The organism is Terrilactibacillus laevilacticus, from assembly GCF_006517395.1.
Classification (GTDB): Bacteria; Bacillota; Bacilli; order Bacillales; family Sporolactobacillaceae; genus Terrilactibacillus; species Terrilactibacillus laevilacticus.
Genome location: NZ_VDCY01000009.1, coordinates 57672 through 115342 on the forward strand (window position 1 = coordinate 57672; position 57671 = coordinate 115342).

The 57671-nt window shown below is 38.9% G+C and carries 47 protein-coding genes and 2 riboswitches (2 of these 49 cut by a window edge); of the genes, 42 read left to right on the forward strand and 5 right to left on the reverse strand.

Annotated features, from left to right (window positions below; translation table 11 throughout):
* From FG390_RS11015 to FG390_RS11080, 14 genes are all read left to right on the forward strand, one after another.
* On the forward strand, positions 1 to 834 hold the 3' portion of the coding sequence (locus FG390_RS11015; RefSeq protein WP_141191089.1) for a YitT family protein. 60 nt of this gene lie to the left of the window's left edge; 834 of the gene's 894 nt are visible here — the last part of the coding sequence; the start codon falls outside the window, past its left edge; it ends in the stop codon at positions 832 to 834.
* 317 nt (positions 835 to 1151) lie between these two features.
* Positions 1152 to 1838: a cell division ATP-binding protein FtsE gene (gene ftsE, locus FG390_RS11020; RefSeq protein ID WP_141191090.1), complete on the forward strand. Its 687-nt coding sequence runs from the start codon at positions 1152 to 1154 to the stop codon at positions 1836 to 1838.
* Positions 1828 to 2733, forward strand: coding sequence for a permease-like cell division protein FtsX (gene ftsX, locus FG390_RS11025; RefSeq protein WP_141191091.1), 906 nt, complete (start codon positions 1828 to 1830; stop codon positions 2731 to 2733). Before ftsE ends, ftsX begins: the two co-directional genes overlap by 11 nt.
* Positions 2734 to 2814: 81 nt before the next feature.
* On the forward strand, positions 2815 to 4158 hold the full coding sequence (locus FG390_RS11030; protein ID WP_141191092.1) for a murein hydrolase activator EnvC family protein: 1344 nt from the start codon (positions 2815 to 2817) through the stop codon (positions 4156 to 4158).
* 115 nt (positions 4159 to 4273) lie between these two features.
* Positions 4274 to 5725, forward strand: coding sequence for a S41 family peptidase (locus FG390_RS11035; protein WP_141191093.1), 1452 nt, complete (start codon positions 4274 to 4276; stop codon positions 5723 to 5725).
* Between the two features lie 531 nt (positions 5726 to 6256).
* Positions 6257 to 7474, forward strand: a complete 1218-nt coding sequence (locus FG390_RS11040; protein WP_141191094.1) for a PDZ domain-containing protein — start codon at positions 6257 to 6259, stop codon at positions 7472 to 7474.
* Positions 7475 to 7683: 209 nt separating this feature from the next.
* Positions 7684 to 9666: an excinuclease ABC subunit UvrB gene (gene uvrB, locus FG390_RS11045; RefSeq protein WP_141191095.1), complete on the forward strand. Its 1983-nt coding sequence runs from the start codon at positions 7684 to 7686 to the stop codon at positions 9664 to 9666.
* Positions 9667 to 9672: 6 nt separating this feature from the next.
* Positions 9673 to 12546 carry an excinuclease ABC subunit UvrA gene (uvrA, locus tag FG390_RS11050; RefSeq protein WP_141191096.1) on the forward strand — a complete coding sequence of 958 codons (2874 nt, stop codon included), beginning with the start codon at positions 9673 to 9675 and terminating at the stop codon, positions 12544 to 12546.
* A 615-nt stretch (positions 12547 to 13161) separates the two neighbouring features.
* Positions 13162 to 13353, forward strand: coding sequence for a PspC domain-containing protein (locus tag FG390_RS11055; RefSeq protein ID WP_141191097.1), 192 nt, complete (start codon positions 13162 to 13164; stop codon positions 13351 to 13353).
* A 7-nt stretch (positions 13354 to 13360) separates the two neighbouring features.
* A complete protein-coding gene (locus FG390_RS11060; protein ID WP_258311650.1) occupies positions 13361 to 13723 on the forward strand; it encodes a phage holin family protein in 363 nt (120 codons plus the stop codon).
* A 168-nt stretch (positions 13724 to 13891) separates the two neighbouring features.
* Positions 13892 to 14827, forward strand: a complete 936-nt coding sequence (gene hprK / locus FG390_RS11065; protein ID WP_141191098.1) for an HPr(Ser) kinase/phosphatase — start codon at positions 13892 to 13894, stop codon at positions 14825 to 14827.
* A 53-nt stretch (positions 14828 to 14880) separates the two neighbouring features.
* On the forward strand, positions 14881 to 15690 hold the full coding sequence (gene lgt / locus FG390_RS11070; protein WP_141191099.1) for a prolipoprotein diacylglyceryl transferase: 810 nt from the start codon (positions 14881 to 14883) through the stop codon (positions 15688 to 15690).
* 231 nt (positions 15691 to 15921) lie between these two features.
* Positions 15922 to 16569: a pyrophosphatase PpaX gene (ppaX, locus tag FG390_RS11075; protein ID WP_141191145.1), complete on the forward strand. Its 648-nt coding sequence runs from the start codon at positions 15922 to 15924 to the stop codon at positions 16567 to 16569.
* Complete coding sequence (locus FG390_RS11080) at positions 16566 to 17042, forward strand: acyltransferase (RefSeq protein ID WP_141191100.1); 477 nt, start codon at positions 16566 to 16568, stop codon at positions 17040 to 17042. Before ppaX ends, FG390_RS11080 begins: the two co-directional genes overlap by 4 nt.
* Before the next feature lie 116 nt (positions 17043 to 17158).
* Here FG390_RS11080 and cax read toward each other — a convergent pair whose 3' ends face one another.
* The 3 genes from cax to FG390_RS11095 form a co-directional block, all read right to left on the reverse strand.
* Entirely contained in the window at positions 17159 to 18220 is a 1062-nt protein-coding gene (gene cax / locus FG390_RS11085; protein ID WP_141191101.1) for a calcium/proton exchanger, read from the reverse strand.
* A 241-nt stretch (positions 18221 to 18461) separates the two neighbouring features.
* Positions 18462 to 19250 carry a thermonuclease family protein gene (locus FG390_RS11090; protein WP_258311652.1) on the reverse strand — a complete coding sequence of 263 codons (789 nt, stop codon included), beginning with the start codon at positions 19248 to 19250 and terminating at the stop codon, positions 18462 to 18464.
* A 219-nt stretch (positions 19251 to 19469) separates the two neighbouring features.
* A complete protein-coding gene (locus FG390_RS11095; protein ID WP_141191102.1) occupies positions 19470 to 20144 on the reverse strand; it encodes a DUF421 domain-containing protein in 675 nt (224 codons plus the stop codon).
* A 432-nt stretch (positions 20145 to 20576) separates the two neighbouring features.
* Between FG390_RS11095 and FG390_RS11100 the strand changes: the two genes are divergently transcribed.
* The 6 genes from FG390_RS11100 to FG390_RS11125 all read left to right on the forward strand — a co-directional run bounded on the left by FG390_RS11100 (position 20577) and on the right by FG390_RS11125 (position 29727).
* Complete coding sequence (locus FG390_RS11100) at positions 20577 to 21548, forward strand: AAA family ATPase (protein ID WP_141191103.1); 972 nt, start codon at positions 20577 to 20579, stop codon at positions 21546 to 21548.
* The gene (locus FG390_RS11105; RefSeq protein WP_141191104.1) at positions 21545 to 22723 is read left to right on the forward strand and encodes a DUF58 domain-containing protein; all 1179 of its coding nucleotides are present in this window, start codon (positions 21545 to 21547) and stop codon (positions 22721 to 22723) included. The genes FG390_RS11100 and FG390_RS11105 overlap by 4 nt, the downstream gene beginning before the upstream one ends.
* Positions 22716 to 24935 (forward strand): transglutaminase TgpA family protein, encoded by a 2220-nt coding sequence (locus FG390_RS11110; RefSeq protein WP_141191105.1) that lies wholly within the window; start codon positions 22716 to 22718, stop codon positions 24933 to 24935. Before FG390_RS11105 ends, FG390_RS11110 begins: the two co-directional genes overlap by 8 nt.
* A gap of 627 nt (positions 24936 to 25562) precedes the next feature.
* Entirely contained in the window at positions 25563 to 27101 is a 1539-nt protein-coding gene (gene guaA, locus FG390_RS11115; RefSeq protein WP_141191106.1) for a glutamine-hydrolyzing GMP synthase, read from the forward strand.
* 370 nt (positions 27102 to 27471) lie between these two features.
* Positions 27472 to 27573: riboswitch (purine riboswitch) on the forward strand.
* A 133-nt stretch (positions 27574 to 27706) separates the two neighbouring features.
* Positions 27707 to 29017 (forward strand): NCS2 family permease, encoded by a 1311-nt coding sequence (locus tag FG390_RS11120; RefSeq protein ID WP_181406477.1) that lies wholly within the window; start codon positions 27707 to 27709, stop codon positions 29015 to 29017.
* A 431-nt stretch (positions 29018 to 29448) separates the two neighbouring features.
* A complete protein-coding gene (locus FG390_RS11125; RefSeq protein ID WP_141191108.1) occupies positions 29449 to 29727 on the forward strand; it encodes a hypothetical protein in 279 nt (92 codons plus the stop codon).
* Between the two features lie 3 nt (positions 29728 to 29730).
* Here the strand turns inward: FG390_RS11125 and FG390_RS11130 are convergent, their stop codons facing one another.
* On the reverse strand, positions 29731 to 30159 hold the full coding sequence (locus tag FG390_RS11130) for an Hsp20/alpha crystallin family protein (RefSeq protein ID WP_141191109.1): 429 nt from the start codon (positions 30157 to 30159) through the stop codon (positions 29731 to 29733).
* A 320-nt stretch (positions 30160 to 30479) separates the two neighbouring features.
* Between FG390_RS11130 and FG390_RS11135 the strand changes: the two genes are divergently transcribed.
* The 13 genes from FG390_RS11135 (at position 30480) to purD (ending at position 43954) form a co-directional block, all read left to right on the forward strand.
* Positions 30480 to 30707 (forward strand): NETI motif-containing protein, encoded by a 228-nt coding sequence (locus FG390_RS11135; protein ID WP_141191110.1) that lies wholly within the window; start codon positions 30480 to 30482, stop codon positions 30705 to 30707.
* Between the two features lie 76 nt (positions 30708 to 30783).
* Positions 30784 to 30885, forward strand: a riboswitch (purine riboswitch).
* 116 nt (positions 30886 to 31001) lie between these two features.
* Complete coding sequence (purE, locus tag FG390_RS11140) at positions 31002 to 31487, forward strand: 5-(carboxyamino)imidazole ribonucleotide mutase (RefSeq protein WP_141191111.1); 486 nt, start codon at positions 31002 to 31004, stop codon at positions 31485 to 31487.
* Positions 31484 to 32635 (forward strand): 5-(carboxyamino)imidazole ribonucleotide synthase, encoded by a 1152-nt coding sequence (gene purK, locus FG390_RS11145; protein WP_141191112.1) that lies wholly within the window; start codon positions 31484 to 31486, stop codon positions 32633 to 32635. The genes purE and purK overlap by 4 nt, the downstream gene beginning before the upstream one ends.
* Positions 32632 to 33930, forward strand: a complete 1299-nt coding sequence (gene purB, locus FG390_RS11150; protein ID WP_141191113.1) for an adenylosuccinate lyase — start codon at positions 32632 to 32634, stop codon at positions 33928 to 33930. The genes purK and purB overlap by 4 nt, the downstream gene beginning before the upstream one ends.
* Positions 33931 to 34091: 161 nt before the next feature.
* Positions 34092 to 34805, forward strand: a complete 714-nt coding sequence (gene purC, locus FG390_RS11155; protein WP_141191114.1) for a phosphoribosylaminoimidazolesuccinocarboxamide synthase — start codon at positions 34092 to 34094, stop codon at positions 34803 to 34805.
* The gene (gene purS, locus FG390_RS11160; protein WP_141191115.1) at positions 34802 to 35053 is read left to right on the forward strand and encodes a phosphoribosylformylglycinamidine synthase subunit PurS; all 252 of its coding nucleotides are present in this window, start codon (positions 34802 to 34804) and stop codon (positions 35051 to 35053) included. Before purC ends, purS begins: the two co-directional genes overlap by 4 nt.
* Positions 35050 to 35739: a phosphoribosylformylglycinamidine synthase subunit PurQ gene (gene purQ / locus FG390_RS11165; protein WP_141191116.1), complete on the forward strand. Its 690-nt coding sequence runs from the start codon at positions 35050 to 35052 to the stop codon at positions 35737 to 35739. Before purS ends, purQ begins: the two co-directional genes overlap by 4 nt.
* Positions 35720 to 37939 carry a phosphoribosylformylglycinamidine synthase subunit PurL gene (gene purL, locus FG390_RS11170; RefSeq protein WP_141191117.1) on the forward strand — a complete coding sequence of 740 codons (2220 nt, stop codon included), beginning with the start codon at positions 35720 to 35722 and terminating at the stop codon, positions 37937 to 37939. Before purQ ends, purL begins: the two co-directional genes overlap by 20 nt.
* Positions 37915 to 39348, forward strand: a complete 1434-nt coding sequence (purF, locus tag FG390_RS11175) for an amidophosphoribosyltransferase (protein ID WP_141191118.1) — start codon at positions 37915 to 37917, stop codon at positions 39346 to 39348. Before purL ends, purF begins: the two co-directional genes overlap by 25 nt.
* A 2-nt stretch (positions 39349 to 39350) precedes the next feature.
* A complete protein-coding gene (gene purM / locus FG390_RS11180; RefSeq protein WP_141191119.1) occupies positions 39351 to 40388 on the forward strand; it encodes a phosphoribosylformylglycinamidine cyclo-ligase in 1038 nt (345 codons plus the stop codon).
* Positions 40381 to 40971 (forward strand): phosphoribosylglycinamide formyltransferase, encoded by a 591-nt coding sequence (purN, locus tag FG390_RS11185; protein WP_141191120.1) that lies wholly within the window; start codon positions 40381 to 40383, stop codon positions 40969 to 40971. The genes purM and purN overlap by 8 nt, the downstream gene beginning before the upstream one ends.
* A gap of 74 nt (positions 40972 to 41045) precedes the next feature.
* On the forward strand, positions 41046 to 42584 hold the full coding sequence (purH, locus tag FG390_RS11190) for a bifunctional phosphoribosylaminoimidazolecarboxamide formyltransferase/IMP cyclohydrolase (RefSeq protein WP_141191121.1): 1539 nt from the start codon (positions 41046 to 41048) through the stop codon (positions 42582 to 42584).
* Between the two features lie 98 nt (positions 42585 to 42682).
* Entirely contained in the window at positions 42683 to 43954 is a 1272-nt protein-coding gene (gene purD, locus FG390_RS11195) for a phosphoribosylamine--glycine ligase (protein ID WP_141191122.1), read from the forward strand.
* Positions 43955 to 44004: 50 nt separating this feature from the next.
* Here the strand turns inward: purD and FG390_RS11200 are convergent, their stop codons facing one another.
* Positions 44005 to 44973, reverse strand: coding sequence for a DMT family transporter (locus tag FG390_RS11200; protein WP_141191123.1), 969 nt, complete (start codon positions 44971 to 44973; stop codon positions 44005 to 44007).
* Positions 44974 to 46241: 1268 nt separating this feature from the next.
* On the opposite strand from FG390_RS11200, the gene FG390_RS11205 reads away from it, so the two are divergent.
* From FG390_RS11205 to FG390_RS11245, 9 genes are all read left to right on the forward strand, one after another.
* The gene (locus FG390_RS11205) at positions 46242 to 46655 is read left to right on the forward strand and encodes an Rrf2 family transcriptional regulator (protein WP_141191124.1); all 414 of its coding nucleotides are present in this window, start codon (positions 46242 to 46244) and stop codon (positions 46653 to 46655) included.
* Between the two features lie 73 nt (positions 46656 to 46728).
* Positions 46729 to 47364, forward strand: coding sequence for an NAD(P)-dependent oxidoreductase (locus FG390_RS11210; RefSeq protein ID WP_141191125.1), 636 nt, complete (start codon positions 46729 to 46731; stop codon positions 47362 to 47364).
* A 424-nt stretch (positions 47365 to 47788) separates the two neighbouring features.
* Positions 47789 to 49525, forward strand: a complete 1737-nt coding sequence (locus FG390_RS11215) for an adenine deaminase C-terminal domain-containing protein (RefSeq protein WP_373681551.1) — start codon at positions 47789 to 47791, stop codon at positions 49523 to 49525.
* Between the two features lie 216 nt (positions 49526 to 49741).
* Positions 49742 to 50044, forward strand: coding sequence for a YerC/YecD family TrpR-related protein (locus FG390_RS11220; RefSeq protein WP_141191127.1), 303 nt, complete (start codon positions 49742 to 49744; stop codon positions 50042 to 50044).
* A 309-nt stretch (positions 50045 to 50353) separates the two neighbouring features.
* Positions 50354 to 51046: a heptaprenylglyceryl phosphate synthase gene (gene pcrB, locus FG390_RS11225; RefSeq protein WP_141191128.1), complete on the forward strand. Its 693-nt coding sequence runs from the start codon at positions 50354 to 50356 to the stop codon at positions 51044 to 51046.
* Between the two features lie 48 nt (positions 51047 to 51094).
* Positions 51095 to 53314 carry a DNA helicase PcrA gene (gene pcrA, locus FG390_RS11230; RefSeq protein WP_141191129.1) on the forward strand — a complete coding sequence of 740 codons (2220 nt, stop codon included), beginning with the start codon at positions 51095 to 51097 and terminating at the stop codon, positions 53312 to 53314.
* Between the two features lie 161 nt (positions 53315 to 53475).
* Complete coding sequence (ligA, locus tag FG390_RS11235; protein WP_141191130.1) at positions 53476 to 55482, forward strand: NAD-dependent DNA ligase LigA; 2007 nt, start codon at positions 53476 to 53478, stop codon at positions 55480 to 55482.
* 14 nt (positions 55483 to 55496) lie between these two features.
* Positions 55497 to 56675, forward strand: a complete 1179-nt coding sequence (locus FG390_RS11240) for a CamS family sex pheromone protein (protein ID WP_141191131.1) — start codon at positions 55497 to 55499, stop codon at positions 56673 to 56675.
* Between the two features lie 334 nt (positions 56676 to 57009).
* Positions 57010 to 57671 carry the 5' portion of an AraC family transcriptional regulator gene (locus FG390_RS11245; RefSeq protein ID WP_141191132.1) on the forward strand. It continues 208 nt past the right edge of the window, so 662 of the gene's 870 nt are visible here — the first part of the coding sequence; it begins with the start codon at positions 57010 to 57012; its stop codon lies beyond the right edge, outside the window.

The window sequence follows — 57671 nt, forward strand, 5'->3', positions numbered from 1 at the left end:
CTAGATTTTATCTATGTACTTATTGGTTCCTCTCTGATCGCCATAGCTTTTAATCTTTTTTTAATGCCGAATAAAATTGCGTCAGGCGGAGTCAGTGGGATTAGTACGATTCTCCATTGGAAGTTTGGACTTGAACCTTCATATGTCCAATGGGCTTTAAATATTCCCCTTTTTATAGTGGGTGTGTTGATTTTAGGGAAAAGCCTTGGATATGTAAATTTTGCATTAAAAACCATTGTTGGAACGATTTTTTTGCCGTTTGTGGTCTTTTTAACGTCAGGGTTGGACGCGGCAACGACAAATCCCATCCTTGGTGCGATTTTCGGTGGCGTTGGAGTCGGGCTTGGTCTTGGCTTTGTTTTTCGTGGTAAGGGATCGACCGGTGGAACTGATTTGTTAGCTCAGATCATTCATAAATTTACCGGATTGCAGCTCGGCATCTGTGTAGTCCTTATTGATGGTTTAATAGTGGTTAATTCTGCTTTTACTTTATCTTTAGAAAGTGCTCTTTATGCTCTTGTCAGTATGTATCTAACGGGTAAAGTCATCGATGTTGTACAGCTTGGTATCAGCAATTCGAAGTTAGCGCTTATTATTTCTGAACACCAAAATACATTAAAACAAGCGATATTCGAAGAGATTGATCGAGGTGTCACTCAAATGGAGGGACGCGGAGGTTATACAGACGATGCCCGACCAGTTTTAATGGTTGTTGTATCACAAAATGAATTAACTCGTTTGAAACAACTTGTGAAAAGAATTGATCCAAAGGCCTTTCTGATTGTGTCGAATGCTACAGAAGTCTTTGGAGAAGGGTTTCGTAGACACTATTAATACAATCAGCTTTTTTACATTAAAATTCCATTAAGTGACCGTCATTTTTACTTTTGACGGTCACTTTTTTGATCGAAAAACTCGATTTTATGAAATAAAAATGTAATAAATCTCTGTCTCAATTTGTCGCTTAACGGTGTTATAATAAGAATAACGTCGATTTAAAGTTTATTATAACACCTACTTAATCTTTGAACATTACTCCTAGTGATCTTCTATTTGGATAATATAAAATTCCTATAATTATTGAAGTTATGATATGCCATACATATCTCGATGAATAAAATAATGTCATAAATGTCGAAGGAAGTGAACCTATGTTAGATTTTAAAAATGTATGGAAATCGTATAAAAATGGTGTCATGGCCGTCAATGGTATAGATCTTCATATTAATAAAGGTGAATTTGTGTATATTGTTGGGCCAAGTGGGGCAGGAAAATCCACTTTTATTAAACTGATGTATCGTGAAATTGCACCGACAAAAGGGGACATCCTCATTGATGGAGTCAATCTCGCAAAATTAAAACAACGTCAGGTGCCAAAACTTAGACGGAAAATTGGTGTGATCTTTCAGGACTATAAACTATTACCAAAACTAACAGTCTACGAAAATGTCGCTTTTGCTCTCGAAGTAATAGAAGAACATCCTAAAGTCATTAAAAAACGAGTGATGGAAGTTCTAGATCTTGTAAAATTAAAACATAAAGCGAGATCATTGCCATCAGAACTTTCTGGTGGTGAACAACAACGAGTTTCGATTGCTCGTTCAATCTGTAATAACCCCTCCGTAGTTATAGCGGATGAACCAACAGGAAACCTAGACCCAGACACAGCATGGTCAATCATGGAAATATTTGATCGAATTAATGACAATGGGACAACGGTGGTCATGGCAACTCACAATAAAGATATCGTGAACAATATGAAAAGACGCGTTATTGCCATTGAAGGCGGCATGATTGTTCGTGATGAGCAGAAAGGTGATTACGGATATGAAGCTTAGAACACTTGGCAGACATGGTCGTGAAAGTTTGAAGAACCTCGGACGTAATGGCTGGATGACGTTTGCCTCAATAAGTGCAGTCGCTGTTGCGCTTGTATTGGTCGGTTTGTTTTTATCCGTCATGATGAACTTAAATAAAATTGCAGGCGAGATTGAGAGTAATGTAGAAGTTCGAGTATACATTGATCGGACAGCCACAGAGGCACAGCAAGCTCAATTAAAACAAAGTTTGAAGAGTATTGATCATGTTCAATCGATTACTTATCAATCTCGCGAGAAGGGTTTAAAGAACCTAATCAATAGTTTAGGTGATGGTGATGACCAGAGTGCTTTTAGCTCTGTTAAAAATGAAAATCCATTACCAGACGCCTTTATCTTAAAAACAGCGAAACCAGAGCAGACCATAACAGTCGCAAATCAAGTTAAAGCCTTACCTAATGTTTATAAAGTGAACTATGGTAAAGGAACCGTTGAGAAACTATTTAAAACGGTCAGAATATCACGTAATGTGGGGATCGTTTTGATTATCGGGTTGCTCTTTACTTCCATATTCCTTATTGCCAATACGATTAAACTCACGATTGTTGCTCGTAGAAGAGAAATTGAGATTATGAAATTAGTAGGAGCGACGAATGCCTTTGTTCGTTGGCCATATTTTCTTGAAGGTTTGTTGATTGGTGTTATTGGTTCTATTATTCCGATTGTTTTAGTCAATGTGGGCTACAAAGCCGTTTATGAAAAATTTGAAGGTGCTGGAACCTATTCAACTTTGTTTATTAAGCTTATTCCTTATCCGACAATGGCATTGTATTTAAGTCTATTGCTCATTATTATCGGTGCGGGAATTGGTGTTTGGGGAAGTGTGACGTCGATTCGTAAGTTCTTGAGAGTTTGATTGATTAATTAATAGAAAGAAAAAATTCAACGAAGAAGGCCTTATTGGCCTCTTCAATTAGTTAAGAGGGGAGAAAAATAAGTGAAGTATCGATTTCTTCGTGGAGTTGTCACTTTGGGGCTCGCACTTTCTCTGACGGTTGGTTACACACAGAGTATCGCGGCAGCGGAATCCAAAGACAATCTGCAAAACAAATTAAAAACGATTAAAGATCAACAAAGTGATAATCAAGAGAAAATTGATTCATCTAAAGAAAAACTATCAGAGAATAATAAAAAGCAAGATTCATTGATTCATAAATTGAACGCATCACAAAAGAAGATTGATTCAACAAATAAAAGCATTCAAGGAAAAGAACAGGACATTAACGAGGAAAAGGAAAAAATAACAACATTAGAAAATGAAATTAAGGTTATTACTAAGCGTATAAATGAAAGAAATGAATTTTTAAAGAAACGTATTCGCTCAATGTACATAAATGGTGGTTCTGTTAACTATCTTGAAGTGATTATGGGTTCAAGTAGTATTGGTAACTTTCTAGATCGTGTCATGGCATTAAATTTAATTGCGAAACAAGATCGGCAAATTCTTACAGATCAAGAAAATGATAAAAAGAAACAAGAGTCAAAAAAACAAGATTATCAAAAAGAGTTAACGTCTCTAGAAGATAATCTGGCAAAATTAAAAACATTAAAGGCTAATCTTGATGAAGAGAAAAACAATCAGAAAAAACTACTTGCACAATTGAAAACAGAGGAAAATGACATTCATGATGATATCATGAACAAACAAGAGCAGGAAAAAGTTCTTCAATCGCAGCAAAACGTCATTAAAAATCAATTGGCTGCTCTAGCTAAAGAAGAAGCAAGGAAAAAAGCAGAAGCTGAACGTCAAGCAAAAGAGAGAGCAGCGGCGGCAGCGGCAAGTGCAAAAGAATCAACAGTTAGCCACTCTTCTTCTCAATCGGTCACACAATCTCAATCGCCAGCCGTTTCACATTCAGAGCCTTCACCTTCAATCAATGCAGATTTTATTAAACCAGCAGCAGGTTACATTTCTTCGGGGTTTGGCTATCGTTCATTTGATGGAGGCTTTCACCCAGGGATTGATATTGCAAATAGCATCGGCACGCCAATTCATGCCGCCGCTTCGGGTGTTGTGTCTAACGCTTACCATTCATCTAGTTACGGTAATGTTGTCATGATTGCACATAGCATTAATGGTAAAACCTATACAACCGTATACGCTCATATGACGTCTTATAGTGTATCTACAGGACAAACGGTTTCTCAAGGTCAAGTGATTGGTTCAATGGGAAATACAGGTGAATCTTCCGGATCACATTTACACTTTGAACTTTACATTGGTCCTTGGACGCCACCACCACATAATGGTTCCGTCAATCCATTAAATTATATTCACTAATCCTCATATTAGGACAAATTGGGTCATATAGTGTATTATCTAACCATAGAGTTAAGGAATTATCAGCATCGCATCATTTGGTGTGATGCTGTTTCTTCAAGGAGTTGTCATCTGGATGAAAAAATTTAATGGAAAAATTGTTGCGTTACTGGTCGTTGTTGCTCTTGTTGTCGGAGCCACGGCATCCTATTTTGTGACGAGTATGACGATGAAACGCAGTCAAGCTGTCGTTAACGTGGACAGTACGTCACAGACGAGCAGTGAGGCTAAGAAAATCAATGTCATCCATGATTTAATTGAAAAAAGCTACTATAAGAAAGTGAGTAGCGACAAACTTTATGATGGCGCCATTAAAGGTATGATCGAAGCCTTGGGTGATCCATTCTCGAGTTACATGGATGCGAAAACAGCAAGTAGTTTTAACGAATCATTATCTTCCTCATTTGAAGGTATAGGTGCTGAGGTTCAAATGGTTGGAGACCGGGTCACGATCGTTTCACCGATTAAAGGTTCCCCAGCGGAAAAAGCCGGTTTAAGACCAAATGATCAAATTCTAACGATTAATGGGAAATCAACCAGTGGATTGTCTTTAGATCAAGCCGTTAACAAAATTAAAGGTCCAAGTGGAACAGTCGTCAATTTAGAAGTCAAACGTTCAGGAAGCTCTAATGTGGTGACATTCAAAATTAAACGGGGCGAAATTCCACTAACCACCGTTAATTCTAAAGTTATCAAAAATAATCAAAAGTCAATTGGTTACATTGATATTACTTCTTTCAATGAAAATACGGATAAAGAATTTATTAAATCGTTAAATGCATTAGAAGATAAGAATATTAAAGGCCTAATCATTGACGTCAGAGGAAATCCTGGTGGATATCTTCAAGCAGTAGAAAGTATTGCTAGCCAGTTCATTACAAAAGACAAACCGATTGTTCAAGTAGAAGATCGAAATGGTAAAAGAGATCAATTCCGATCTTCACTGACAAAGAAAAAACCTTACCCAATTGTGACACTGATTGATGAAGGAAGTGCTTCGGCTTCTGAAATTCTTGCAGGTGCGATGAGTGAAGGTGGAGGCTATCCTCTTGTCGGAATGAAATCATTTGGTAAAGGGACTGTCCAACAAGGCATCGAGATGTCTGATAAAAGTGAAGTCAAATTGACCATGTTTAAATGGTTAACGCCAGATGGAAATTGGATCCATAAGAAGGGGATTCAGCCTGATGTTAAAGTGAAACAACCGGATTATTACTTTGCAAGCCCTCTGAACATAAAAAAAGGCAGCGTCATTTCATATGACCAAACGGGTACGAATGTCACTAATTTACAAAAAATGTTGTTAGGTGCGGGTTTTGATCCAGGCCGAGAAGATGGTTATTATAGCAAATCAACAGATGATGCGGTTCGCCAATTCCAAAAGGCTAAAAATCTACCTGTCACAGGTTCAGTTAATCAAGCAACAGCAGATGCTTTACAAGCGAGTGTGTTAAAAACCATTTCAAGTGGTGATCATGATGAACAATTGAAAGCCGCTTTACGCACACTTGATAAAGAAATTAAATAATTTAGATCAAGATCAATAAGGTCATGATAGCCTTATTGATCTTTTTTCGTTACTATTCATAATGATTATTTTTAGCACAGGGGTTTTTCGACGCACAGGATGTGCTGTGCAGGCGTTGCGACAGGACGTCGCGTTTTGAGCCTGCCTCAATCCCCCACTGATGGAAAGCCTGAACCAATCGGACCTTCACGGGCAGTTGATCCCCCACCTTATCTTCTTTTGAATACTCAGAATCTTGAGGTGGGGGTCTTTACTAGCCGTTAAGGCGGGATAAATTCATTCATGTTAGTCTACTGAATCTTAAGATATCTTTTAATATATCCTCTTAGATTCTACTTTTTATGGTAAAATAGATCTTAATAGAAAGATGACGAATGAAATAGATGATAAACTTTACATATAAAAATGAAGGGCTGTCCATGAAATGAACAGCTATAAGCGAAGAAGTTGGATAGTTAGCTTATGTAAGAACAGTAGGTTAGATAACTTATTTTCATATAAATCATCATCGTTGGCGAGGAAGTGATGTTAGTGGATGTTATTATTTCAATTATAAAAGGAATTGTGTCACTTTTAATTAATCCCATTTTTTATCTTTTATTGATTGGTCTCGTGGCTTTTGGAGTGCAAAGAGTCCGGCGCGAAAGAAGGTCGTTTGGGTTAAAAGTTTATGGGATGTTTAATACGATTTTTTCAAGTATAGGAGCGAGTCTCGTCATCGCCCTTTTAAGTGCTATTTTCTTTTTAGGGCTGCATATTCGTTTGACTCCAGGTATGTTAGTCCTCATGTCATGTACGTATTTACTGATTATGCTAACACGGCAGCTTCGCTTTTTGTCCCCGTCTATCGGGATCGGTCTTGCCATTGTGATTGCCTATGTTCTGCCAGATGTAAATACGCCTTATCTCTTTTTAAATCAGTGGATACAAGATATTAGGACAACTTCTTTACCTGACTTTGGCCTCTTTTTTCTTTTTAGTTTAGCGATTGAGTGGTTGCTGGTGATGATCCGAGGAGATGAACACACTTCTCCACGATTAATAAATAGTCATCGAGGAAAAAAGGTTGGAGCCCATGAAGCCAGCCATATGTGGATCGTTCCGCTAATTTTTTTCATTCCAATGAGTCAGAGTCATGCGACTTTCCACTTTTGGCCATTTGTGCCTGGTGAAAGTTTCGGTCTTTTAATTTTTCCACTAGGGATTGGTTACCAACAGCTAATTTCGGACCGCTTACCAAGACAAGCTATTCAATCATCGAGTGCATGGCTTTTTCTAACCGGACTTCTTTGCGGAATCTCGGTTATTCTAGCAAATATTTTTCATTTGCCCATCCTTGTTGCCATAGCGGGCTTGTTAAGTTTCGTGAGTCGACTAGGCCTTATTTTAGTTCATCATCTCCTGCATCGGTATGGCTCTTATTATTTTACGGAACCAAGTGATGGATTACGGGTGGTTGATGTTATACCACATTCATTAGCGGATCGAATGGATGTTCAAATTGGTGAAATTATCTATCGGGTCAACGGAAAAGATGTGCATTCGGAATACGCCTTTTATCAAGCTTTACAAATTAATTCAGCCTATTGTAAACTTGAAGTCATTGATCAAACGGGTGAATCACGCTTTGTCAAAGGTGCCATTCACGAAAAAGATGATCATAAAATTGGCTTCTTGTTCTTGGAACCAAACAAACGTAAGCAATACATGGATCAAAAAGAAAAATCACAATCGCCCGCAAATGCATAAAGTAAGAAGGACCTTGCTAAATCAGATTAGCAGGGTTTTCTTTCATTTTTTTGTGTCAAATAGCTATAAAAATGGGTCAACGTATCTAAAGAAGAAATGAACATCCATATTTATGGAATAAAACATCGAATGTTCGTTCGTTAAATTTGATTATTATACGTACACCTGTGCTATAATTAGAAGAGATAAGTAAAACTGGAGGAAAAAGAATGGGATTTGAACTCGTTTCTTCATATCAACCGAGTGGCGATCAACCTGATGCCATTCGGAAAATTGTGGACGGAATAAAGCACAATAAGAAACATCAAACATTACTTGGAGCCACAGGTACAGGTAAAACCTTTACCATGTCCAACGTGATTCAACAAGTAAATAAACCAACACTTATTATGGCCCACAATAAAACTCTTGCTGCTCAGTTATATAATGAATTCAAAGAATTTTTTCCTAACAATGCTGTCGAGTATTTTGTTAGTTATTATGATTATTACCAACCAGAAGCTTATATCCCCCAATCTGATACGTACATTGAAAAAGATGCCAGCATCAATGATGAAATAGATAAACTAAGACACTCAGCAACCAGTTCACTCTTTGAAAGAGATGACGTTATCATCATTGCGAGTGTTTCATGTATTTACGGTCTAGGTTCTCCAGAAGAGTACCGTGCACTCGTTCTTTCCTTAAGAAAAGGAATGGAAAAAGACCGCGATCAGATGTTACGTGCTTTGGTGGATATTCAATATATGCGAAATGATATTAGTTTTGAAAGAGGAACGTTTCGTGTGCGTGGAGATGTCGTCGAGATTTTTCCTGCTTCACGAGATGAACATTGCATTCGAGTCGAATTTTTTGGTGATGAGATCGATCGCATTACAGAAATAGATGCTTTAACCGGTGAGATTGTTGGTGAACGCGATCACGTTGCCATTTATCCAGCTTCTCACTTCGTCACTCGAGAAGAAAAAATGAAAGTGGCGATTAAGCGAATTGAAGAAGAATTAAAAGAACAACTTAGTAAGTTAAAAGAAGAAGGAAAATTGTTAGAGGCTCAACGTCTTGAACAACGGACACGATATGACCTAGAGATGATGAGCGAAATGGGTTTCTGTTCGGGTATTGAGAATTATTCAAGACATCTGACATTAAGGGAAGCAGGATCTACGCCTTATACACTACTTGACTACTTTCCAAAAGATTTTTTAATGATTATTGATGAATCTCACGTTACGATACCGCAAGTTAGAGCGATGTATAATGGAGACCAAGCACGAAAGAATGTCCTCGTGGATCATGGTTTCCGTTTACCATCAGCCAAAGACAACCGTCCGTTAAAGTTTGAAGAATTTGAAGACCATATACATCAAATTGTCTATGTATCAGCAACACCTGGTCCATATGAATTGGAGCATTCACCTGAAGTTGTAGAACAAATTATTCGGCCAACAGGATTGCTTGACCCAACGATCACGATAAAACCAATTGAAGGACAAATAGATGATTTGTTAGAAGAAATCCATGTTAGAACAGCACGTCATGAACGAGTTCTTGTTACGACGCTGACTAAAAAAATGTCGGAAAATCTTACGGACTATTTGGAAGAAATGGGCGTAAAAGTGCGGTATCTTCATTCCGAAATTAAAACACTGGAACGTATTGATATCATTCGTGACTTGCGAATCGGTACGTTTGATGTTTTAGTGGGTATTAACTTGTTGAGAGAAGGTTTAGATATTCCAGAGGTTTCTCTCGTTGCGATCTTGGATGCCGATAAAGAAGGCTTTCTACGTTCAGAGCGATCTCTTATTCAAACGATGGGCCGAGCAGCGAGAAATGCCAGCGGGCAGGTTATTATGTATGCGGATCGCATCACGGATTCCATGCGAGTAGCGATTGATGAGACCAATCGACGTCGTCATATTCAAGAGACATACAATAAAGAACATGGTATAACACCGACAACGATTCAAAAAGCGATACCGGATGTGATACGTGCGACACATGCAGCTGAAGAATCCGTATCTTATCCTGAAAAAACGTCTGTGAAACCACAGAAGAAACTTACACCAACGGAACGTAAGAAAACGATTGAACAAATTGAGCATGACATGAAAGAAGCAGCTAAAGCCCTTGACTTTGAAAAAGCTGCAGAACTAAGGGATGTACTCCTGGAACTGAAAGGGGAAGGATGAGGCAACATGGCACAAGAAAATATTATTGTTAAAGGTGCACGGGAAAACAATTTAAAAAATGTCGATATCACCATACCGAGAGATAAACTTGTTGTTCTAACGGGTCTTTCAGGTTCAGGGAAATCCTCACTTGCATTTGACACCATTTATGCAGAAGGACAACGGCGTTACGTTGAATCGTTGTCTGCTTATGCTCGTCAATTTTTAGGACAAATGGATAAGCCTGATGTGGATGCGATAGAAGGGTTATCACCAGCGATCTCGATTGATCAAAAAACGACGAGTCGAAATCCACGTTCAACCGTTGGGACCGTGACAGAAGTTTATGATTATTTACGTTTGCTTTTTGCAAGGATCGGCCATCCCGTCTGTCCAGAGCATGGCATTGAGATTACTTCTCAGACGATCGAACAAATGGTTGACCGTGTATTGTCTTATCCAGAACGGACGAAGCTACAAATTTTAGCGCCGATTGTTTCTGGACGAAAAGGAGCTCACGTCAAAATTCTTGAAGACATTAAGAAAAAAGGGTACGTGCGCGTTCGTGTTGATGGAGAACTACGGGAAGTCGCTGAAGAAATTTCCCTTGAAAAAAATAAGAAACATAATATTGAAGTGGTCATTGACCGTATTGTCGTCAAAGATGGTGTTCGTTCAAGGCTTGCAGACTCACTTGAAGCGGCGACAAAACTCGCCGATGGACGCGCTATTGTCGATATCATTGGCGGTGAAGAACTGCTGTTTAGTGAGCATCACTCTTGTCCCTATTGTGGATTTTCTATCGGTGAACTCGAACCTCGATTGTTTTCCTTTAACAGTCCTTTCGGCGCCTGTCCGGATTGCGGGGGACTCGGTACACGTATGGAAGTGGATTTAGATCTTGTCATTCCAGATTGGACTAAATCGTTACATGATCATGCCATTGCTCCGTGGGAACCAACAAGTTCTCAATATTATCCCCAACTCTTGAAATGTGTCTGCGATCATTTTGGGATTGACCGATTTGTTCCAGTTGAACAATTATCAAAAGAACAAATGGATCTTATTTTATATGGGAGCCAAACGGAACGTATTCGCTTTGAATATGTGACTGAATTTGGCGAGCATAAGAAAAGAGATATTTTCTTTGAAGGCGTTATTCCGAATATTAGTCGTCGTTATCAGGAAACGGGGTCTGATTACATTCGTGAACAGATGGAAGGCTATATGGCCTCTAAGGCTTGTCCAACATGTAAAGGACAACGTTTGAAAAAGGAAGCCTTGGCGGTGAAAATTGGCGGTCAAAATATTAGTGAAGTGACAGCGCAGCCGATTCGTCAGTTCCAACACTTTTTTGATACGCTTCAATTATCGGAAAAAGAACAGGCGATTGCCCGTCTTATTTTACGAGAAATTAAGGAACGTGTTGGATTTTTAATTGATGTCGGTTTGGATTATTTAACGCTTGGCCGTGCCGCAGGGACCTTGTCAGGAGGCGAAGCCCAACGTATTCGATTAGCGACACAAGTAGGTTCGAGATTGATGGGCGTCCTATATATTCTCGATGAGCCATCAATTGGATTGCATCAGCGGGATAATGATCGTCTTATTCAAACTCTCGTTAATATGCGAAACCTCGGTAATACCCTTATCGTTGTCGAACATGATGAAGACACGATGCTCGCCGCAGATCATATTATTGATATTGGCCCTGGGGCAGGTGCCCATGGAGGGACCATCACAGCACAAGGGACACCTGAAGAATTAATGAATAATGAAAATTCCCTAACTGGGCAATATTTATCGGGGGAAAAATTCATCCCAGTACCTACATTACGAAGGCAGCCTGATAAGCGGAAGTTGAAATTGAAAGGTGCTAAGGAAAATAATTTAAAGAATGTTTCGGTCGATTTTCCGCTAGGATTACTCACATGTGTCACTGGAGTGTCTGGTTCAGGTAAAAGTACATTAGTTAATGAAATCCTTTTTAAATATTTAGCTCAAAAACTTCATGGAAGAAAGGAAAAACCAGGAGAATTTAAAAGCATCGAAGGATTGGAAGAACTAGACCGAGTGATTGATATTGATCAAGCTCCGATCGGGCGTACGCCACGTTCAAATCCAGCCACTTATACAGGTGTTTTTGATATGATCCGTGATGTCTATGCCCAAACTAACGAAGCCAAAATTCGTGGTTATAAAAAAGGACGCTTTAGCTTTAATGTCAAAGGCGGACGTTGTGAAGCCTGTCGTGGTGATGGCATTATTAAAATCGAAATGCACTTCTTGCCAGATGTCTATGTGCCATGTGAAGTATGTCACGGAAAACGATATAATCGTGAAACATTAGAAGTAACTTACAAAGGCAAGACGATAGCGGATGTTTTGGATATGACGGTTGAAGAAGGCTTAGAATTCTTTGAAAACATCCCGCGTATTAAAAGACGATTAGAACCGTTACACGCTGTAGGACTTGGTTATATAAAACTAGGACAACCAGCAACGACCTTATCAGGTGGAGAAGCCCAAAGGGTTAAACTCGCCTCTCAACTCTATAAACGGACAAAAGGACGAGCATTGTATATACTAGATGAACCAACGACTGGTTTGCATGTAGATGACATTTCCCGATTGCTAGAAGTGCTTCAACAATTAGTCGATAATGGCGATTCGGTGCTTATTATTGAGCATAATCTTGACGTTATTAAAGCGGCTGATTACTTAATCGATCTTGGTCCTGAAGGTGGGGACGGCGGTGGTACCATCGTTGTGACAGGGACTCCAGAAGTGGTAGCAGCACATCCAGAATCTTACACAGGAAAGTATCTAAAACCGATTTTAGAACGTGATAAGAAACGAATGGAAGATCGGTTAGAAAAGCAAGAACAAACCATTCAATAAGGCGTAAATAGATTGGGTTTAGTAGAAATTTAGACCATCTGGTAAATAAGGATAAAGTTCTTGTTGTAAAGGGCATGCTTCGGTATGTCCTTTATTATATGCAATAAATGAGATTCTAGCTTTGACTAAAGGGTTATGAATAAATTACGCTTTTCATTCGAACGATTGAAACATTAGTCACTTTTTGTTTTAATATAAGTATCGTTTTGCATAATTTGTCTAAAAGTGCGTGTTCAAAAAGGTTGACAAACGAAAAGGGTTACTGGCTAAGTACGCTGGCATCCTACCAGAACGCCAGTACTAGCCCGTCCTGGGCTTCGGAAGATCAAGGCGGCGCTGTTTTGAGGACCGGAATGTAGGTTTTTACTACATGAGGACCGGAAAAACGAGCGGGCGCCGAGATTCGTAGTTTATCATTTGGTGGGTTTTGAACAACCTCTAAAAATACATAAAAGTTTCGGATTTTATCGAAAATGGGGTTGTTTAACCCCTGTGTATAAGGGTATAGTGGAATTATTGTTATATAAATTAGAGAAATTGCATATATTCTTAAATAGTATCTTTAAATTATTTTGGTGTGGGTCACCATAGACTTTTCGAGATAGGGGTGATAATTTGAAAAAGTTGTATAAATCTAAGAAAAATAAAATGGTATCTGGTGTGTTAGGCGGAATCAGTGAATATCTGAATGTCGATGCCACGATCGTTCGAATTGTGTATGCCACATTAACCGTCTTAACGGCTTTTTTTGCTTTTATTTTTCTATATATTATCGCAGCAGTTATTATTCCATCAGAAGAAAGTTAGTGATTCCTTGTTTAAAAATTGGTTGATCAATATTATCGTTAATGCTATTGTCTTAATGATGATAGCGGGCTATATTCATACTTTTCATTTTTCTAGTATCTGGTCTGTCTTTGGAGCAAGTGTGATTTTATCCATATTGAATATTATCATTCGTCCAATATTAATTATATTAACGCTTCCGGTGACCATTGTTACTTTAGGATTATTTATTTTTGTCATTAATGGGATGACGTTATGGATTGTATCCGAATTGATGGGTCCAGATTTTCAAATCGATGGTTTTGGAACAGCCATTCTTGCGTCAATAATCATGACACTCTGTAATTTAATTATTTCAAATTTTATCGTTAAACCACTGCGGAAGCGTTAAGCCGCAGTTTTTCTTTATGTATGAATGAAATGATCTTTTAAAGATATGGGAGCCTACAGCTTTATCATGTACAAATACTCATACATAGATCTATGAGTCAGAGATAGAGATAGGGGTGTTAAAACTTTTGTGGTAAAATAAACCTAAGTTTTCATGGGAGGGCGAATTATGGGAAAAGTAAGCGTTAGTGAATTAATAAAACGTTTTGATTTAAAGCTTGTCAGTGGCGCTGAAGGGATTAACCGAGAAATTACAGTCAGCGATATTTCAAGACCTGGTCTCGAAATGGCAGGTTATTTTACGTATTATCCAGCCGAAAGACTTCAGTTACTAGGAAAAACAGAATTGACTTTTTTCCTAGAATTAGATTCTAACGAACGTTTCAAAAGAACAGATCAACTTTGCGCACCTGAAACACCATGTATTATTATTTCTAGAAATCTGGAAGTTCCTGAAGAATTTATTGTCTCATCGAATAATAAAGGTGTGCCAATCCTGAGTTCGAATAAACAAACGACCAAGTTAAGTAGTTTACTGACAAATTACTTGGAAGCAAAATTGGCGCCAATGACGGCTGTTCATGGCGTGCTCGTTGATATATATGGGGTTGGAGTTTTATTAACAGGGGATAGTGGTGTTGGTAAAAGTGAAACGGCCCTTGAACTTGTAAAAAGAGGTCATCGCTTAGTGGCGGATGATTCAGTAGAAATACGAAAAATGTCAGAAACAGAGCTCGTTGGAAGTGCCCCTGAACTGATTAAGCATTTACTCGAGATTCGTGGACTAGGTATCATCGATGTGATGACACTATTTGGTGCTGGAGCAGTTCGGAGCTATAAAAAAGTATCTCTTAGTATTCATCTTGAAATATGGGATCCTAAGAAAATGTATGACCGTGTAGGTCTTGAAGAACGTCATACGAGCCTCGTTGGTACGAAGATTCCACAGTTGGTTCTCCCTGTTCGCCCAGGTCGAAATTTAGCCGTCATCGTTGAAGTTGCGGCCATGAATTTTAGATTAAAAAATATGGGAATTCATACTGCGCAACAATTCTCAGATCGATTAAATCAAACATTGACCACCCAAAGAGACGTAGAAATTTAAAATACTTAGAGCAATGTCTAAAAGGAATGATATGAAGAAAAGGAGTCGTTAACTTGGATGAGACAATTCAACCTTTAAATAGGATAGCAATAGAGTTTGGAAATTTTCATATTTATTGGTACGGTATTATTATTGCCTTTGGCGCGTTATTAGGTTTAATTATTGCTTCACGTGAAGGAAAACGTCGCGGGCTGCCTAAAGATCTCTTTGTTGATCTTATTTTATTTGCTGCTCCAATTTCAATAATCTGTGCGCGCATTTACTATGTTATCTTTGAGTGGTCATACTATTCAGAGCACCCATCTGAAATTATTTCCATATGGAATGGTGGAATCGCCATACATGGTGCACTGATTGGTGCTGTCGCTACGACAATTGTTTTTAGCAGAGTCAAAGGAATCTCATTTTGGAAAATTGCAGATATCGCTGCTCCCAGTGTGATCTTAGGACAAGCCATTGGACGTTGGGGTAATTTCATGAATCAAGAAGCACATGGGGGACCAACGACCCGTCATTTTTTAGAGAATCTACACCTTCCCGATTTCATAATTAATCAAATGTATATTGAGGGAGTTTATTACATACCGACGTTTTTATATGAGTCCATTTGGGATTTCCTAGGTTTCATTCTTTTACTTGCTTTACGAAAAGTCAACTTAGGACGAGGGGAAATATTCTTAAGTTATGCGATTTGGTATTCCATTGGTCGTTACTATGTCGAGGGACTCCGTACGGATAGTTTAATGTTAACGAGTCAGCTTCGCATGGCACAAGTCATCTCAATCGTGCTTATTATCGTATCCTTGGTACTTATTATTTATCGAAGAAAAAAAGGCTATGCCCAAGTGAAATATAGAGATTAGCGGCTAAAGTGAAACTTCCATCAGTGGGGGTTTCGACGCACAGGATGTGCTAGTGCAGGCGTTGCGACAGGACGACTGGTTTTTAGCCTGCGTCATCCCCACTGATGGTTAGCTGAACCAATCGGACCTTTACGGGCTGTTGATCCCCCACCTATCTTATTTGAATACTCAGAATCTCGAGATGGGGGTCTTACAGCCCGTTAAGGTGGGATAAAATGAAAGGAATAGATGATCATCATGAAAACCGTATTATTTGATTTAGATGGAACTATTATCAATACAAACCCTTTAATTATCGCTTCTTTTAAACATACACTGGAGAACTACTACCCAGGTAAATATACAGAAGAAGACATCATTTCTTTTATTGGAGAACCACTTGAGACAAGTTTTCAGAGAGTGGATGAAAAGAGAGCTCAGGAAATGGTTGAGATGTACCGAAAACATAATGCAGAAATGCATGATGAACTCGTGGAACAATATGATAATATCGAGACAACATTGCAGGAACTAACAGACAAGGGTATTATATGCGGTATTGTCTCTACGAAAACTCGAGTGATGGTCCTTAGAGGGCTCAAACTCATGAAATTGGATCACTTCTTTGATGTGGTGGTCACAATTGATGATGTTCAATTTCCGAAACCGAATCCAGAGCCCCTTCAATTGGCCATGAAAGCTTTGCATGCTGAACCGAGTCAAACGATGATGGTCGGAGATAGTATTTCAGATATTCAAGCAGCACAAAATGCGGGTGTTGTAAGTGTCGGAGTGAGTTGGAGTATTAAAGGCAGAGCAGCATTAGAAAGTGCGGAACCTGATTATATAATCGATGACATGGGTGAACTTCTTGACATCATCCATAAACAAGAAAAATGAGACAGACTAAACGTTATCCTTTAAGCGGAGAAAATTCGTTGTGGCAATTGTATCGAACGGTCTCCTTTTTTAAGGTTTGTAAAAATTTCTTTTTCATCCAATTGGGCCGTTACGCGCCTTCCATGCGGCTAAAACGTTGGATTTATCGAGTTTTTCTAAGAATGAAGATTGGTCAACATACAGCCATTGCTTTAATGGTCATGCCGGATACGATGTTTCCTGAATTAATTATGATAGGGAATAACTCGATCATTGGTTATAATACAACTTTGCTTGCCCATGAATATTTGATCCATGAATATCGATTGGGTGAAATCAAGATTGGAAATAATGTGATGATTGGGGCAAACAGCACAATCCTTCCAGGAGTGACGATTGGCGACAACGCGGTTATTTCTGCCTGTACACTAGTAAATAAAGATGTTCCCGCCGGTGCCTTCGTTGGAGGAAATCCAATGCAATATATTAAATAGAAAAAAGACAGAAACCACCAATTGGTTTTTGTCTTTTTTAACATCATAAAAAGACCAACCATACGGCTGGTCTTAGTTCTTTCGACAAAATTCGGTTGGTGACAGTAGATTGCGCCTTATAACAAATAAAATCCAATCCCCATAATAATATAGGTGGCAAGCAAGACCGCTCCTTCAAACCAGTTGGTATCACCGTCTGTTGTTAAACTAATAATTAAGACGACACTAAGCACCATCGCTACTAATTCAGGAATCGTAAACGTTAATGGCATAAAGGTTGGAAAGAAGATTGAGACTAAAACAAGAACTGGGGCGACAAACATAGCCACTTGTAATGTCGAGCCAATCGCAATTTCTACTGCGATGCCCATTTTATTCTTGTAAGCCATGAGAATAGCTGAAGCATGTTCTGCAGCATTACCGACGATTGCAACGATAATAATCCCAATAAACAATTCTGACCAGCCAAATGATTTGGCTACAGGCTCAAATGTATGTACCAAGTTTTCACTAATGAGTGCGACAAATAGCGTAGCAACGGCAAGAACGATGATCGCCTTTACACCACTCCATTCAGCAACTTCATCTTCTTCGGCTTCATTATGAACATCATCTTGCCCTTTATAAACACCTCGGTGAGTAACAAGTTTGAAAAAGAGAGCAAAAAGATAAATTAAGATCATTAAGATGGCAATTGCAATACTAAGAATATGAGTTGCGTTATGTTCTAACCGGGTCGAAAAAACATCCGGAAAAACAAACGAGACAACAATCGAGAAGATAAGGAGACCTGCATTATGCCTTGCTTCAAATACACTAAATCTTTGTCGTTTATATTTTAACCCACCGACAAAGAAGGATAATCCACCTACCAGAAGCAAGTTTCCGAGGATGGAACCTGTAATAGAAGCCATAACGACATTGAGAAGCCCTGCTTTCAGAGAAAGGATGGCTATAATTAATTCTACGGCATTACCAAAGGTAGCATTTAATAAGCCACCTATTGAGGGACCTGTCACGATGGCGATACTTTCTGTTGCTCGGCCCATATAACTCGCTAATCCAATAATTGTAATACAATTAAGTACAAACATTAATATTGGTGACCAATGCATAAAACTCCCAATCAGAGAGAGAGGAACACCAATAATTGTAAGAAAGAAAAAAATACGATTCATCAATAAATTCCCCCTAAAGAATGAGTCCGACATGATTATTGTCTATCGATGCTTTTTTATTATACCCAAAGTTTCCTTTATGTAAATCATTCGTTCATGTATGTTGTACTACATTAACGATAAAACAAAACAGTCTCAGTATAGAGAGACTGCTGTTTTTAATTAGACTAAACGGTTGTCTTAGCAAGTATAAACAAGATGAAGTGAAAATAATTAAAACGGTCCGTTTTGTCAGTTTAGCTTATCTCTTTGGTGCTCTAAATCCTGCTTTTTTGGCTTCGCTGACTGAACAAAAAAGCTGTTCAGGTTTTGTTTGGCTATACGAAGGATCACCTGGTTGATGATAGATTTTATCCCCGCTGGAGCTGATATTTCCTTTGATTTTACAAGATCCACCGGATTGTTGAGAAGATGACTTATTGGTCGATGCTGAGATTGAAGATGATGTATTGTGGGTTTTAGCTTTATTCATATCATAGCCACTAGAAGTTGCGTATCCTGGGATTGACCAAATGCCTAAGTGAGCCTTCTCGGCGTCTGCTTGTTTTTCTTTTAACATGTCTAAATGTTTTGTATTAGGTGGATAAATGTAACCGACTCGTGCAAGCCCTTTTTCTACAACCTTCGCGTTATACATGTCTCCATTTTCTAAATAAATATAACCAAGTAAACGGTCATATTTATCACGTTCATGACCTTTAACCCCTTCTTCGATTTGAATGTGGCTACCAACAGGCAGTTCCTTTTCAGCGAATTGGCTAGCTTCAGGGCCATAGATTTGAACAGGTTTACCAGGAGCATGGGTTTCAGGTGTATCAATAAGTAACATTCGAACGATTTCATCTTTCCCTTTTATCTTGACATGAATGGTGTCGCCGTCAACTATTTTTACAACGGTGGCTGAGATGCGATCAGAACCTTGATTAGCCGTGTCGGTAAGCAGGCTACTACAGCCAGTTAGAAGTCCGATCGTAATCATGCTTAAGATTAAAATAAGATTTTTTAAGTAGAGTGTCATGCGTTTGTTCATAAAATAAATCCTCCAATGCAAATGAGAGCGTATGTACCCCTTTATACATTATATAACGAATTGATTTATTTGGATAGAAGAAGTTGATAATGAAGACTAAATACTAAAATAAAAAACTCCTATTAGAAGGATAACTTTACTGACTCAATGCATCAGGTGGATCACTCACTAGATCTCCAGGGTTAATTTCGGGTCGATCAATAACCTACTTAATGATCTTTACATTTTTTCCAAAAAAACCCCTTCATCCTTTTTCCATTCCAAATAAAATACTTGTTTAGCATTGTCTATTTTATGTTCACGCAAGGTATTAAAAAGCCAATTTTCATCTAAACCTGCTTCCTTTAAATTTTCATAGTCCACTTCTCCATCATTAATTAATGTTATAGGGAGATAAACAGGCTTTTGAGGAACATTTAGATCTGATTTTTTGGTTATATCATATTTTGATTTTTTTAAAACATTGACAGATCCATCCGTTTCGAGAACAGCATAAGCGACTTCTCTTATTGAAAATACGCTTCTTTGACGAAGTAAATTTTGAAGCTCATCAAGATCGAGTTTATTCTTTTTCATTTCTTCTCGATCTATATGCCCATTTCTTATAATAATGGAAGGTTTTCCTTCCAAAAAGCTTCTTGACCCACGAAACTTCTGTGTAAACCATTCAATGATGTAAATCATTAAACCCCATATGGCGACAGAAAGTAAAATTGAATTAAGCTTCACATTATTATCGTAGATCGCATTTCCAACGAGTTCGCCAAGAACAATTGAGGAGATAAAATCAAACGTGGTGATTTGAGCGAGGGAGACTTTACCTAATATTTTTGTCATCAAAAACAAAGCAACAAATCCAACGATAAGTTCTATAATTAAAGATTTTGCGTCCATTTTTTATAGTTCCTTTCGATATCTAATCTACGGCTGAAAAACGACTTACCTTTACTTTTTAAACATACCATCCATTATTAACGAATAGACGATCACTTAAACAGATCATGTACTTTTTAAACTTTAAAAATTTAGGTGTGCAACTAGCATAATCTTCTACGATTAAGTATCGAGTTGTCGCGGAGGCGAAGCCGGAGTGACACATTCTAGGCCTCAGCCTACGCCTTATCAACTGTGCGTAATGAAATAACGCAGGATGCGTCATTCTGCCTCTAAAACCAATTTGAATTATGGTTTTTATGCTTAATTTTTACTAGATAGCATATCAACGATCGACGTAGATTTTGAGATTGGGCACGCTTGAATGGTAAATACGATGAAAATCTAGTATACTTATAAGGTCAGAATTTTCAGCTAAAGAGAGGGTATAAAATGAAAGAACTGAAATCGGACGAACATTTTCAACTCATAGAAGAAATGATTGATAACATAGAAAAAGTTGTGATAGGGAAGAGAGAAACGATTAAGCTAACGATCATGGCTCTTCTAGCGGGAGGCCATGTTTTACTAGAAGACATTCCGGGTGTTGGCAAGACGATGCTTGTTCGGGCCATAGCCAAATCAGTCGGAGCTGAATTCAAACGTATTCAGTTTACGCCGGATTTGTTGCCTTCGGATGTAACGGGGTTGTCTATATACAATCAAAAAGAATCCCAATTTGAATTTAGACCAGGCCCTCTGATGGGGAACATTGTTTTAGCGGATGAGATTAACCGTACCTCTCCGAAAACTCAATCTGCTCTACTTGAAGGAATGGCAGAAGGTCGAATTACAGTCGATGGTGAAACTAGAAACTTGCCTGATCCATTCTTTGTTCTGGCTACACAAAATCCAATTGAGTATGAGGGAACCTATACCTTACCAGAAGCTCAATTGGATCGTTTTTTAATGAAATTATCCATTGGCTATCCTAGTCCAGAAGATGAATTAGAAATACTAAGTCGTATGATTGGAAAAGAACCAGTGAATGAAATTGAAGCTGTTATGACGATAAATCAATTAAGAGAACTCATACAGCACGTGGAAACCATTTATGTATCAGAAAGTATTAAAAGATATATTGTATCAATCGTGACAGCCACTCGAAACCATCCTCTTATTCGGCTAGGAATAAGTCCTCGTGGAACACTTGGAATTTTAAAAGCAGCTCAAGCTTGTGCATTATTGGAACAGCGAGACTTTATCGTTCCAGATGATGTTAAGAAAATCGCACCTTACGTTATGGGACATCGCATGGTTTTAAGTCCCGAAGCAACTTATTCGCAAACAAGGGCGGAAGATATCACTCGTGAAATCATTGAGAAAATCAACATACCTGTAATAAGTAAGGAATTTGTCAAATGATCAAAAAGATGATCGTTAAAGTGAGAGAAACACCTTACTTTAAATTATTTAACATCACGATTTTATTAGCTCTAAGTTTCATCTTTGCGATGTTTCAAGGTGGTTTTGTAAGCTGGTTCATTTTTTATTCATTTTTACCTATTGTCTTATATATTGTTTTGCTGCAATTGTATCCACTTCGATTAATCCATGTTAAGAGAAAGATCTCAACGAAATTAGCAAAAGCAGGTGAAACTTTAACGATTGAGTTGACACTAAAAAGAAGGTGGCCGTTTCCTCTTTTTCTCTTTACGATCATGGATGCTATACCATCCACAATGATAGAGTCAAGTCAACAAGGAAAAATGATGGTCCTACTTTGGGGAAAACGTCAAATAACCCTTCATTATGTTATCCCCCAGATACAAAGGGGCGAGCATACCTTTGAATTTGTTACCTTGCTTATCGGTGATCCCTTTGGATTCTATCAAAAAAAGGTCCGTATACCATTCCGGACGGTCGTTATTGTCTATCCTGCTATTCACGCGATTCCTTATCCACAAAAGGATCAACAATATATTGTTCCAGCCTATTATGATCTTGAAATGGATCTATCAAATTTATCAGGAACCAGAGCCTACCAATCTGGTGATCGTCTTAGTTGGTTGGACTGGAAATCCACAGCAAGAACGAACCAGTTGGCTACAAAACAATTTGATACGATAAAACAACGCCATGTAACGATTGTAATGGATCTTGAAGCTCATCATGATAATCAATTTGAGAGGGGTGTATCCTTCTGTGCATCACTTGCTCAAACTCTGTTAAAAAATGGTTACACGTTAGAATTAAAACAGACTGGCTCGACGTCTTCACTCGTACCCCGTGGTAGCGGTGATTATCAAATGTCAATAATCTATCAAACTCTGGCTAGATTAAGTCCCAATGATCAAGATAATCCTGATGGATATGTATATAACGATAGGCAGCAAGGGACCGTTTATTATTACGTGATGGTTCATTTTTCAGAACATCAGTTTAGATTGTTAGAAAAAGCAGCAACTGAGGCTCATCCAATCCATGTCTTTGTCATGATGGATAAGGAAGATAAGATGCATTTAGATGTTGCGGGTTCTCCATTTTTTCATCTTTACCGAATTGGACAATCAAGGCAGGTGACCGAATCTCATGAATAAACAACAAAGTCATGCCTTTGATGTGGCTTTATATTGTCTTACATTTCTCATTTTATGGGAATGGGCTAGACCCATTAATGAACTCATGAACCTTAATAAAGGATACGTATTCATCTTCTTCATTGCTGGAACTTTGTTAGTGTCTTACTTACGCGTTTCCATGTGGCTCGGTATCATCTTAAAAGCACTTGCCTTTTTTTATTGCTTACATGCCTTGTTTTTCTATCAAGATCCGTTGTTTAGTTTTGATTGGATCGATTATCTTTTTCAAGAACTGAATCAAAATTTCGTCTTCTTTTTCAACAGGAATTATGCAGGTTTTACGGATTTGTTTCGCGTTTTTGTCTTTTTTATTTTATTATGGCTGATGACGTATTTAATGCACCATTGGTTAATTCAATCACGTCGATTTTTACTCTTTCTTTTTATTACATTAGTGTATTTAGGAATTTTGGATGCGTTTACGGATTATCAAGCAACTGGCGCTATCGTGGTTGTTATGGTGTCCGGTTTACTTCTAATGAGTTGTTTAAAATTGGCTCGAATGCAAGATGAACGAGTACAATTTGTAACGAATCATTTTAAAAAGTTATGGTTTATGAGTATGTTATGTGTTCTGCTATTGATCACCTTAATTGGTTTTAAAGCACCTAAATCGGACCCGAAATGGCCTGATCCTGTTCCATATATGTCACAATTGATGCAGGTAAATTCAAGCCCTCTTTCGGTCCAACACCGAATTGGCTACGATGAAGACGATTCACGACTGGGAGGATCGTTTAGGATGGATGAAACACCCTTGTTTCATGCTGAGGTGACAGGTGATAGATATTGGCGTATTGAATCAAAAGATCGGTATACAGGAAAAGGATGGGTGAATTCAACAAATCGCTTTACTGCCTTGCAGAAACCGTATGATCAATTCGATACTTTAAAGCTATATGAAAAGGGAGCGACCTTAGCCAAACAAGAAGTTTCCATTCGATTTGTAAGTAACAACCATAACTTTTTACCATATACAGATCAGCTAACCGATCTTTCTATCCAGAACCGACCAATGAGTATCAATCTAGAAAGTGGGAAATTAGCCACGAATAATATGAATTTAGTAAAAGGCTATAAGATGGACGTGATTCATCCGATTTTTTCTGTTTCAAAATTAAAAAGTGTAAAAGATTCAAGTCAAGACCCAGCAGATATACGATCAAAAAACACTCAATTACCCCGTAAACTACCAAATCGAGTGAGAGATTTAGCGAAAAAAATAACAGCCAAAGCTACAAATCGTTATGATCAGGCTAATGTGATTGTTAATTATTTGACATCAGGCCGTTTTGAATACCGATCAGACGATATCCCTTTTCCGAAAAAAAATCAAGATTATGTCGATCAATTTTTATTTCAATCAAAGATGGGATATTGCGATAATTATTCGACGTCAATGGTTGTTATGCTTCGAACTATAGGCGTTCCAGCGAGATGGGTAAAGGGTTTTTCAATGGGGACGTATCAAGGAACATCAAAACAAGGAAAGCAAATTTATGAAATAAGAAATGCTGATGCCCATTCTTGGGTAGAAGTTTATTTCCCAGGAAGCGGGTGGGTTCCGTTTGAGCCGACCAAATCTTTTTCAAATGTAGCAGAATTTAAAAATGATGAGATAACCACAAATCCATCTCATTCAGAGGCTTCACCAAAAAATAATAACAATGAACAACATGAGCAGCCAAAGCAAAGACAAAACGGACAAAATCAACAACGAACAGAAATCCAAAAGCAGCAACAACAAAAAAATGAGACTTCAAAAGAGACTAAACGTCAACATTCAATATCCACGAAAACATGGGTAGGGATAATCATACTAAGCGTCATCATCATCGTACTTATTACTTGGTTCACTCGTAAAAAATGGCTATCATGGATATTCTTGAATCGTCTAAATAAGAGTCTAAGACAAGAAGATTTTCATTTACATGAGACCTACACGCTTCTTAGAAGATGGTTAGGTACGAAGGGACTTGTAAATAATGTCAATCTGACCTTACGTGAATATGCAGAGAAGGTTGACCAAAAATTAAATTGTTCCGATATGACGACCTTAACAAAATATTATGAGCAAAGGATCTATGGGAATAGAGATTCATTTACCCATGATCAAACCAAAATAATGATAGAATGTTGTGAAAATATAATAAAGAAATGGGATGCTTGATGAACGATGTCGAACTTGTTAGAATGATTTCATAAGATTGTTTTATTATAAGTGCGTGTTCAAAAAGGCGACAAATTAGAAGGGTTACTGGCTAAGTACGCTGGCATCCTGCCAGAACGCCAGTACTAGCCCGTCCTGGGCGTCGGAAGATCAAGGCGGCGCTGTTTTGAGGACCGGAATGTAGGTTTTTACTACATGAGGACCGGAAAAATAAGAGGGCGCCGAGATTCGTAGCTTATCATTTGGTGACTTTTTGAACAACCTCTATAAGGAAAGTATTTGTTGGGCATTAAAAGGACTAGCAGTTTACTTCTTTTGTAGACTCTAGTTCTTTTCATGAGATTTTATAAAGTGAAAACTTCCATCAGTAGGGGGGCTTCATCCCCTACTGTTGGAAAGTCTGAACCAATCCGACCTTTACGGGCAGTTGATCCCCCACCTATCTTCCTTAAAAACTCAGAAACTTGAGGTGGGGGTCTTTACTCGCTGTTAAGGCGGCATTGACATATGAAGGTCCTTTTTTTAGAAGAGCAAGAAAAAATCTACTCTGTCAAAACTTCTAAGGGATTTACTATAGGATTGGCATTAAAGTAGATGAGATAAAAGTATATTAGATGGGGTGTATCAATGGAAAATCATCAAGATTCGATTATTGTTATGGACTTCGGTGGCCAATACAATCAACTTATTGCAAGGCGGATTCGTGACTTGGGTGTTTACAGTGAACTATTGCCAAACACACTAACAGCTGAAGATATCCGCAAAAAAAATCCAAAAGGCATTATTTTTTCCGGTGGTCCTAACAGTGTTTATGGTGAAGGTTCACCAAAATGTGATCCGGAAATTTTTGAACTTGGCATTCCAATTTTAGGTATTTGTTATGGCATGCAATTAATGAGTGTGCATTATGGTGCAAAAGTTGAACGTGCTTCTCATCGTGAATATGGGAAAGCTTCAATCAGCGTTAATCCAGGCAGTGATCTATATGAGAACCAACCGACCGACCAAACCGTTTGGATGAGTCACGGAGACTTAGTGATTGCTCCGCCTGAAGATTTTGTCGTCGATGCAAGCAGTTCATCTTGTCCAGTTGCTGCGATGAGTAATAAAGCTAAAGGCCTTTATGGTGTGCAATATCATCCAGAAGTAAGACATAGTGAATATGGAAATGACTTGTTGAAAAACTTTATCGTTAATGTTTGTAAAGCAGAAACGACATGGACAATGGAACATTTTATTGAAGAACAAGTTGAAGAGATCCGCAAAGGTGTTGGCGATAAAAAAGTTCTATGTGCCCTTAGTGGAGGGGTAGATTCTTCTGTTGCTGCAGCGCTTGTTCATAAAGCCATTGGTGATCAATTATACTGCGTCTTTGTTGACCATGGTTTGCTACGTAAAGGTGAATCCGATCAAGTCGTCGATGTTTTCCAAAATCAATTTAACATGAACTTTATTCGCGTCGATGCTAAGGATCGTTTCCTAGATAAATTAGCTGGAGTAAGTGATCCAGAGAAAAAACGTAAAATCATTGGTAATGAATTTATTTATCTCTTTGAAGAAGAAGCGAAAAAATTAGATGATATAGCCTTCTTAGTACAAGGTACTCTCTATACGGATATCGTTGAAAGTGGTACAGATACGGCGCAAACGATTAAATCTCACCACAACGTAGGCGGTCTACCAGAAGACATGAGCTTCGATCTCATTGAACCATTGAATACTTTATTTAAAGATGAAGTTCGCCGTCTAGGTTCTGAATTGGGTCTTTCAGATGATATCGTTTGGCGTCAACCATTCCCGGGACCAGGTCTTGGAATCCGTGTCCTTGGTGATATTACAGAAGACAAGCTTGAAATTGTCCGTGAATCTGATGCCATTCTTCGCGAAGAAGTTAAAAATGCTGGCCTTGAACGAGACATCTGGCAGTACTTTACCGTCCTCCCTGGAATTCGAAGTGTGGGCGTTATGGGCGATGGTAGAACGTATGACCACTGTATCGCGATTCGTGCCGTAACCTCTATCGACGGTATGACAAGTGATTGGGCTCGAATCCCTTGGGAAGTACTAGAAAAAATCTCTGTTCGCATTGTTAACGAAGTCGATCACGTTAACCGCGTCGTGTATGACATTACAAGTAAGCCACCTGCAACGATTGAGTGGGAATAAACGATATTATTAATAAAAGCTAGAGCGTTGATTTGGTCAACTGCTCTAGCTTTTTTATATAGTCATTGATGATTGGAGGCTGTGCCATCCGTCACGGGGTAAATCAAATGTAGCGGAACCTATTAAAATGATGGAAGTCGCTCAATTACGGTTCGAAGCGGCTCAATAACGTTCCGAAATAGCTCAATAATACCCTTTAAACTTTGAACTACCATATCAAATTTGTATTTTTTCTAATTTATAACACCTGTTATGTTGACACTCAAATGATCCGAACGATGCACGTTTTTTTATAAGTATTGTTCGTTTTTAAAATTGACGCTTAACGGTCCGATTGCTATACTATATGAGTCATCAAACGTGGTGACCTCATTTTAATCTTCAATGCATGTGTATAATCTTAGGAATATGGCCTAGGAGTTTCTACAAAATCACCGTAAACGATTTTACTACTTGCCATCTTATACATTTATTCTATATCGGTGAATAAGTCCTACTTTTTATTAGAATAGGATGGAATGATGTTGGGGAACCTACATATCCTTAGAGTTATTAATCATGTACGAAGAATACTCGTATATTGAGGGGGATTTATTTTGAACGGAATTTCTAAGTTTTTTAAGTTTGATGAACTTCAAACGACTTTTGGTCGTGAAATTGTCGCAGGTTTAACGACTTTCCTTGCGATGGCTTACATTCTATTTGTTAACCCAACTGTCCTAGGAGCAGCGGGTATGGATAAAGGGGCTGTCTTCACAGCTACGGCTATATCTTCAGCATTTGGTTGTATTGTTATGGGGCTTCTTGCAAAATACCCTATTGCTATTGCACCAGGACTTGGAGTAAATGCCTTTTTTGCTTTTTCTGTTGTTATTGGGATGAAAATTCCTTGGCAAACAGCATTAGCAGGTGTTCTCCTAGCTTCTATTATTTTCTTAGTTATTACATTGTTTAAAATTCGTGAAATGATTATCAATGCGATTCCGCAAGACCTTAAACTTGCAACAGCGGCTGGAATTGGTCTATTCATTGCCTTTATCGGTTTAAAAGGAGCAGGCCTTATTGTTGCTAATAAAGCCACGACGGTCGCCCTTGGTTCACTTACAAAAGGATCAACATTACTTGCTATTTTTGGTTTATTGGTGACGATTATTTTAATCGTTCGCAATATTAAAGGGGCTATTTTTATTGGAATGATCTTAACGTCTATCGTTGGATTAATTACAGGACTCATTCCAGTTCCAACTCAAGTGATCTCAACTGCACCAAGTCTTGCACCAACTTTTGGACAAGCTATCTTTCACCTTTCTGACATCAATACCGTGCAACTTGCGATTGTTGTCTTGACATTCTTGTTAGTTACATTTTTTGATACGGCGGGTACGATTGTTGGTGTCGCTGAACAAGCTGGATTTTTAAGAGATAATACATTGCCACGAGCTGGGCAAGCACTTCTTGCAGATTCTAGTTCAATGTTTGTAGGGGCTATTCTTGGAACCTCTCCAACGAGTGCTTATATTGAATCATCAGCCGGTATTGGGGTTGGTGGACGTTCTGGTCTAACGGCAGTCGTAACTGGTATTTTGTTTATTTTCGGACTACTTTTCTCGCCTCTATTGGCTGTGGTTACTGAAGTCGTTACAGCACCGGCTCTTATTATTGTTGGTATTATGATGGCTGGTGCACTAGGTAGTATTGATTGGAAAAAGATGGAGATTGCGATCCCTGCCTTTTTCACGATTATAGCGATGCCATTAACGTATAGTATCTCCACAGGAGTTGCCCTTGGATTCTTCCTATATCCGATCACGATGATTGTGAAAGGTCGCGCTAAAGCTGTTCATCCAATCATGTATGTCTTATTCTTTATCTTCATAATTTATTTCTATTTCCTATCTTTAAATGGGAATGTATAAGTCATAAAAAGAGAAACCTTCATCCTATTACGGATGAAGGTTTTTTAAATTAAGTATACCAACTCCATTTTTCCCGCCTTAACGGCTAGAAAAGACCCCTACCTCAAGTTTCTGGGTATTCAAAGAAGATTGGCGTGGGATCAACTGCCCGTAAAGGTCCGATTGGTTCAGGCTTTCCATCAGTGGGGGATGACACAGGCTAAAAACGCGACGTTCTGTCGCAACGCCTGCATTAGCACATCCTATGCGTCGAAAAACCCCCACTGATGGAAGTTTTATTTTATATGGAGTATTTGTTTTCTAATATACATAAATCACACAAAGAAGGTCATAATGATAAAGTAAAACATTCGGGAAATGATCCGCGATCTAATCCCAATAGGGTGCTTTACCTTCATGAATATAAATCCAAATAGAGGAGTGTCATCATTATGATTTCTTTTATTATAGCCATTTTGTTTTGGGTGATAGGCATCATTGTTATGGCTTCAGGTTATGTTGTCGTTCCTAAGATTAAAGATGTTACGCATAAATTATTGCGCCGTGCTGAAGAAAATAAGTTCAAGGACAATTCAGAATCTATTGCTTATCAAATTGAAGGTAAATTAGTTGACTATATGCCTTGGTTTTCCTACTATTTAGTTACTTTTATTATTGGAATGGTCATTTTTGTTCTTGGTTTTATTGCCTTAAGTTTCCATTATAGATAAACGTTAGTCTTTATTTGTTTCTTCAGAGCTAATCGATATTTCACTGACTTCTTTATCTTTTATTTGTTGCAATTGTAGGATTAATAAACCATTAGCATAGGAAACATGCTTTGGTGTTTGGTGAACCGGTTTTGGCAGCGTCAGACTACGTTCAAACGCACCCATACTGAATTCTTTTCGAACCAGTTTACTTTCCCCTTGAATTGGAAGAGAAACGTCCCCTTTGATAAGGATACTTTGATAATTAACGTAAATATGGAATTGATCGCGATGAACCCCTGGTAGTGCAATCAGACAAAATAGATCCTCGCCAGCTGTATATAGATTCATCAATGGCCAGTCTTTTGTAAAAAGGTCTTGTAAATCTTGAAAAATATCTTTATTGATAAATCCTCGTACCGATTTTTTAATATCTTGAAATTTGTTCTCCATTGAGCAACACCTCCACTCCTAAGATATGGGCTATATCATTAAAAGGTGCTACGATAATTCAAAAAAAACATGTAAAAGTTTTAAAAGTAACAACTTAATATTTTGAAAAATGGCTTTTTCTATCATGGGCTAGGTTGTTTTTTGCAGTTTAAGCCTTGCTTTGTCGCGCTAGCACGACATGAGAAATTTATTTGTCCTTCCACGTTTACTTGCCAAAAAACAACAACGTTTGCGAAAACAGTTTAAAAAGTAAATGTTGCTTATGTTAAAATGTACTCACAATACTTATATGATTTTCTCACTACGTAAAGGAGGTTTTTATGGCTAAACGCAAGAAAATAGCAGCATACACAAATCCTCTAAAAAAACAATTTACAGTCGATCAAGATAAAGGAATTAATGCTTGTTTAGATCAAATGAAAAAAGAAGGATACACTCCAGTAAGACGAATGGAGCAACCTATATTTAAAGAGGGGGACAATGGCCCTGAAGTGATCGGACAAATGATCACGTTTGAAGGGAGATTAATCCAAAAAGACGAACAATAAATATATATGGTTTGTAAAATGTTCGATTCTGGTGTTGACAGTTCTCCTTCAAAGTTGTTATGATGAGAGTGTCAAAAAAACGAATATCAATAACCTTCATATATTTTTGGGGATATGGCCCATCTGTTTCTACCCGACTACCGTAAATGGTTGGACTATGAGGGAAAGTTGAAGCGGCCTGAATGTAAATGTCCATTGGGCATTTTCTGCCAGATCGGTTTGCTTTCTTCTCATTTAAAATAGGGAGAAACGGCTGCTCTGGCCTTTTTTATGTCCACACAAGGGGGAGGCAACATGGAGAAACCAAGCATCGGTGTTATTATGGGAAGCTCTTCTGATTGGGAAACAATGAGACATGCATGCGACATATTGACACAGTTTGAAGTTCCTTTTGAAAAAAAAGTGGTATCAGCTCATCGAACGCCTGATTTAATGTTTGACTATGCTGAAACAGCAAGAGAAAGAGGTATTAAAGTCATTATTGCAGGTGCTGGCGGAGCGGCACATCTTCCAGGAATGGTCGCAGCAAAGACCACATTACCTGTGATTGGGGTTCCAGTGCAATCTAAAGCACTTAACGGGTTGGATTCTCTACTGTCGATCGTTCAAATGCCTGGAGGAATACCTGTTGCAACAGTTGCCATTGGCAAAGCAGGAGCAACAAATGCAGGTCTTCTAGCACTACAAATGTTATCTATGGATGATCAAGAGATCGCTAGAAAATTATCAGACTATCGAAACTCGTTAGAAGATAAAGTAAAGGAAAGTGATTTAGATTGAGCAAAACGATTTTGCCAGGTGAATGTATTGGCATATTAGGTGGAGGTCAATTAGGCCGGATGATGGCGATAGCTGCAAAACAAATGGGTTTTCGGACTGTTGTGCTTGATCCTACTAAAGATAATCCTTGTGCTCAAGTCTCAGATGTCGCGATCTTTACGAACTATGATGATCGGGCAGGGGCTAAAAAATTAGCCGACTGTACAGATGTCATTACGTATGAATTTGAAAATGTTGATTTAGGGACAGTCGAGTTGTTGGAAAAGATCGCCTATCTTCCTCAAGGACGCGTTGTGCTGGAGACAACGAAAGATCGTTTAAATGAAAAAACAGCGATTCATCAATTAGGAATTCCTGTTGCCCCTTTTTATGCTGTCACAACGAAAGATGACTTGAAAAAAGCCATTGAGGAACTTGGAACACCATCTGTTTTAAAAACGACTCAAGGTGGTTATGACGGAAAAGGTCAACTCGTGATTAAAACAGATGAAGATCTCAAGAGAGCAAACGAATGGGTCGATGGATCAACCCCATATATTTTAGAACAATGGGTACCATTTGAAAAAGAAATTTCAGTGATCGTGACAAGAAGTACAACTGGAGAAACGGCGGTTTTCCCAGTAGCTGAAAATATTCATGAGAATAACATTTTACATTACACAGTTGTTCCGGCGCGTATAACGCAAAGCGTGAGTGATAAAACTATGGAGCTCGCAACAAAGATTGCCAGAGAACTGGACATTGTTGGAACGCTGGCTATAGAAATGTTCTTAACCAAAGATCATGACATCTATGTCAATGAGCTAGCTCCACGTCCTCATAACTCTGGACACTTTACGATCAACGCGTGTGAAACATCGCAGTTTGAGCAACATATACGAGCCATTTGCGGCTGGCCATTAGGAAAGACGACGTTGCTCAAACCGGTCATCATGGTGAATATTTTAGGGCAGCATATGGAAGCTATTAAAGAAAACATCGCCAAATATTCCGATGCTCATCTTCACCTTTATGGAAAAGAAGAGGCAAAAACGGGTCGCAAAATGGGACATTTAACCCTATTAGCTGATTCAGTGGAAGAAGCCATTGAAAAAGCAGAGTTATTAAATATCTGGCAAATTGAAAAAGAACGGAGTATATCAAAATGATTGAACGTTATACGAGACCCGAAATGGGCGCTATATGGACAGAAGAAAATAAATACCGTGCATGGCTAGAAGTAGAGATCATGGCCTGCGCAGCTTGGGCTGAACTTGGAGAAATTCCAAAGGAAGACGTTGAAAAATTACGTGAGAAAGCTTCTTTCTCGATTGATCGCATTCATGAAATTGAAAAAGAAACACGTCATGATGTCGTCGCTTTTACGAGAGCTGTTTCAGAGACACTTGGCGAGGAAAAGAAATGGGTGCATTATGGTTTAACGTCTACAGATGTTGTTGATACTGCACAATCTTATTTGTTAAAACAAGCCAATGAAATATTACTTAAAGACATTGAAGCTTTTATTGAAGTCATTAAGCAAAAAGCCATTGAGCACAAAACAACGATTATGATGGGACGCACGCATGGTGTACATGCAGAACCAACAACATTTGGCTTGAAAATGGCCTTATGGTATGAAGAAATGAAACGTAATTTAGAACGCTTTAAACAAGCAGCAGAAGGGATTCGTGTCGGTAAAATCTCAGGCGCTGTTGGGACTTATGCAAACATTGATCCTTTTGTAGAAAAATATGTGTGTGAACAATTGGGACTTGAAGCATCACCGATTTCAACACAAACGCTTCAACGCGACCGCCATGCGCACTATTTATCTACACTAGCTCTTATTGCTACATCGATTGAAAAATTTGCAACTGAAATTCGCGGTCTTCAAAAATCTGAAACTCGTGAAGTTGAAGAGTTTTTTGCAAAAGGTCAAAAAGGATCTTCAGCCATGCCGCATAAACGTAATCCGATTGGTTCAGAAAACATGACGGGTCTTGCAAGAGTTATTCGTGGCTACATGGTGACTTCTTATGAAAATGTCTCCCTTTGGCATGAAAGAGACATTTCACACTCTTCAGCTGAACGTGTGATTTTACCAGATGCAACGATCGCATTAAACTACATGCTGAATCGTTTTAAAAATATTTTAGACAAATTAACGGTATTCCCTGAGAACATGAAACGCAATATGAAACGCACATTTGGACTCATCTTCTCTCAACGTGTGCTGCTTGCGTTGATTGAAAAGGGTCTTTCGCGTGAGGCGGCATACGATATCGTTCAACCAAATGCCATGAAAGCTTGGGAAACGGAAACTCAATTCAAAACACTTGTTGAACAAGATGAGAGGATTACTTCAAAATTAAATCAAGAAGAAATTGATGCTTGTTTCGATCCGACCTATCACTTGAAAAATGTTGATTTCATTTTTGATCGTTTAGGTCTGAATGCGTAAGCACGATAAAATATCCCCATGGATTAACATGGGGATACCATCATCTTATCGAGTAAAATTCACAATATTTAAAAGAATGAATTCAACAGTCTAAGTTTACTGAGCTATGAACTTTTTTAAATAAAAATTTCTCCATATTGAGATTTAAGGGGTTGAAGGTTATGAGTCAGCTATTATATGAAGGTAAAGCCAAGAAAATCTATGATACAGAAAATCCAGAATTACTCCATGTTCAATATAAAGACGAAGCTACAGCATTTAATGGAAAGAAAAAAGCGACTTTGCCAGGAAAAGGTCGTTTAAACAATTTAATCTGCTCAAAACTTTTTGAAGAGTTAAAAGACCATGGCATTGAAAGTCACTTTGTCAAACGTTTGACTGAAACAGACCAACTTGTTAAAGCCGTCAAAATCATTCCACTAGAAGTTGTCGTTCGGAATGTTGTAGCAGGTAGCTTATCGAAACGTCTTGGCATTGAAGAAGGCGTTAAAATCAAGGAACCGATTATTGAGTGGTATTACAAAAATGATGAACTTGGCGATCCAATGATCAACGATGATCACATTAGCATGCTTTCCATTGCGACACCTGAACAATTGGAAGATATTCGCAGGCAGGCACTTAGCGTCAATCAAGTTCTCATTCAACTCTTTGATGACATCGATATTACTCTCGTCGATTTTAAACTTGAATTTGGTACGTTAACCACAACTGGAAAAGTTGTTTTAGCAGATGAAATTTCACCAGATACTTGCCGGTTATGGGACAAAACAACTCAAGAAAAATTAGATAAAGACGTCTTTCGTCGTGGACTTGCTGACTTACCTCAAACTTATGAAAAATTACTCAATAGACTGGAGGCTCTTCAAAAATGAAAAAGGTGAAAGTATTTATCACATTAAAAGAAAGTGTACTCGATCCCCAAGGACAGGCGGTTAAGGAATCTCTTCACAATATGGACTATAAAAATGTCAATGACGTTCGTATCGGTAAATATATTGAATTGGAAATAGAAGATTCAGCTAATCTTCATCAACAAATTGAAGAACTTTGTGACAAAATGCTAGCCAATACCGTTATCGAAAATTACCGTTATGAGGTGCTTGAGGAGGTCCAATCGTGAAAGCTGCGGTGATTGTTTTCCCAGGTTCAAACTGCGATCAAGATATGTTTTATGCCATTAAAGAAGGACTCGGCGAAGAAGTTGAATACGTCTGGCACACAGAAACATCACTCGACGGTTTTGATGCGGTTTTAATCCCAGGTGGTTTCTCTTACGGGGATTATCTTCGTTCAGGTGCCATTGCGAGATTTGCTAACATCATGCCAGCTGTTATACAAGCAGCAAAAGAGGGTAAACCGGTTTTAGGAGTTTGCAATGGTTTTCAAATTTTATTAGAAGCAGGACTTCTTCCGGGTGCGATGCTTCGAAATCGTGATTTGAAATTTATTTGTGAAACGGTGCCTTTAAAAGTAGTCAATCCTAACACCCAATTTACTTCTGAATACAAGCAAGATGAAATTATTCAAATTCCGATTGCTCATGGTGAAGGGAACTATTACTGTAATGAGGAAACTCTTGCTGAATTAAAAGCGAACAATCAAATCGTCTTTACGTATGACAGCCAGAATCCGAACGGCTCTCTTGCAGATATTGCAGGGATTGTTAACAAAGAAGGCAATGTTCTCGGAATGATGCCTCACCCTGAACGAGCTGCAGATCTTGTGCTTGGCAATGATGATGGTCTTAAACTTTTTCAATCCATTTTAAAACACTGGAGGGACTACCATGCCGCTTACACATCTTGAACCGTCACCAGAACAGATAGAACAAGATAAAGTCTATCGTAAAATGGGACTTTCAGAAAAAGAATATGAAAATGTGAAAAACATCCTCGGTAGAAGACCGAATTATACCGAAACAGGTCTTTTCTCAGTCATGTGGTCTGAACATTGCAGTTATAAAACATCGAAACCTGTTTTAAAAACCTTCCCAACCAAAGGGAAACAAGTGCTTCAAGGACCTGGTGAAGGTGCAGGAATTGTCGATATCGGTGATGGTCAAGCTGTCGCTTTTAAAATTGAAAGTCACAACCACCCTTCAGCGGTTGAACCCTATCAAGGTGCAGCAACAGGCGTAGGTGGAATCATTCGTGATGTATTCTCAATGGGAGCAAGACCGATTGCGATGCTCAATTCTTTAAGATTCGGTGACCCTTCGATTCCTCGTGTTAAATATTTATTTGAACAAATCGTAGCGGGTATCGCAGGCTATGGGAACTGTATTGGGATTCCAACAGTTGGCGGTGAAATTGCCTTTGATCCTTGTTACAATGAAAATCCTTTAGTTAATGCCATGTGCGTGGGACTCATCAACCATGAAGATATCCAAGTGGGCCAAGCACGTGGACTCGGAAACACAGTCATGTATGTAGGGGCAACAACAGGTCGCGATGGGATTCATGGAGCAACCTTTGCTTCTGAAGAATTAACAGAAGATGCAGAGCGTTCAGCGGTCCAAGTGGGCGACCCTTTCATGGAAAAACTTTTACTTGAAGCTTGTCTTGAATTAATTAAGCATGATGCCCTTGTCGGTATTCAAGATATGGGGGCTGCTGGTCTTGTTTCATCATCAAGTGAAATGGCAAGTAAAGCAGGCATGGGGATTCATATGAACCTTGATGATATTCCTCAGCGTGAAACGAACATGACACCATATGAAATGATGCTTTCTGAATCTCAAGAACGGATGTTAATCGTTGTTAAAAAAGGCCGTGAAGATGAAATTACGGCGATTTTTGAAAAATGGGGCTTACACGCAGTGACAGTCGGTGAAGTCATTGAAGAAAAAGTTCTTCGTCTAGAGCACAAAGGTGAAATAGTGGCTGAAGTACCTGTCGATGCCTTGGCAGAAGATGCTCCAGTTTACCATATGCCATCAGAGGAACCTGCGAAATATCGTGAAAACCAAAGCATGGCACCTTGGAAACCACAGGTAGAAAATATTGAAGAAACATTAACTCAACTTGTAAGTATGCCAACTATCGCAAGCAAAGAGTGGGTTTATCGTCAGTATGATCACATGGTTCAAACGAATACAGTGGTTGCACCGGGTTCTGACGCAGCGGTTGTTCGTATCCGTGGTACACGTAAGGCTCTTGCGATGACAACCGATTGTAACGCAAAATATCTCTCTCTTGATCCTTTAGTCGGTGGACAAATTGCCGTCAGTGAAGCAGCCCGTAATATTGTCTGCTCTGGTGGACTACCGCTCGCGATCACAGATTGCTTAAACTTCGGTAACCCTGAAAAACCTGAAGTATTCTGGGAAATTGAACAAGCAGCAAAAGGCATGTCAGATGCTTGTCTATCGCTTAATACACCTGTTATCAGTGGAAATGTCTCTTTATATAATGAAACAAATAAACATGCGATTGATCCAACGCCAGTTGTCGGTATGGTAGGTTTAATTAAAGACATTGATCATGTGACGACTTCTGAATTTAAACAAGCTGGCGATGCGATTTATGTGATTGGTAAAGCTGATGGATCGTTTGGTGGAAGTGCCATTCAACTATTACAAGAAGGAAACGCTTTTGGAAAGGCACCTGCACTTGATTTAGCTATTGAAGAGCAACGTCAAGCTCAATTGTTAGAAGCTATCCAATCAGGATATGTTCAATCTGCTCACGATTTATCCGATGGTGGTCTAGGTGTGGCTCTAGCTGAATCCGTATTTGGTACGGGTCTTGGGGCTGAAGTTGAACTCGCTAATGATCTTGCTATTGAACTATTCAGTGAAACACAATCTCGTTTCCTAGTATCTGTAACTAAAGAAAATCGAGAAGCTTTCGAAGCAATCGTTAACGATGCTATTTTCTTAGGACATGTAACGGATAAACAAAGTATACAATTTTCAAGTAAAAATGATGTCGTGACGGTGAATCCAGTTGAACTCGAAAAAGCCTGGAAAGGGGCACTGACATGTTTTATGAAGACAGAGAATTAAACGAAGAATGTGGCGTCTTTGGTATTTGGGGACATAGTCATGCGGCAAAACTAACCTACTATGGTTTGCATAGCCTTCAACACCGTGGTCAAGAAGGTGCGGGTATTGCTGTCACAGATGGGAAAAAAGTACGCGATCATAAAGGTCTTGGTCTCGTCAATGATGTCTTTGCACCAAAAGATTTAGATGAACTTGTCGGTTATGGCGCTATTGGACACGTGCGTTATTCAACCTCTGGCGGAAATAGTCTTGCAAATGTTCAACCATTAGTTTTTCGTTCCCAAACGGATACTTTGTCTCTTGCCCACAATGGTAATTTAACTAATGCGGAAGAGATTAAGCGTGATTTAGAATCTAAAGGAAGTATCTTTCAATCAACGTCAGATACGGAAGTTCTTGCCCACTTGATTAAACGAGGTATTTCACATACGTTTAAAGATAATCTAAAGGCGGCATTAAACGTGGTGAGTGGAGCTTTTGCTTTCGTTCTTTTAACCGAAAATGAACTCATTGCGGCTCTTGATCCAAACGGGTTACGGCCTTTATCTCTCGGTCGTTTGGGAGATGCATGGGTGGTGGCTTCAGAAACCTGTGCGTTTGACCTCATTGGCGCAACCTTTATCCGTAACGTAAAACCAGGTGAAGTTATCGTCATCAATGACGAGGGTCTGCATAGTGATATGTTTACAACAGAAGTTGAACCTGCCATTTGTAGTATGGAATACATTTACTTTTCAAGACCGGATAGTGACATTGAAGGGATTAATGTCCATGCCGCTCGTAAAAATCTCGGCATCCAATTGGCAAAAGAAGCGCCAGTTGAAGCAGATGTCGTAACGGGTGTTCCGGACTCCAGTATCTCAGCTGCGATCGGATACGCTGAAGCGACAGGTATCCCTTATGAATTAGGAATGATCAAAAATCGTTATGTTGGTCGAACATTTATTCAACCTTCACAAGAATTACGTGAGCAAGGGGTCAAAATGAAACTCTCTCCTGTACGCGGAATTGTTGAAGGAAAACGAGTCGTAATGATAGATGATTCAATTGTTCGCGGGACGACAAGCAGACGAATTGTTCAAATGCTTCGGGATGCAGGGGCAAGAGAAGTTCATGTCCGTATTAGTTCTCCGCCGATTAAGCACCCATGTTTTTATGGGATTGATACATCTTCCTCATCAGAATTGATTGCTTCTAAATATAGCGTTGATGAAATTTGTGAGGAAATTGGGGCTGATTCTCTTGTCTTCTTAAGTCCATCAGGCATGCAGGAAGCGATTGGACGTAACCCAGCAATGAAAAACTGTGGACAATGTATGGCTTGCTTTACAGGGGAATATCCAACACATATTTCACCTGAAACAGCCCTACCTCATGAAAAAGATTTACTGGTGTCTAAGGGAGGATGACCATGTCAAACGCATATAAACAAGCGGGTGTAGATATTACAGCAGGATATGAAGCTGTGGACCGCATTAAACAACATGTGAAACGTACATTTAGACCAGAGGTTCTTGGTGGACTCGGCGGTTTCGGCGGCGCGATTGATTTATCCGCTGTCAATGTAAAAGAGCCTGTCCTTGTTTCAGGAACAGATGGAGTTGGAACAAAATTGATGGTGGCGATAGAAACAAATCGCCATGACACAATCGGTATAGATGCCGTCGCCATGTGCGTCAATGACATTGTCACTCAAGGAGCAGAACCTCTCTATTTTCTTGATTACATTGCTTGCGGTGGGCTCAATCCTGAGAAGATTGAAGCGATCGTTAAAGGTGTTGCCGATGGCTGTGAGCAAGCTGGTTGTGCCTTAATTGGCGGTGAAACAGCAGAAATGCCTGGTATGTACGGAGAATCAGACTATGATCTTGCTGGTTTTTCTGTAGGCGTTGTGGAAAAATCGAAACGTTTAACAGGTGAAACGATGAAACCAGGGGATGTTTTAATTGGACTTCCTTCTTCAGGTATTCATAGTAATGGTTATTCGCTTGTTCGTAAAATTATAAAAGATGCTGGTCTTTCTTTTTCAGATGCTTTTGAAGGAACGAATCAAACGGTGGCTGATGTGATTTTAACACCAACAAAAATCTATGTTAAAACAGCCCTAAGTTTAATTAACGCGACTAGAGTAAAAGGGATCGCCCATATTACGGGTGGTGGGTTATATGAAAATGTCCCACGTATGTTCCCAAAAGGTATTGGAGCCGTGATCGACACTCAAGCTTGGCCTAAACTTCCAGTCTTTGATTGGCTCATTGAAAAAGGCGATTTAAATGATGAGGATGTCTATAACACATTTAATATGGGAATCGGAATGGTTTTTGCCGTACCAGCTGATCGAAAAGAAGAGGCTCTTAACCATTTGAAGTCCATCGGGGAAACAGCTTATGTTATTGGTGAAGTGACAAATGAACCTGGATTAAGATTGGAAGGTTTAACACATGCCTAAGCTCGCCCTTTTTGCATCAGGAAATGGAAGTAACTTTCAAGCGATTGTTGATGCCGTTAAGAAGGGGCAACTTGATGCAGAGATACCCCTTCTAATCTGTGATCAGAAAAAGGCCTATGTCTTAGAACGTGCAGCCAAAGCAAACATTGAAGCACACACCTTTACCTTGAAAGAATATGGTAACAAACAAGCTTTTGAGGAAGCCATCGTCTCACTATGTCAACGTCATCATATTGACTATATTATTCTAGCAGGTTATATGAGGATTATTGGTAAAACCCTGCTTGATGCGTATCAAGGACGAATTATTAACATTCACCCGTCCTTGCTACCATCATTCCCTGGCTTGCATGCGATTGAACAAGCCTTTGATAAGGGTGTGAAAATTACAGGAATCACCGTTCACTACGTTGACGAAGGGGTCGATTCAGGACCAATCATTGCCCAAGCAGCGGTAGATATCCGTGAAGACGATACCATTGAATCTTTAACTGAACGAATGCATGAAACAGAACATGAACTTTATCCTAAAACCATAGCGAGAATACTAGAGAGAAAATATGTTCAAAAAGGTGACAAATAAAAAACTATCGATGAGACAAGCAGATGATGATTTGGAGACTTTTTGAACTTCAATTATGAAAGGAAGATTTGTAAATGACGGCAAAAAGAGCACTAATCAGCGTATCAGACAAAACAGGATTAATACCATTTGTAAAAAAACTCGTTGAAAAAAACATTGAAATCATTTCAACTGGTGGAACAAGACAATTGTTTGTTGACAATGGTATTCCAGTCAAAACAGTTGACGAAGTCACTGGTTTTCCAGAAATTCTAGATGGTCGCGTTAAAACGCTTCATCCTATGATTCATGGCGGATTGCTTGCTGTTAGAGAAAATCCTGAACATGTTAAAACAATCAAGGAACACAACATTCATCCAATTGATTTTGTCGTGGTGAACCTCTATCCATTCAAAGAAACCATTTCTCGTCCAGATGTAGCCTATGCTGACGCTGTTGAAAATATTGATATCGGCGGTCCAAGCATGCTTCGTTCAGCAGCTAAAAATCACCGAGATGTAACGGTTGTTTGCGATCCATCTGATTATAGTGCGGTTCTCGAAGCTATGAATGATGAAGGTGAAGTTCCATTTGAAATTAAACAAAAACTTGCGGCAAAAGTCTTCCGCCATACTGCAGCTTATGACGCATTGATTGCAGATTACTTTACGAAACAAGTGGGCGAAGAATATCCAGAAAAATTAACCGTCACTTACGAAAAGAAACAAGCTCTTCGTTACGGTGAAAATCCTCACCAAAGTGCCGCATTTTATAGCGAACCATTAAAAAATCAGTCTACAATTGCTGAAGCTGTTCAATTACACGGAAAAGAACTCTCATATAATAATATTAAAGACGCTGATGCAGCACTTGGTATTGTTAAAGAATTTAAAGATCCAGCAGCTGTTGCTGTTAAACATATGAATCCTTGCGGGATTGGTATTGGAGAAACCATTAATGCCGCATTTGATAAAGCATTTGATGCAGATCCGGTCTCTATTTTTGGCGGCATTATTGCCCTTAATCGTGAAGTAGACGCTGAGCTTGCTGAAAAATTGCATAAAATCTTCCTTGAAATTGTCATTGCACCAAGCTTTACTCAAGAAGCTCTAGATATATTAGAAAAGAAAAAGAACCTTCGTTTATTAACGATTGAATTTACAGATGATCAAAATACGGTTCCTCAATATACATCTGTACGTGGCGGTCTTCTTGTCCAAGACCTTGATACAAAAGGACTTGATGGTGTTGAACTTAAAGTTGTGACCAAACGCGAACCAACAGAAGAAGAATTAAAACAACTTAAATTTGCTTGGAAAGCTGTTAAACATGTGAAATCAAATGCGATTGTTCTTGTTAAAGATGATCAAACAGTTGGCATTGGTGCGGGTCAAATGAACCGGGTTGGTGCAGCGAAAATTGCGATTGAACAAGCAGGTGACAAAGCAAAAGGATCTGTTCTTTCATCTGATGCATTCTTTCCAATGAATGATACAGTTGAAACAGCTGCGAAAGCTGGGATAACGGCTATCATCCAACCAGGCGGCTCGATTCGTGACCAAGAATCGATTGATATGGCGGATAAATATGGTATCGCCATGGTAACAACGGGGATTCGTCATTTTAAACATTAATTGATCTTTCATTCTCGTAAAATAAAGATACCCATATAAAACCTCACCGCAACCGTTTGGGTGAGGTTTTATAACCATCGAATGTCTAGGAGGTTATTATGAAGGTTTTGGTTGTAGGTAATGGCGGAAGAGAGCATGTTCTAGCTTGGAAATTTGCACAAAGTCCAAAGGTGAACAAAGTATATGCGGCTCCTGGAAGCGATGGAATGAAAAATGTCGCAGAATGCGTCGCCATAGATGTTCTTGACTTCGAAGGACTTAGTCAATTTGCTAAAGAAGCTGAGATTGATTTAACAATGGTAGGCCCTGAAGTTCCACTTGTTCACGGCATTGTGGATCATTTTCAAAAAGAAGGACTAAAAATTTTCGGACCAACAGAAGCAGCGGCTCAAATTGAAGGAAGTAAACATTTTGCTAAGACGTTAATGACAAACTATCAAATTCCAACTAGTGAGTTTCAAACCTTTACTGACTATGAAAAAGCCAAACAATACATCGCTGAAAAAGGGGCTCCCATTGTACTAAAAGCCGATGGTCTTGCAGCTGGAAAAGGCGTTATTGTGGCTATGACGGATGAAGAAGCCGAGGCAGGTTTGAAAGAAATTATGCAGGATTCAGCCTTTGGTGAAGCGGGCAGCCAAGTTGTTATTGAAGATTTTCTTAAGGGTGAGGAATTTTCTTTAATGGCACTCGTTAATGGAGAAAATGTTGTACCACTTGCGATCGCTCAAGATCACAAACGAGCTTTTGAAGGAGACAAAGGATTAAATACTGGGGGCATGGGGGCTTACTCACCGGTACCACAAATTCCGGATTCAGTCGTTGAAGAAGCCATTCAAACCATTTTGATTCCAACGGCTAAAGCTATGGTTAAAGAAAACTGTTCATTCACAGGAATCCTTTATGCTGGTTTGATGTTAACAGCAAATGGTCCCAAAGTCATCGAATTCAACTGCCGTTTCGGAGATCCTGAAACACAGGTCATTTTACCACGATTGGAATCTGATTTTGTCCAAGCAATTGAAGATGTTTTAGCAGGTCAAACACCAGAGCTAAGTTGGACAAAACAAGTGGCTCTTGGAACGGTTCTTGCATCAAGTGGCTATCCAAAAGCCTATGACAAGGGTAACGTGATTCCGCATCTCGACGATTTAGATAATGAAGCTTTGGTCTTCCATGCTGGCACGAAAAAAGTAAACGGTGAATGGGTAACAAATGGAGGACGTGTTCTCCTCGTTGCAAAACTCGCCGATACTTTGCAAGAAGCTCAAGCGCAAGTCAATGCGAGTTTGAGAAAGATTGAGAGTGATGCAACCTTTTATCGTAAGGATATTGGGCACCGGGCATTGAAGGAATCCCATTTAAATTGAAAAAAATCAAACGAAACACACAGGCCTTTGTTTGACCTGTGTGTTTTTTGTTATGCGCTCACTTTTTGTTTAGCGGCAGATCCTGTTGCGTGCGATAAGTAGCTATGCAGCACCATTCCGATCATAATCACAAACATGCCAACCCAAGACAATAAGGACGGAAGAGGACTAGACAAAAGAACCATTTCCCCTAGCACTGTAAAGAGTACCTCCATTGACTGTGTGGCCTCGACAGCTGCAAGCTGTTGCATATTTCCTCTTACTCGATCTGTCGCATTGAAGAAAAGAATGGTGGCAATAACACCGGAACTGATTGCGACAATGATCGATTGACCCACTTGATTAAGGCTAGGCATCCCCGTTGAACTGATACCGAATACAGAAAGAACGAGCCAGAATGGAAGACTTGCTAGCGTCATCCCGAGTACTCTTTGATAAGTATCTAAACGACCACCGCTGACTTCCATCATTTTTCTGTTTCCAAGTGGATAGGCAAAAGAAGCCACAATGACGGGAATGATGCCAAATAAAACATCTTTTGGTGAAAATTGATTGGCTTGCTCAACTTGAATTAGAGCGATCCCTACTAAAATGATCATGGACATGAAGAGTCCTTTTATTGGGATTTTACCTCTCATTTTTAAGGGGCCTTGTGATGTTTGGATGATTTCATAAAAAAAGGGAGCTAGTAATGAGCCCGAGATAATGGTCATTTGCCAAGTTCCAGCGATGAGCCATCCAGGTGCAAAACTAGAGGCGAAACATAGTGGAGCGTAAAACAAACCAAAGCCAACAGAACTCCAAAGGATCCAACTCCATATATTTTCCTTCATAACACTTAGCAAATGAGACAAATTTTTTCTCATTAAGACAAGAAGAAGTAAAAAAGGAACCATAAAGAAATATCGCAAGGAACCACTCCAAATCCAGCTTCCTCCTGAAAGTTCCATCGATCGATTAAAAATAAAAGCAGCAGCAAAGAAAAAAGCTGCGAAGATGCCCAGTAGGATCGCTTGCAAAACATTCACCTCAAAACATTTTAAAAGTACAATCGTCAATATAATACGAAAACATATTTTCAATATATCAATTATAGTTTGAAAAGTGAATAAGTAATTTAATATGAAACGCTAATCAATGGATTTTTTATCCTAAGCTGATTCGATTCTATAAACTTAGGAAGTAGCTCAATTAACTCAGGAAGTGCCTCAATAACTTTGGAAGTGCCTCAATTAAGTCAAGAAGTGGCTCAATAACTGAGGAAGTAGCTCAATAACTTTGGAAGTGGCTCAAAGTGCCTCAATTAGGTTAGGAAGTGCCTCAATTAGGTTAGAAAGTGGCTCAATTAACTCAGGAAGTGCCTCAATAACTTGGGAAGTGCCTCAATAACTTGGGAAGTGGCTCAATTAACTCAGGAAGTGCCTCAATAACTTTGGAAGTGCCTCAATTAAGTCAAGAAGTGGCTCAATAACTTAGGAAGTAGCTCAATTAAGTCTGAAAGTGCCTCAATTAATTAGGAAGTGCCTCAATTAGGTTAGGAAGTGGCTCAATTAACTCAGGAAGTGCCTCAATAACTTTGGAAGTGCCTCAATTAAGTCAAGAAGTGTCTCAATAACTTTGGAAGTGCCTCAATTAAGTCAAGAAGTGGCTCAATAACTTAGGAAGTGCCTCAATAACTTGGGAAGTGGCTCAATTAACTCAGGAAGTGCCTCAATAACTTGGGAAGTGCCTCAATTAACTCAGGAAGTGCCTCAATAACTTGGGAAGTGCCTCAATTAACTTAGGAAGTAGCTCAATAACTTTGGAGGTGCCTCAATTAACTCAGGAAGTGGCTCAATTAACTCTGAAAGTGCCTCAATAACTGAGTAAGTACTTTAATTAATTCATGGTTCAACAATAAGTGCGTGTTCAAAAAGGTGAAAAATGAAAAGGGTTACTGGCTAAGTACGCTGGCATCCTGCAAGAAACGCCAGTTACTTGCCCGTCCTGGGCGTCGGAGGCTAAGAGCGGCGCTGTTTTGAGTACCAGCATTCCACATGATGTGGTAGCTTCAGGCGCCAGCCACAGGACGTGAGCAATTTTAGCCAGCACTCCTCTTGTATCCACTACATGAGGACCGGAAAAAAAAGTGGACGCCGAGATTCGTAGCTTATCATTTGGTGACTTTTTGAACAACCCCTTATAGTCTGAAAAGTGAATAAATAATTAAAAACTCGTCGATTTCTATTTTCGATTTAATTGACAATCCTTCTACCTGTAACTATAATGATTACAGGTGGTGGATCACATGATTAATAGTCGTCTAGCCGTCGCTATCCATATTTTAACCTTAATTGCATCTAGAAAAGATCAAGTAGAGATGACATCAGAGTTTATTGCAGGCAGTGTTAATACTAATCCGGTTGTCATTCGACGCATCATTGGAATGTTGCGGAAAGCAGACATTCTTAAGACTCAAGCAGGAGTTGCGGGAGCCGTATTAGCTAGAAATCCTGACCAAATAACACTCTTAGATGTTTATCGAGCTGTTGAACCAAGAGATGAACTGTTTTCGATACATGAGGATCCTAATCCAAATTGTCCAGTTGGAAAAAGAATTCAAGGTTCTCTTGATCATATTTTTCACCATGCCCAATCGATGATGGAAAGTGAATTATCTAAAAAAACGATAAAAGACATCTTAACAAGCATGTTTGCTTAATTAAGATGTTTCTTATATACAACATGTAACTGAAATGGTTACATCTATTAGCTTACAATGAGGAGGCACTTATATGAAAATAGGTATTATTGGAGCAACAGGAAAAGCGGGTTCCCGTATTTTGAACGAGGCGCTATCAAGAGGTCATGAAGTTACAGCAATTGTACGCCATCCAAATAAACTAGACAATACGAATGTGAGTGTTGTTGAAAAAGATATTTTTGATTTAACGAGAGAAGATCTTGTAAAATATGATATCGTGGTCAATGCATTTGGTGCGCCAATGGGTGAAGAACATTTGCACGTTGAAGCAGGGCGTATTCTCATCAATGCTTTAAAAGGAGCCACACATACACGTTTAATTGTAGTTGGCGGAGCTGGAAGCTTATATGTTGACGAGGCTCATTCAATTAAATTAATTGATACTCCTGAATTCCCGGATTTTGTAAAGCCAACGGCAGCAAATCAAGGAAAAAATCTAGAAGAACTAAAACAAACACCAGATCTTACGTGGACATTTATCAGTCCTTCAGCTTTGTTCGCTCAAGGTCGACGCACAGGAAATTATCGTCTCGGGAAAGACCAACTGTTAGTCAATAGTCAAGGGGAAAGTTATGTGAGCTACGAGGACTATGCTGTTACTGTCTTGGATGAAATAGAAGATCCTAAATATATTAACGAACGTTTTACGGTTGTATCGGAGAAGTAATAGAGGTTGTTCAAAAAGTCGCCAAATGATAAGCTACGAATCTCGGCGCCCGCTTGTTTTTCCGGTCCTCATGTAGTAAAAACCTACATTCTGGTCCTCAAAACAGCGCCGCTCTTAGCCTTCCGACGCCCAGGACGGGCAAGTAACTGGCGTTTCTTGCAGGATTCTAGCGCACTTAGCCAGTAACCCTTTTCATTTGCCACCTTTTTGAACACGTACTAATAGAAAAATAAGACGCTGGCTGGGAGGAGATATCTTTCAGCCAGCGTTTTTGTTTGCTGCATTATAGACCGATTTAGGTTTAAAACTTTAACCATTTAATCATTTAATGTATGATAGTAAAAGAGACAAGCGAACGATCGTGTGAAGTTATTAATTAATATATTGGCAATGGCAATATTTGATTTTGATAAGGAGAATGAAGATGCTAAGTCACCAATGGTCAATGGAGACAATGAGACGACAAACAGACATCATAACAGGAGCAGTCTCCCCATCATTAGTACTGGCAAACGGTGTATATTTGAATACCTATATAAAAAAATGGGAAAAGAGTAACGTATGGATTGATCAAGATCGTATTATTTATGTTGGAGATAGGCTTCCAAACAATTTAGAAAATACAAAGGTTGTAGATTGTTCAAATCGGTATCTTGTTCCAGGTTATATTGAACCGCATGTACATCCAACTCAGCTCTATAATCCGATGTCGATGGCAGAACACTCGGCAAAACATGGGACAACGACGCTAATATGTGACAATGCTATTTTTTATTTTCTATTAGATGATGAATCATCTTTTCAGATGATGGAAGAGTTAAATCGGACTCCCATTCAATTTTTTTGGTGGTGCAGATACGACCCGCAAACAGCTGTAAAAGACAATCCTTTCAATCAAAAGAGGATAAGCAAATGGTTGTCTCATCCACTCGTGATTCAAGGAGGAGAACTAACAGATTGGCCGGATGTTCTGCTTCAGGGAAATGATGAGATCTTAAAGTGGATGCAAGAAACGAAAGCTCAAGGACTGAAGATTGAAGGTCATTTACCCGGAGCATCTGAACGAACCTTAACACAAATGCGTCTTCTTGGTGTAACATGTGATCACGAAGCGATGACTGGAGATGAAGCGCTGACCAGACTTCGAACAGGACTTGCGACATCATTAAGGTATTCTTCAATTCGTCCTGATCTTCCAGACATTTTAGAAGACCTATTAGAAAAAGGAATTGAACATTTTGATCGATTGTTTATGACAACGGATGGTGCGACACCCAACTTTTTAAAACAAGGTGTCATGGATAAGCTAATCGATATTGCCATTGAAAAAGGTGTCAACTCGGCCGATGCCTATAGGATGGCCTCAAGCAATATTGCGTCTTATTACAATATGGATGATTGTTTAGGTCACATTGCTCCAGGTCGATTAGCTAACATTAACATCTTAGAGTCAAAGGTGAATCCCTATCCAATTTCTGTCTTATCTAAAGGTGTTTGGATAAAGAAAGAATCTGATATGATCAATGATTTATTTTCAGACCAAACATGGTCAGAATCATTAAGGCCCTTAAATATGAACTTAACCTTAACTGAAAAAAATTTAGAAGTGACTTCTCCGCTTGGAATGGATATGGTCAATGCTGTTATTGCAAAACCACTAGAATTAGATTCAATTCCGACTGATACAGATTTAGCTGAAGGTTTATTGTATCTATCACTTGTCGATCGAAAAGGAAAATGGATCACTAATACGATCGTCAAAGGGTTCGCAACTGACATACATGGTTTTGCATCGAGTTTTTCTTGTGCGGGTGACATTGTTTTAATCGGAAAAAACAAAAAGGACATGCTCATTGCCTTTGAGAGAATGAAGAAACGGGGCGGTGGATTAGTTTTATCTGAAAATGGGTCTATCCTGTATGACATTCCACTTCCTTATCTCGGGATGATGTCAGAACATTCGATGGAAGAATTAGCAGATGAAGACCAAGTCATGGCCAACTTATTAAGAGAAAGAGGCTATTCATTTGTTGATCCATACTTTAGTCTGTTATTTATCTGTTCGACTCATTTACCATACATTCGAGTGACTTCTCTAGGTCTCTATGATGTACTAAAGCGTCAGGTTATGGTTCCTTCACGTGAGATAGCTCAAGATTAATCATTCATTTACTTAACCATCAGTGGGGGATGAAGCAGGCTAAAAACGCGACGTCCTGTCGCAACGCCTGCACTAGCAAATCCTGTGCGTCGAAAAACCCCCACAGATGGAAGTTTCACTTTACCAATCAAAGACAATTCTTAAGAGTACATAGCTTTAGTCATGAAATTTTTAAGCTGTACTTATATCTATCGAAATCATAAAGGAGGGATTGCGTTGCAAATAGACAAACTCCGAGGAGAAATGTTGGATCAATTATTTGACGCTATCTTAACATTAGAAAATAGAGAAGAATGCTATCGCTTTTTTGATGATTTATGTACCATGGGCGAAATCCAATCTCTTATGCAGCGTCTTGAAGTGGCTCGTATGTTAAAAGAAGGACGTACCTATCATCAAATCGAAGAAAATACAGGTGCGAGTACTGCAACAATTTCTCGCGTGAAAAGATGTATTAATTATGGAAACGATGGTTACCAAATGACACTTGAAAGATTAAATGAACAAAAAAGTGAATAGATCTAAACATTTACTTGAATAGATGTTAAGCTTAGTAGTGCTGAAAAAATCTACTAAGCTTTTTTCAATTTCGACAGAATAGAAAATAAAGGCTCTTGGAATGTGAACAAATGTTCGATTTTTTACTAATTCTAGCTGTCGATTCGTTCAGTTTATGATAAACTAGGAGAAGTATTAAGGACATTAATTTAATGATGATTGGATTGCGAAAAATGGCGAAATAGCCATTAACATTCGATAAAATAGATCAAGAAACGATATAAATCTTTTTGTCTAAATTGTTGTGTTGGAGGAAGGAGCAGCATAAGGGTGAGCACATATCGATCATGGCGACATGTTTTTAAATTGGATCCAAATAAACCTATAGAAGATCATGTTCTAGAACAACTATGTGAATCGGGTACCGATGCGATTATTGTTGGTGGAACAGATGGAGTAACTCTCGATAATACATTATATCTTTTATCACGAATCAGGCAGTTTGCTTTAGATTGCGCCCTTGAAGTGTCAACACTAGAGGCCATCACACCTGGTTTTGATTATTATTTTATCCCGTCTGTATTAAATGCACAGGATGTTACTTGGCTGGTGGGTAAGCAGCATGAAGCCATGAAAGAGTATGGAGATATCATCGATTGGGATATCGTCGTCGCTGAAGGTTATTGCGTGTTGAATTCTGAAGCCAAAGTAGCCAAGCTTACAAGTGCAAAAACAGAATTAACTAGCGAAGATGTGGCAGCCTATGCTCAATTGGCAGATAAATTTTTGCGTCTACCTGTTTTTTACGTAGAATATAGTGGTCAGTTTGGAGACATGGACACACTTAAACAGGCAAAACGACAATTAAATCATGCTCAATTATTTTACGGAGGCGGCATTTCGACGGCGGAACAAGCCACGCAAGCAGCAAACTATGCGGACACCATTGTGGTTGGTAATGTTATTTATGAAGATGTAAAACAAGCATTAGAAACGGTGACAGCTGTAAAGAAGAATCAGTGATGATCATGACTTTTATATAGATCGAATTAAAAATAGGATGGTGGTATTATGCAAGGGTTTTCTGAACACCTCTTGGATGGGTTGAACCCTCAGCAATTAAAAGCAGTGAAACATTCTGAAGGACCATTATTATTAATGGCGGGAGCAGGCAGTGGTAAAACTCGTGTCCTGACGCATCGCATCGCTCATTTAATTCTAGAGAAAGATATTGCACCATGGAATGTACTTGCTATTACATTTACAAATAAAGCGGCCAAAGAAATGAAAAATCGGATTACAAGTCTTGTAGGTCCTCTTGCCAATGATATATGGGTGTCAACTTTTCACTCCATGTGTGTCCGGATTTTGAGACGAGACATTGATCGAATTGGGATCAACCGTAATTTTTCAATCTTAGATACAACCGATCAACTTTCTGTGATTAAAAATATATTGAAAGACAAGAATATAGATAGTAAAAAGTTTACGCCACGAAGTATTCTTGGTACGATCAGTTCGGCAAAAAATGATTTGAAGACGGCTAAGGACTTCAATAAAGTGGCTGTTGGCCCTTATGAAGAAGTTGTTCGTGATGTTTATCAAGACTATGAAAAAAGACTACGAAAAAACCATTCCTTAGATTTCGATGACCTCATTATGACAACGATTCAACTCTTTCAAGAAGTACCAGAAACACTAGAATATTATCAACGTAAATTTCAATATATTCATGTTGATGAGTATCAAGATACAAACCGAGCCCAATATTTACTTGTGAACATGCTTAGTGATCGGTTTAAAAATCTATGTGTTGTTGGGGACTCTGACCAATCCATCTATAAATGGCGCGGAGCAGATATACAAAATATTTTATCTTTCGAAGAAGATTATCCGAATGCTGAGGTTATCCTTCTTGAACAAAACTATCGGTCAACGAAAAAAATTCTCGCAGCTGCGAATGGAGTTATCCAAAATAATCCACGTCGTAAACCAAAAAAGCTTTGGACTGAAAATGTGGACGGGGACATGATTACCGTCTATCAAGGTGGGACAGAACACGAAGAAGGTTATTATATTACTGGGAAAATGAGTGAACTAGCACGTTCGGGTTATCGGTATGCCGATATGGCGGTACTCTACCGGACCAACGCCCAATCGAGGGTGATCGAGGAAACGCTTGTCAAATCAAATATTCCTTATCGTATGGTAGGCGGCACGAAGTTCTATGACCGAAAAGAAATTAAAGATCTATTAGCCTACTTACGGCTCATTGCAAATCCAGATGATGATATCAGCCTTGCTCGAATTGTCAATGAACCAAAACGAGGAATCGGACTAGCTTCAATGGATCGACTGGCCGATTATGCGATTAGCCAAGATCTTTCTCTAATGGGAGCTATACAAGAAATTGAACAAACAACGGTTTCAAAACGAGCAGCTAGTGCCCTATCAACCTTTGGTGAACAGATGATGAACTGGGCAAAAATGCAAGAATTTCTCTCTGTAACAGAATTAATAGAAGAGGTTCTTGAGAAAACAGGCTACCGTCAAGCATTAAAAGATGAACGAACGATAGAAGCACAAAGTCGTCTCGAAAACATCGATGAATTTTTATCCGTATCAACAGAATATGAAAAGAATAATGAAGATAAGTCATTGATCGGATTTTTAACTGAACTGGCCCTTGATTCAGATATTGATAAAGAGGAAGATGATGAACAAAACCAAAGTGATAATGCCGTGACGTTAATGACATTGCATGCGGCCAAAGGTCTTGAATTTCCAGTTGTCTTTTTAATTGGGATGGAAGAAGGAATCTTCCCTCACATGCGTTCATTGGAAGATGAAGAAGAGATGGAAGAAGAACGTCGTCTCGCTTATGTTGGGATTACGCGGGCTGAAAAAATGCTATTTTTAACATGTGCTAAGTCCAGAACGCTCTTTGGACGAACCACAATGAATCCAAAATCTCGTTTTTTACAAGAGATTCCGTCTGACTTATATGAAGACCTTTCACCAGAGCAAGAGATGGGCCGTTTTCAATCAACCAGCCGACGTGAACGTCCAGCCACATTTGCACAGAAACGTCCTTTCTTAAAACAAAACAACCAAAATTCATCAACAACTTGGAAAGTTGGAGATCAAGTTCTTCATAAAAAGTGGGGGAAAGGAACGGTTGTGAGTATTAAAGGCAGTGACGAAAGTAAGGAACTCGATATTGCTTTTCCAAAGCCAGTGGGCTTGAAACGTCTTTTAAGTGCTTTTGCTCCAATTGAAAAAGTTAGATGATGGGGCGTTAACGTATGTAACCATCCCCAATCAAACTTCAATGGCAATTTTGAAAGGTTCTGCACAATATGGTTTAACCAACGTCTAAGTTGACAGTTTTTGGATCCAAATGATAGTAAAAGGGACGTTCCTATATTTTGTTGAGGAAAGGAGTGGAATCTATGGATCAAGAGATTGTGAAACACGTTGAACAATTAAGGAAACAATTAGACGAATATAGCTATGAATACTATATTTTAGACAAACCAAGTGTCCCTGATAGTGAATATGACAAGTTGATGCAAGAACTGATGCATTTGGAAGAGGAAAATCCAGATCTTGTTACACCAGACTCCCCGACCCAACGCGTTGGGGCAGCTCCGCTGAAAATGTTCCATAAAGTGGATCATCGCATTCCCATGTTAAGTTTGGCTAATGCATTTAATGAACAAGATCTTAGAGAATTTGACCGGAGGGTACGTCAAGGCTTAGGGCACGATGATGTCGCTTATGTATGTGAATTAAAGATTGACGGACTTGCCATATCGTTAACCTATGAGAACGGAAAACTAACCTTAGGTTCCACGCGAGGCGATGGCTATACAGGTGAAGATATCACATCCAATTTAAAAACGATTAAATCTATTCCACTCAAATTAAGAGAAGACGTGAACATGGAGGTACGCGGAGAAGCTTACATGCCTAAATCATCCTTTGAATCGTTGAATAAAAAACGGAAAGAAGATGGTGAAGAACTGTTTGCGAACCCGAGGAATGCAGCAGCTGGATCACTGCGTCAATTGAATCCCCAAATTGCTGCGGAACGAAAGCTGGCTGTCTTTATGTATTCTTTAGGTGAACTTCAAGGTGAAACGATTGAATCTCACAGCAAGGCTTTGGAACGTGTCCAAGCTTTAGGACTTCGTACCAACCCAGAGTGGCGGCGTTGTCAAACGCTTCAGGAAGTCTTTGAATTTATTCAGTACTGGACCGAGCATAGACCAGATCTTCCATATGAGATTGATGGTATTGTCATTAAAGTGGATCGGTTAAGAGATCAAGAGACACTAGGTTTTACAGCCAAAAGTCCACGCTGGGCGATTGCTTATAAATTTCCAGCAGAAGAAGTCGTGTCTAAACTTGAAGGAATTGAACTCAGCGTTGGTCGTACGGGTGTCATCACACCAACTGCGCTATTAACTCCTGTGGTTGTTGCAGGAACGACGGTCAAAAGAGCGTCCCTTCATAACGAAGATTTAATTCGTGAGAAAGATATACGAATTGGGGATGCTGTCGTTGTTAAAAAAGCGGGAGATATCATTCCTGAAATCGTCAATGTTTTAACAGAAAAACGAACTGGTGAAGAAAAAAGTTTTGCGATGCCGATAGAGTGTCCAGCGTGTTCAAGTGAACTCGTTCGAATTGAGGGAGAAGTCGCCCTAAGATGCATCAATCCAAAATGTCCAGCACAAATAAGAGCTGGCTTAATTCACTTTGTCTCTCGTAATGCCATGAATATCGATGGTTTAGGTGAGAAGGTCATAACTCAATTATTTCATCACCATTTAATTAAAGATGTGGCAGATATTTATCGGCTAAAATATGATGATTTAATCCAACTCGAGCGTATGGGGGAAAAGTCTGTTCGTAATCTACTTCAAGCTATTGAGTCTTCTAAACAGAATTCGCTTGAACGTTTATTATTTGGGCTTGGCATCCGGTTTATCGGTGCAAAAGCAGCCAAGCTCTTAGCTCAATCATTCAAAACGATGGATGCTCTCATTAAAGCAACAAAAGAGGAAATTTTAGCTGTTGAAGAAATTGGTGACAAAATGGCAGACGCCATCATCACTTATTTTCACAATGAAGACATGATAAGGCTTATCGAAGAGTTAAAGCAGTATGAAGTTAACATGGTTTATTTAGGACCAGATCCAGCAAAAGCTGAAGAAATAGATTCTTTGTTTAGTGGAAAAACAGTGGTTTTAACAGGTAAATTAGAACAGATGTCTCGCCCTGAAGCAAAAGCAGAGATTGAAAAACGAGGCGGTAAAGTAACAGGCAGTGTAAGCAAGAGTACGGATCTCGTTGTCAGTGGCTCTGATGCAGGATCAAAACTAAAAAAAGCCCAAGAACTTGGCATTGAGGTTTGGGATGAGCAACAATTTATAGGAGCTTTAGAGACATAAGAGGAGTGTTTTTTATGAAAAAATGGTTGGGAGTTGTAGGCCTACTCTCACTCAGCCTAACCTTAGTTTTATCAGGATGTAATCTGCCATGGTCATCTGATAACAATAAACAGAACGTGATTAATTCTTCAAAAGGGAATAAACAAACAGCAACTTTGATACCTAAGATAGATAGTAAAGATTACCAAAGTTTAAAACCAACTGGAAATACGTCAGACTCCACGCGTGGGTATATCGGATATGGTGTCAATAATCGTGTAGATATTGATCAACTTGAAACTGGACTCATGAATATGTCAAAGTCGGTCTTCAGCCCCGATGATTATGTATTCCAAAGTGGGCAATATCTAAGTGAAGCGGATATCAACAACATGCTCTATCGTAAAAGTAAAAAGACGCCAAATGGATTGAATCCACCGCTTGGAAAAGGTCAAAGTGTCAGAGATCAAGCGATGAATAGTCCCAAAATTCTTAGCTATATCCTTGAACAGGATTATTTAAAAAGTACAGGGAAAAATAAATATGAGCTTGGTGGCGTTTCTCTTGCCATCTCTCTTAATCAGGTCTACACAGATAAAGTCACAGATAAATCTGGCAAACAATACGATGTGCAAAAAACCTTAAATGTTAGTCAAGTTAAACAACAAGGTAAAACGATCGCCCAAAAAGTCTTGCAGCAAGTTCGCCAAAAAAATGGACTCGGAAATGTGCCGATCTTTATCACACTATACGCCGAGGCACCGGATAGCTCACTAGTGCCAGGTTATTTTTATTCTAAAACGTATGTGTCGAATAATAGTGGCTCCATTGGTAAATGGGAAAATGTAAATGAAGATAATGTCTTGTTCCCTTCTGACAAGTCTAAAAGCAAGTATAAATCTGATAATGAACTTTTCAACAACTTTAAGACAGATGTCTCGAAATATTTCCCAAACTTCATTGGTGTTACAGCCAAAGGAAGATATGAAAATGGAGATTTAGTTGATCTTAATTTCCAAATCTCGATTAAATTTTATGACAAAACAGAAGTTATGGGATTTGCGAGTTACGTCACATCTCTAGTAAAAGATCGTTTTCCATTCTCAAAAAATATCCCAGTGCAAATTAGCATTATAACGCCAAATACTCAAGAGGCAGTTATTGTGTCTAATCCCGATATGGACGAACCGTTTGTCCATGTGTTTGAACAATAATATTCATTTGATGAAACCCAATGTTCATGTTGAACATTGGGTTTCGTTATGTGGTCAAGAAAGAAGGAGTCTACCTCGTCATTGAAGAATATTCTTATTAAAGTACGTGTTCAAAAAGGTGACAAATTAAAAGCAAGAAGGTCAAGGCGGCGCCGTTTTGAGGACCGGAATGTAGGTGTTTACTACATGAGGACCGGAAAAACAAGCCAACGCCGAGATTCGTAGCTTATCATTTGGTGACTTTTTGAACAACCCCTTAAACAGTCGCGTATATTTTGAAGAATACATAATACAGATAAAGTTAGAATGCTTCGCTTAAATAAGAGGTGAGAAAATGGGTTTATACCTAGAAATACCAGTTCTCAATAAGCAATTTCCTTTTCGCAGCTTTATTAATCAAGGTCATCAGTTGGTTTCACCTCATTGGCATAAAGAAGTTGAAATCATCTATGTGTTCAAAGGATCCATTAATATTGGCGTAAATGATGAGCCGATTCATGTAAAAAAAGGAGAAATTCTCTTTATAAATGGAGGCGATATTCATTACATTCTAGCATCTTCCGATAGTGAGAGATTCGTCATTCAGTTCGATTTAACTTTTTTTCAAGAGATTTCCACTATGAACGTGATTGAGAAAAATTTACGAGATGCTTTTAGCCAGATGAAAAATTCAAGTACGGAATGGAATAAAACAACAAAAGATAAAATGGTGAAAATCATCGAGAACATTCAGGAAGAGAATACAAAAAAACAAGAAGGCTATCCTTTTGTAATCAAGGCAAAATTATATGAAATGATGGCTTTGATTTTTCGAGAAATACCAGAGAAAGAGTCTGAAGACACTTCAGATAGCCAACTCACCAAGACACAAGAAACATTAGAGAAATTGGATCAGATTTTTTCCTATGTAGAAAGTCACTATAAAGAAGGGATTACATTACAGGATATTGCCAAGTATAGTGGTTTTAGTACATATTACTTCACAAAATTTTTCAA

What these genes read in the sequence shown, in the direction of transcription:
- ligA (WP_141191130.1), top strand. Translation starts at nt 53,476, where the DNA reads ATGGATCAAGAGATTGTGAAACACGTTGAACAATTAAGGAAACAATTA.
- purN (WP_141191120.1), top strand. Translation starts at nt 40,381, where the DNA reads ATGCCTAAGCTCGCCCTTTTTGCATCAGGAAATGGAAGTAACTTTCAA.
- purC (WP_141191114.1), top strand. Translation starts at nt 34,092, where the DNA reads ATGAGTCAGCTATTATATGAAGGTAAAGCCAAGAAAATCTATGATACA.
- purD (WP_141191122.1), top strand. Translation starts at nt 42,683, where the DNA reads ATGAAGGTTTTGGTTGTAGGTAATGGCGGAAGAGAGCATGTTCTAGCT.
- purF (WP_141191118.1), top strand. Translation starts at nt 37,915, where the DNA reads ATGTTTTATGAAGACAGAGAATTAAACGAAGAATGTGGCGTCTTTGGT.
- ftsE (WP_141191090.1), top strand. Translation starts at nt 1,152, where the DNA reads ATGTTAGATTTTAAAAATGTATGGAAATCGTATAAAAATGGTGTCATG.
- uvrB (WP_141191095.1), top strand. Translation starts at nt 7,684, where the DNA reads ATGGGATTTGAACTCGTTTCTTCATATCAACCGAGTGGCGATCAACCT.
- FG390_RS11080 (WP_141191100.1), top strand. Translation starts at nt 16,566, where the DNA reads ATGAGACAGACTAAACGTTATCCTTTAAGCGGAGAAAATTCGTTGTGG.
- ftsX (WP_141191091.1), top strand. Translation starts at nt 1,828, where the DNA reads ATGAAGCTTAGAACACTTGGCAGACATGGTCGTGAAAGTTTGAAGAAC.
- FG390_RS11240 (WP_141191131.1), top strand. Translation starts at nt 55,497, where the DNA reads ATGAAAAAATGGTTGGGAGTTGTAGGCCTACTCTCACTCAGCCTAACC.
- FG390_RS11205 (WP_141191124.1), top strand. Translation starts at nt 46,242, where the DNA reads ATGATTAATAGTCGTCTAGCCGTCGCTATCCATATTTTAACCTTAATT.
- FG390_RS11125 (WP_141191108.1), top strand. Translation starts at nt 29,449, where the DNA reads ATGATTTCTTTTATTATAGCCATTTTGTTTTGGGTGATAGGCATCATT.
- FG390_RS11095 (WP_141191102.1), bottom strand. Translation starts at nt 20,144, where the DNA reads ATGGACGCAAAATCTTTAATTATAGAACTTATCGTTGGATTTGTTGCT.
- FG390_RS11105 (WP_141191104.1), top strand. Translation starts at nt 21,545, where the DNA reads ATGATCAAAAAGATGATCGTTAAAGTGAGAGAAACACCTTACTTTAAA.
- uvrA (WP_141191096.1), top strand. Translation starts at nt 9,673, where the DNA reads ATGGCACAAGAAAATATTATTGTTAAAGGTGCACGGGAAAACAATTTA.
- pcrA (WP_141191129.1), top strand. Translation starts at nt 51,095, where the DNA reads ATGCAAGGGTTTTCTGAACACCTCTTGGATGGGTTGAACCCTCAGCAA.
- FG390_RS11090 (WP_258311652.1), bottom strand. Translation starts at nt 19,250, where the DNA reads ATGAACAAACGCATGACACTCTACTTAAAAAATCTTATTTTAATCTTA.
- purE (WP_141191111.1), top strand. Translation starts at nt 31,002, where the DNA reads ATGGAGAAACCAAGCATCGGTGTTATTATGGGAAGCTCTTCTGATTGG.
- guaA (WP_141191106.1), top strand. Translation starts at nt 25,563, where the DNA reads ATGGAAAATCATCAAGATTCGATTATTGTTATGGACTTCGGTGGCCAA.
- FG390_RS11035 (WP_141191093.1), top strand. Translation starts at nt 4,274, where the DNA reads ATGAAAAAATTTAATGGAAAAATTGTTGCGTTACTGGTCGTTGTTGCT.
- FG390_RS11215 (WP_373681551.1), top strand. Translation starts at nt 47,789, where the DNA reads ATGCTAAGTCACCAATGGTCAATGGAGACAATGAGACGACAAACAGAC.
- purS (WP_141191115.1), top strand. Translation starts at nt 34,802, where the DNA reads ATGAAAAAGGTGAAAGTATTTATCACATTAAAAGAAAGTGTACTCGAT.
- purB (WP_141191113.1), top strand. Translation starts at nt 32,632, where the DNA reads ATGATTGAACGTTATACGAGACCCGAAATGGGCGCTATATGGACAGAA.
- FG390_RS11100 (WP_141191103.1), top strand. Translation starts at nt 20,577, where the DNA reads ATGAAAGAACTGAAATCGGACGAACATTTTCAACTCATAGAAGAAATG.
- FG390_RS11130 (WP_141191109.1), bottom strand. Translation starts at nt 30,159, where the DNA reads ATGGAGAACAAATTTCAAGATATTAAAAAATCGGTACGAGGATTTATC.
- purM (WP_141191119.1), top strand. Translation starts at nt 39,351, where the DNA reads ATGTCAAACGCATATAAACAAGCGGGTGTAGATATTACAGCAGGATAT.
- cax (WP_141191101.1), bottom strand. Translation starts at nt 18,220, where the DNA reads ATGAATCGTATTTTTTTCTTTCTTACAATTATTGGTGTTCCTCTCTCT.
- hprK (WP_141191098.1), top strand. Translation starts at nt 13,892, where the DNA reads ATGGGAAAAGTAAGCGTTAGTGAATTAATAAAACGTTTTGATTTAAAG.
- FG390_RS11110 (WP_141191105.1), top strand. Translation starts at nt 22,716, where the DNA reads ATGAATAAACAACAAAGTCATGCCTTTGATGTGGCTTTATATTGTCTT.
- purL (WP_141191117.1), top strand. Translation starts at nt 35,720, where the DNA reads ATGCCGCTTACACATCTTGAACCGTCACCAGAACAGATAGAACAAGAT.
- FG390_RS11135 (WP_141191110.1), top strand. Translation starts at nt 30,480, where the DNA reads ATGGCTAAACGCAAGAAAATAGCAGCATACACAAATCCTCTAAAAAAA.
- purH (WP_141191121.1), top strand. Translation starts at nt 41,046, where the DNA reads ATGACGGCAAAAAGAGCACTAATCAGCGTATCAGACAAAACAGGATTA.
- FG390_RS11210 (WP_141191125.1), top strand. Translation starts at nt 46,729, where the DNA reads ATGAAAATAGGTATTATTGGAGCAACAGGAAAAGCGGGTTCCCGTATT.